The sequence below is a fragment of the Methylobacterium sp. JK268 genome (genome assembly GCF_054052225.1).
Window position 1 is genome coordinate 1 of sequence record NZ_JBSVZN010000044.1, and the last position, 56,258, is coordinate 56,258.

Consider the following 56,258-nt stretch of genomic DNA (forward strand, 5'->3'; position numbering starts at 1 on the left):
CTCACCAGCGGTTGCAGCCAGAGGGGGCGCGGGAGCCGTCCGCCACGCGCGGGGACCGGCGGCCGCCGGTCCCCGCGCAGCCCTCATCACATCATCCAAAAGGGCCGGCTTCCAGATACAAGGGGGCGGTTCTGGAAGAGCCTCATCCTGCGTCGCCCCCTCACCTTCGGCTGCCGCCTCGCCGCGCCGACGACGAGGTCGTCGCGGCCCTCTCCCCGCACGCGGGGAGAGGGCATGCGCACCACCCGAAGTGTGAATCCGCAAGCCTCTGCGGGGGAGGGAGGGGCGCGCAGCCACCTCCTCTGTTCTCCACCGGAAAGGGGTTCCCCGCGCCAATCGTGGGCGCCCTCAGGCGCCCCGCCACCAGACCACCCCCATGATCACCAGGATGGCGACGAACTGGAGGATCACGCGCAGCCGCATCAGCCGCTGCGAGAGATTGGCGCTGCCGCCGCGCAGCATGTTGGCGAGGCCGAAGAGCAGCACCACGGCGACGGCGAGGCAGGCGATCAGGACGAGGGTGTCGGCAGACATGGGGGGTCCGTGGCGTGAAGGGCGCGGCGATCAGCGCGCGCGGTGAGCCGCACGCGGCGCGCGTCCGGGAGATGGGGATGCGGGCGTCGGGCGGCGAGGCCGGCCCCGCCGCGATCCGTCAGTTGCGCTTGAGCAGCCGCTCGAAATAGTCGAGCTCCTCCCGGGCGCGGTTGGGGTCGCCGAGCTTGCGGCGCAGCTCCTCCAGGATGCGGCGGGCGCGCTCGACGCCGGACTCGTCCGCGGTCGGCACGCGCACGTTGCCGTTCTGGTAGTCGCGGCTGCGGGTCGGGCGGCCGAGGGGGTCGCTGTCGCGCGAGCCCTGGCGGCCCTGCTGGCCGGGCTGGCCGTTGCCCTGCTGGCCCTCGCCGGGCTGCTCGTTCTGCCCCTCCTGGCCCATCTGCTGCATCTGCTGGGCCATGCCCTGCGTGCCGCGCTGCAGCCCTTCGAGGGCGCGGCCCTGCGCGTCGACGGCGCTGCCCTCCTGGCCCTGGCCGAGGGATTGCTCGGCCTCGCGCATGGCCTGCTCGGCATCCGCGAGGCCCTGCTCGCCCTGCATGCCGAGTTCCTTCATGCGCTGCTGGAGGTCCTGCAGCCGCTGGCGCAGGGCCTGCTGACGGTCGCCGAGCCCGCCCTGGCCGGGCTGGCCCTTCTGCTGGCCCTCGCCCGGCGGCTGGCCGCCCGGCTGCTGACCGCCCTGGGGCTGCCCCTGCCTGCCGCGCTGCTGGCCCTGCTGCTGGCGCCGGTCCCCGGGCTGCTGGCCCGGCTGGCCGCCCTGCGGGTCGTTCCGGCCGAAGCGGCGCTCCTGGCCCTGGCGGAAGGTCTCGTCGCGCAGGCCCTGCTGCTCGCGGGCCATGTTCTCCAGTTCCTGCATCGACCGGTTCATCTCGCGGGTGGCCGGGTCGGACATCCGCGAGCCGGGCTGCGCCATCTGCAGGTTCTCCAGGATGCCCCGGAGCTGGTCGAGCAGGCGCTGCGCCTCGGCCACGTCGCCGCGCTTCATGGCCTCCTGCATCTGCTGGAGCATGCGGTTGAGGTCGTCGGGCGTGACGGTGCGGTCGGCCTGCTGCTGGCGGCTCGGGTCGCCGGATTGCTGGTCCTTCTGCTGGCGCTGGGCGAATTCCTGGAGGAAGCGGTCCATCGCCGCCTTCAGGTCCTCCGAGAGCTTGCGGATCTCCTCGTCGGTGGCGCCGCGGTCGATCGCCTCCTTCAGCCGGTCCTGGGCGGCCCGCAGGGCCTTCTCGGCGTCGGAGAGGTCGCCCTCCTCGATCTGCAGGGCGATGGCCCAGAGGAGGTCGGCGACGGCGACGAGGTCCTCGTCCGCCTTGGCGGCGGTGAGCCGCCGGACCGCCTCCTTGAGGCCCAGGAACACGCCCCATTGCGGGGTGAAGCGCTCGGGCGCGATCAGAAGCGCCTCGAGGGAGGTGAGGACGCGCGCGCGGCCGGCATCCGGCTCCAGCACGAGGCGGCGGCGCTCCTCGGCGAGCGCGCGGGCGAGGGGCTGGGTGAAGACCCGCCCCGGCAGGAGCGTGGTCAGGGTCTCGCTGCGGCCCTCCTGGCCGGCCTCGTCCCGGGCGACGAGGGTCAGACGCACCCGGGCGCCCGCCCAGGGATTGTCGGTGAGATCGACGAGCGAGCGGGTGTCGCCGCCGCCCTGCGCCTCCGCCGGCAGGCTGAGCGCGAGCTTGGGCGGCGGCACGAGGCTGCGCCCGCGGGTCAGCGGCTCGACCGCGCCCTCGGCGGCGGCGATGCCGTAATCGTCCTTCGCCCGGTAGGTGATCGTGAAGGTGCCGCGGCCGTTCGCCTCGGGGGGACCCGCGAAGGCGATCTCAGGCGGCTTGTCGGGGATCGTCTCGACGGTGAGGCGGTGGCCGCGGCCGAGCCCGGTCCCGACCGCGAGGTCGGCGGTGCCGCCCGCGAGGGTGAAGCGCTCCTCGCGCAGCTCTGGCTTCTGCGGCCCGGCCGCCGGCACCGGCTTGAGCCCGCTGCCCGGCGTCACCGTGGCGTCCGCCGCCCCGGCGATGCGGATCACCAGGGTGGAGTTGACGGGCGCCCGCAGGTGCTGGTCCGCCTCGGCGATCGCCACGATCAGCGGCGGCAGCCGGGTGTAGAGGGGCGGGTCGATCCAGCCGTCGATGCGGAAGGCCGGGGCCGCGGCGGGCGGGCCGCGCCAGTCGAAGGCCGCGGCGACGCGCTCGCCCGCTTCCGGCCCGGCCACGAAGGCCCCCGCCACGGCCGCCAGGAGCGCCCCCGCCCGCAGGGCGTAGGGATCGCGCCGCACCATCCCGGGCCGCGGCCCGGAGACCTTGAGCCGGTCGAGCGTCCGGGCGGCGCGGCGGCGGTGCAGGTCCCACAGCACCCGGGTGGCCGGATCCTGCTGCCCGATCGCGAGCGTGTCCTCCAGCGCGCGGGCCGGCCCGTGGCGCAGGCCCGCGTCGCGGTCGATCCGCGCCAGGGCCTCGGGCCGACCGAGGGGACGCAGGCGCAGGAGCGGGGAGAGGGCGAGGAGGAGGGCGACCAGGACCGCCGCGACGCCGGCCATGCGCCAGGCGGGCGCGGCGTCGAGCCAGAGGCCGAGCCACGAGGCGGCGAGGAACAGGAGGACGACCGCGAGGCCCCGCCACAGGATCGGCCAAGCCCGCTCCCAGGCGGTGACGCGGGAGGCCCGCAGGACCAGCCGGTCGAGGCCGGCGCGCAGGGCCTGCTCGTCGGAGGGGATCTCCGTCCTGTCCGGCCCGGCCTCGCTCATCGGCTGCTCCCGCTCAGATCGGCCCGCCGAACCTCCCTCGCCGGACGAAAGGAGAGGCTAGCACGCGGCCGGGCGGGGGCCAGCGGGTCAAATCCGCTCAGGCATCCGCTTGCGTGCGGGCTCCGCCGGGGCGCCCTCCTGCAGGGCGGCGCGCACGGCCGCCAGGACCACGTGGTGGTCCTCCGCGAGGCGGCGCGCCCGGGCAACAATGGCTTCGGCACGCAGGGTGAGGGGGCGGGGCTGGGACATGGCGGGCACTCGGGAACCGACCCGCGCACCCTGGCACCGTGCCCGTCGCGGCGCCGTTTCGCCGATCCGTCGCATTTTAGCGATCGCAGGGTTTCGCGATCGCAGCGTCCGACCCGCCCCGGGGCGGCCCGCTACGGAGGACCCGGATCCTCGCACGCCCCGTCCCCGCCCGGCGAGCGGAGCGGGAGCGCGCGCCGCGCTCAGGCGGCCCGCACCTCGACGAGGAAGCGCTCCACCTCGGCGCGCAGGGCGTCGGCGCTCTGCCCGACGGCCTTGGCCGCCTCGGTGACGGCGGCGGCGGCGCGGCGGGTCTCGGCGGTCGCCCCCGAGGCCGAGGCGATGTTCCGGCTCACCTCGCCCGTGCCCTGGGACGCCTCGTCGATGTTGCGCGAGATGTCGTCGGTCGCGACTCGCTGCTGCTCCATCGCCGCCGCGATCGCGGTCGAGATGTCGTCGACGGCCCTCACGGATCGGCCGATCGACTGCACCGCCCCGACCGCCACCGTCGTCTCGCGCTGGATGGCGCCGATCTGCGTGGTGATCTCCTCGGTCGCCCGCGCGGTCTGCCCCGCGAGTTCCTTGACCTCGGCGGCCACGACCGCGAAGCCCCGCCCCGCCTCGCCGGCGCGGGCCGCCTCGATGGTGGCGTTCAGCGCCAGCAGGTTCGTCTGTTCGGCGATCTCCGAGATCATCCGCACCACCGCGCCGATGCGCTCGGCCGTGGTCGCGAGTCCCTGGATCTGATGGTCGGTCCGGTCGGCCTCGGCGACGGCCTCGCCGACGATCGCGGTCGACTTCGCGACCTGCGTCCCGATCTCGGCGATCGAAGCGGTGAGTTCCTCGGTGGCGGCGGCGACGGTCTGGACGTTGGCCGAGGCCTGCTGCGCGGCGCTCGCCGCCGATCCCGCCCGCTGCGCGGCCTCCGCGGCGCTCTCCGCCATGGTGAGGCAGGTCGTCCGCATCCCGACCGCCGATGACGAGACCGACGCCAGGAGCGCCCCCGCGCTGTGGTCGAACGACCGCGTCATCTCCTCGATCCAGCGGGCCCGCTCCCCGCGCCGCGCCTGTTCGGCGAGCTGCTCGGCGGAGAGGGCCTGGGCCTGGACCATGCCGTCCCGGAACACCTGGGCCGCCTGGGCCATCTCGCCGATCTCGTCGCGCCGGCCGAGCCCCGGGATCGCCACGCCCATCGTCCCGCCCGCAAGCTGGCGCAGGGCGGCCGTGAACGTGGCGAGCGGCCCGGTGATGCTGCGGGCCGTCATCAGGCCGCCGGTCACAACCGCGAGGAGGAGCGGGATCGTCCAGAGCAGCGTCTCAAGGAGCTTGGCGCGGAACGCCGCCTGGATGTCGTCGACGTAGAGCGCCGAGCTGATCACCCATTGCCAGGGTTCGAAGGCGAGCGAGTAGCCGATCTTCGGGGCCGCCTCGGACTGACCCAGGCGCGGCCAGTTGTACTCGGTGAAGCCGCCGCCCCGCTGCCCCCGCTCGATCATCGTCCCGACGAAGGTGGTCTTGATCTTCTCGTCGTCGTAGGTCCGGGTGCCCTCGATCTTGGGATTGGGGTGGACGACGTTGCGCCCGAGATCGCCCTGCGTGCTGCCGTAGACGAACACGTAGTCCCCGCCGTTGAAGCGGATGGCCCGCAGGGCGTCGGCCGCCCGCCGCTTCGCCTCGTCGACGGACAGCGTCCCCGCCGCGGCCTGGCCCGCCAGCGCCGTCACGATACTGTGCGCCGCCTCGACCTGATTGCGCACCAGCGACCTGCGGTCCTCCATCATCGTGGTCCTGATGAACATCATTTCGAGGCAAAGGGTCGCTGCGAACAGCAGCAGCGTGCCTGCCAGGAGAAGGAATATCTTCTTGCGTATGGTCATGACTGGGCCGCCGTAAGCGTCTCGACGCCACATACTGTAAAGTAAATCGTTAACAGAGAAATAATCACCGCAGCCCGCGAGGGGGCGGTACAATCATTGCCAAAGTTTTCGAGGGCGGAATGGTCGGCGGTTGTTCCGATTGAAACACGCGGCCGCGTTTCAATCGTGCGTCACCACTTCGCGCCGGTGGGGTGGCCGGTCGGAGGCGGACGACACCGTCTGCCCTCATCCGCCCTCGCCGCCCGGCCGGGCTCGCTACGCGCCCAGCCACTCCGGGACGCGGTCGAGGGCGATCAGCGCCTCATAGCTCGGGCGCGGGCGCACCACCGCGTGGTCGGACCCGCGCACCAGCACCTCCGGCACGAGCCGGCGGGTGTTGTAGGTGCCCGCCTGGACCGCCCCGTAGGCGCCCGCGCTCATCACGGCGATGAGGTCGCCCGCCGCCACGGCGGGCATCTCGCGGCCGAGCGCGAGGTAGTCGCCGCTCTCGCAGACCGGGCCGACCACGTCGGCGGTGAGGCGCGGCGCGTCCGGGCCGGGCTGCCGCACCGGGCGCAGGGCGTGGTAGGCCTCGTAGAGCGTCGGACGGATCAGGTCGTTCATCCCCGCATCGACGATCACGAAGGTGCGGCCCTCGCCCTCCTTCACGTAGACGACCCGGGTCACGAGGATGCCGGCATTGCCGGCGATCATCCGGCCGATCTCGAAGACCGGCCGCAGGCCGAGCGGCTTCAGGTGCGGACGGATCACGGCCGCGAAGGCGGCAGGGTCGGGGGGCGGCGCGTTGTCGTCCCGGTAGGGAATGCCGAGGCCGCCGCCGAGATCGATGTGGTGCAGCCGGTGGCCCGCCGCGATCAGGTCGCGGGCGAGTTCGGCGAGGAGCGCCGCGGCGTTGTCGTAGGGCGCCAGGTCGGTGATCTGGCTGCCGATATGCATGTCGACGCCGGAGACCACGAGGCCGGGCAGGGCCGCCGCGTGGGCGTAGACCTCCCGCGCCCGGGCGATCGGGATGCCGAACTTGTTCTCCGACTTGCCCGTCGAGATCTTGGCGTGGGTGCGCGCGTCGACGTCGGGGTTGATGCGGATCGAGATCGGGGCCGTGCGGCCGAGCGCCTGCGCCACCTCGGAGAGGGCCTGGAGTTCGGGCTCGCTCTCGACGTTGAAGCAGAGGATGCCCGCGGAGAGCGCCGCCGCCATCTCCTCGCGGGTCTTGGCGACCCCGGAGAAGACGATGCGCTCGGCCGGCACGCCGGCCGCGAGCGCCCGCCGCAGCTCGCCCTCCGACACGATGTCCATGCCCGCCCCGAGCCGGGCCAGCGTCGCGATCACCGCCTGGTTCGAGTTCGCCTTCATGGCGTAGCAGACGAGCGGGTCGTCCGGCGCGAAGGCCTCGGCGAACACCCGGTAGTGCCGTTCCAGGGTCGCGGAGGAGTAGCAGTAGAACGGCGTGCCGACCGCCTCGGCGAGCGCCGCGAGGTCGACCTCCTCCGCGTGGAGCGTGCCGTTCCGGTAGGCGAAGTGGTGCATCGCGGGCCTCGACGGTTGGGTGGGCTGCCCGCCTAGAGCATTTTGAGGTTGAGGGGAAACGCGTCGGGCCCGGGCGCCGCGGCCGGCCGCACCGCGGGACCCCGCGCGGTCACAGCAGCGGGTCGAGCGGGAAGGGCCCGGGCGGGATGGTGTAGCGCTTGCGGGCGTTGCCGCTGGATTGGGCCGAGGGCTGCGCGACGCCCGGCGTGTCCGGGACCGCCGGCAGGGTCGGATCCTCGTCCTCCGAGGCGGTCGCGGAGGCGCTTGCCGCCGCGGCCGGGCGGCTCGGCGCGGGGGCCGCCGCGTGGGGCGCTTCCAGGGGCCCGCGCCGGCCGCAGGCCGCGCAGAGGGCGACCAGTCCGAGGACGAGGAGGAGACGGGACGGGGACATGCGGGATCCGAAGCGTGGCCGCCGCACCATAGCGGCGGCGCGGCGGCGAGGCGAGCCCGCGCATCCCCGTTTCCGAGGCCGAGGCGTGCCAACACGCCGCTCGCCTTCGTGTTGCCAAACGGTTAAGCTTCGACATCGCGCGCGTCCGCCCGACGTCGCTCCGGAGAGGGAGATCTGTGAGCCTCTCGACGGTCCGCCTGCATCAGTTGCTGGTCGCCGCGGCCTTTCTGATTCCGTGCGTGGTCCTCGTCGGGGCCGCGTGGTGGAACCGGACCGAGGTGCTGCGCGAGGCCGACAGCGCGGTCCAGCGCACCGCCGCGGTGATGCACGAGCACGCTTCGAAGGTGTTCGACACCGCCGAACTCGCAATGGACCGGGTCGACGACTACGTGTTCGACCGGCCCTGGTCCCAGATCGGCGCCCCCGCGACCAGCGCCTTCCTGGCGACCCTGAAGGCGCCGCTCTCCCAGGCGGTGGCGGTGTGGGTGCTGGATGCGGAGGGGGTGGTGCGGGCGAGCAGCCGGCAGGGCGACGTCGGCACCCCGCTCGCGACCCGGGACATCTTCGCTGTCCACCGCACCCGGGACATCGGCATCTATGTCGGCCCCTCCCTGCGCGAGGGCAAACAGGAGACCTTCGCGGTGAGCCGGCGGCGCTCCACCGACGACGGCCGCTTCGACGGCGTCATCGTGATCGCGCTCGGCACGAGCTACTTCGCCCGCTTCTACGCCGCGGTGGCGGCGCCCACCGCCCACGAGGCGCTGCTCCTGCGCGCCGACGGGGCGGTGCTGGTGCGCGAGCCGGAGCGCGTCGGGGCGGAGCCGCGGCTGCCCGCCGGCGACGCGCTGATGCGGGCGATCCACGCCCGGCCGCAGGGCGGCTTCGTCACCGCCGCACCGACCGGCCACGCGGAGGAGCGCCTGGCGTGGCGGCGGGTCGGGGATTACCCGGTGAACGTCGCCTTCGGGGTCGAGACCCGGGTCGCCGAGGAGCGCTGGTACGAGAACCTGCAGCTCTACGGGGCGGTCGCCACCGCCTCGGCGCTGACCCTGGTGCTGATGGCCTGGCTCGCCCTGCGCCGCGCCCGGGCGGAGGAGGAGGCGCTGGCGAGCCTCACCCGCGAGACGGCGCAGCGCGCCGCCGCCGAGGAGCAGCTGCGCCAGTCGCAGAAGATGGAGGCGGTGGGCCAACTCACCGGGGGCATCGCCCACGACTTCAACAACCTGCTCGCCGTGATCACCGGCTCGCTGGAGGTGCTGCAGCGGCGCCTGGCCCGGGGCGAGACCGATGTCGGCCGCTTCATCGAGGGCGCCCTCGACGGGGCGGACCGGGCGGCGAAGCTCACCCACCGCCTGCTCGCCTTCGCCCGCCAGCAGCCCCTGGAGCCGCGCCCCACCGACCCGAACCGGCTGATCACCGGCATGGTCGATCTCCTGCGCCGCACCCTCGGCGAGACCGTGACGGTGGAGACCCGGCTCGCGGTCGGCGTGCCGCCGATCTTCGTCGACCAGAACCAGCTCGAGAACGCGATCCTCAACCTCGCGGTGAATGCCCGCGACGCCATGCCGGGCGGCGGGCGCCTGACCCTGGAAACCGCTCCCGACGGGAGCGAGGAGGGCCGTCCCGCCGTCGCCGTCACGGTGCGCGACACCGGAACCGGCATGCCGCCGGAGGTGGTGGCCCGGGCCTTCGAACCCTTCTTCACCACGAAGCCGCAGGGCCGCGGCACCGGGCTCGGCCTCAGCCAGGTCTACGGCTTCGTCACGCAGTCCGGCGGGCGGGTGCGGATCGACAGCGCGCCCGGCCGCGGCACGGCGGTGGTGCTGGTGCTGCCGGTCTACGAGGGCAGCGCCCCCGTCGAGGGGTCGGGGCGCGGGCGCCTCGCCGGGCCGGCGCAGCGACCGAAGGCCCGCACGGTGCTGGTGGTGGAGGACGACGCCCTGGTGCGGCGGGCCAGTGCCGAGTCCATCGGCGAACTCGGCTACCGGACGCTCACCGCCTCGGACGGGGAGGCGGCCCTCGCCGCCCTGGAGAGCAACCGGGACGTGTCGGTGCTGTTCACCGACGTGGTCATGCCGGGGCTCGACGGGCCGGCCCTGGCGGCGGAGGCGCGGCGGCGGCGGCCCGGCCTCAAGGTCGTCTTCGCCACCGGCCACGGCCGCGACGAGGGGCGCGACGGGCCCGTTCCCGCCGCCGGCGAGACCGTCCTGCGCAAGCCCTTCACGATCGAGGATCTCGCCGCGGCGCTCCAGTCGGCCTCCCGCGAGGAGGCCTCGGCCTGAGATCGGAGCGGTCGAATCCGGCCGAACGGGCCCGGTCCGGCCTGGCGGGCCTCAGTTCTTGCTGCTGCTCTGCTTGTGAGCCTCTTCGTAGGCGTCGATCGCTCGTTTGCAGTTGGCCGAGATCTTCTTCATGTTCTTCTCGAAGCAGCGATCCACTTCGGGGCTCTCGGGAGGAAGATTGCCACAATAGGTGAGATAATCTCCGGTGCAGTATTTCTTGAGGGTCGGATCGTCCCGCTGCGCCATGGCCGGCCCGGCGATCAGCGAGGCGCCGGCGAACAAGAGGGCGAACGACGTCGACTTGACCGTCATGGCGTTGAGCCTCGCAGCTTGTGAGGAGAGGGGCGGACATGACCCGAAACGGGTCCGCTGACAAGCCCGGAGGGCCGGCCGGTCCGCATGCCGCGCCTGCGCCCGCCGGGTCTTGCGCCGGGCGCGGGCGGACCGTCGCCGCGGTGCGACAACGGGCGGTGCGGCAACCGTTCTCTGCGGAAGGGTCGCGCTGCGGGCCTCAGCCGGCCGTGCGGGCCGCCGCCCCGGAGGAGAGCGGCGTCGCGGCGGGAAGCCGCGGCTCGGGCCGCGCACCGGGCGGGCGCGCCTGGGCCATCAGGGCATCCGCCACCTCGGCGATCCGCCGTTCGAGGGCCGCGTTCTCGGCGGCGACCCGTTCGTTCGGCGCGGGCGCGCGGGCCTCGGCCAGGGCCCGGCGGGTCCCCGCGAGGCCTTCGAGGGCCGCCGCGTGGGCGGGGCGCAGCGCGGCGAGCTCCCGCTCGACGGCGATGTGGCGGGTCGTGAGGTCGGCCAGCGCGTCCTCCAGCGCCTGGATCTGGTCGCGGGCATCCGCCGCCACGCTCTCGCCGATCCCGGCGAGGCGCTCGCGCGCCTCCCGGGCCTGCGCCTCCGCGAGGTCGCGGGCGGTCTCCGCCTCCGTGAGCCCGCGCCGCGCCGCGTCGAGGGCCGCCCGCGTCGCCTCCAGTTCGGCGAGCGCGTGCTGGTGGGGGCCTTCGAGGGCCCGCAGCGCCTCCTCGGCGGCCGCGCGGGCGAGGCGCAGCTCGTCGCGCTCGGTCTCGGCGGAGGCGAGGCGCGCCCGCACCGCCGCGAAGTCGCGCTCCAGGGCCTCCAGGCGCGCGTCGCGCTGCTCCAGCTCCGCCGCGAGCGCGCCGATGCGCACCGCGCGCCGCCCCATCTCCTCCATCTCGGCGCGCCGCTCCTCCCGCGCCTCCTCGACCTTGCGCTCGAGCTGGCGCTGCATCACGGCGAACTCGGCCCGCAGGTGGTCCTTCTCCGCCGTGAGTTCGGCGATGGACATCGGGAACAGGGTCTCGAGCCTGCGCCGGGCGAGGCGCTCGGCCCGCGCGTTGAGGGCGGGCAGCACCAGCAGGGCGCACAGGGCCGCGCTCAGCGCACCCAGCGCGAAGATCATCAGCGATTCGATCACGCGGGCATCACTCTCAATCCGGCACGCGCCTTGGGGTCAAGGTCGATCGGACCCTGCCACGGGAGCGCGGGCGGGACCAGTCCTGCGGCCCAAGTCCCGGTGCCCCGCTCCGTCGAACCTCGGCAATGCGGCAGATCAGAACGGGTTCCAGGTCGGCTGATCGGTGAATTTCAGGTAGCCGATGTTGATCCCGAACCGCGCCCCGACCCCGGTGCGGATCGGGACGACCACGATGTTGTCGGCGGTCGCGGCCGACATGCCGACGCCGCCGACCACGTAGGCCGAGCCGTCGAGGCCCACGAAGCGGCGGTATAGGCCGCGCACGGCGGGCAGGTTGTAGATCAGCATCATGGTGCGGGCGCCGTCGCCGCCGACGTCGAAGCCGAGGGAAGGACCCTGCCAGAACACCCGCCGCTGCCCGGCATTGCGGGTGTAGAGCGTGCCCTCGCCGTAGCGCACGCCGCCGATCACCGCCCCGGAGGCCTCCTGGCCCAGGATGTAGCCGTTGGGCTCGCCCCAGCGCCGGGCGGCCTCCTGCACGGTGAGCGCGATCCCCCGGGAGGTGGCGCCGAAGAAGCGGTGCCCCGAATCGATGATCTCGCGGGTGTCGAAGGTCTCCGGGCTCGGCTCGGGCTGCGCGAGCGCGGGGGCGGGGCCGTGCAGGAGGGTGGCGGCGCCGGCGAGGGCCGCGCACAGGAGGGTCCTGCGGCTGAGGCGCCGGCGGCCGGGAACGGAGGAAGCGAGGAGCATGTGTTAGGCACCCGGGCTTAGGCTGCGGCCCGGTGCCGGGCCGAGCGGGACCAAGGACACAAGGCGGGCGGGGCGCCCCGGGGCGCACCCGTCCGGCGCCGGTCGGGCCGCTAGGATGCGCGGGATATGGACAACATCGCGTTAACGCGGCGCGGCCTCCTGTCGCTGGGGCCGGCCCTGGTTCTCGCCGCCCCGGCGCGCGCCTCCGCGCCGCTGCCGGCGCTGTTCGCGGTCGATCCGCTCTCGGGCCTCGCCCTCGACGGCTACGACCCGGTGAGCTACGCGCTGGCGGGTGGGCCGCGTCCCGGCCTGGCGGCGTGCGAGGGCGCGTGGTCCGGGCTCTCCTGGCGGTTCTGCGGCCCGGCCAACCGCGCCGCCTTCCTGCGCGACCCGGAGGCCTACGCGCCGCGCCTCGGCGGCTACGACCCGGCCGGCGTGGCGGAGGGGCGCCTCGTCGAGGCCGACCCGCTGCTGCCGCTGCGCCCGCGCGAGCGCCTCTACCTGTTCCGCAGCCCGGCGCGGCGCGCGGCAGCCGATGCCGCCCTCCTGGCCGCCGCGGAGGCGCGCTGGCCGGCCCTGCGCGAGCGCCTCGCGCCGTGACCCCTCAGGCGGCCGGCAGGACGACGCGGCCCGCATAGGCCGGGTCGCCGAGCGCCGCGAAGGGGCCGTTGAGGTAGCGACCGCTCGTGCGGCCGTACCGGAAGGGCCGTCCGTGGGGATCGACGACGCAGCCGCCGGCCTGAGTGAGGATGTGGTCGCCCGCCGCCGTGTCCCACTCCATGGTCGGGCCCGAGCGCACGTAGAGATCCGCGTCGCCCGCCGCGATGAGGCCGAACTTCAGGGCCGAGGAGGCCGGCCGGCGGAACCCGACCGGCAGCCCGGACAGGCAGGTCTCGTCCCCCTTCGCCGCGTGGAGGCGGCTGACGAGGGCGGTCATTCCCTCCGGCGGGGTCGGCCGCACCGCGATCGGGGAGGCCCGGCCGGGCCGTCCCTCGACGATCGGCGCCTCGACGGCGCTCGCGCCCGCGCTCCAGACGCGACCGAGGGCGGGGGCTGACAGGGCCGCCGCGACCGGGCGGCCGTCGGCGACGAGGGCGATGTTGACGCTGTACTCGCCGGTGCCGCGCAGGAAGTCGCGAGTGCCGTCGAGCGGGTCGACCAGGAAGAACAGCCGCGCCGCCGCCGCCGTGCTGGCCGTCTCCTCGGCGATGACGGGCATGTCCGGCCAGCGCTCCCGCAGCGCCGCGACGATGAGGGCCTCCGCCTCCAGGTCGGCCACCGAGGTCGGCGAGCCGTCCTGCTTGAACCGGTGCGGGCAGTGGCCCGTCTCGTGCCGGCGCAGGACGAGACCGGCGGCGCAGGCGATCTCGGCGAGGATGGCCGCGACCGCGTCGCGCTCGGCGGCATCCGGAACCCGGTCTTGGGTGATCTCCACGGACATGGATCTGTCATGCCCCGCAGGCGCGGATTTGTCGATCACCGACCGTCGTTCCGGTGCGGCCCCGGCCGCCGGGCGGGCACCGGCGGAGGGCCGGGTTAATCCACCCGGTCCCGGCCTCGCCCTGGTTTGACCGTATCGGTTTAGTCCCTGGGGCGCAGTTCTCCGAACGGCAGAAAAATTCGACAGATTAATGCAAGTCACGTCAAGATGAATCTCTCGACATTAGGAGAGTATTATCCTTGATCTGGCAGAATCGCGTGGCTTCGAGACTGGCCGGCCCGACTGGGCGGCCGGCGCCAAGGGATTGGAAACCGATCATGCTACGTCTGCGTCGCGCGACCGCGCTGGCGGCCGAGCCTGCCGCTCCCGCCACTCCCGCCCCCGTCGCTCCTCCGGCACCCGCCATCCGCCCCGCCGCCGAGGCGGGGCTGATCGACCAGATCGAGCAGGACCTGCACGCGCTCGTCGGCTCGGCCAAGCAGACCTCCGCGGAGATCGGGAGGGCCGTGGCGGAGGCGCAGGCCTCCCTCACCGGCATCTCCGCCCGCACCAGCCGCCTCGTCGACGAGACCGAGGCGGCCAACGGCACCGCCGGCCTGGTGGCGCGGGCGGCGCAGGAACTCTCGGACACGTCCGACAGCATCAGCGCGCAGATCCACGCCGCCGGCGCCCTGCTCGACCGGGTGGGCGAGGCGGTGACGCGCACGAAGGCGCGGATCGAGCAGGTCGAGGCCTGCACCGTCGAGATCGGGACGGTGATCGACCTGATCGCGTCGATCACCCGGCAGACGAACCTGCTGGCGCTGAACGCCAAGATCGAGGCCGGGCGGGCCGGGGCGCAGGGCGGCGGCTTCGCCGTGGTGGCCGACGAGGTGCGCCTCCTCGCCGCCCAGACCGCCTCCGCGGCCGAGCGGATCCGCTGCTCGATCGGGCGCCTGCAGACCGAGGCCCGGGACTCGGCCGCCGTCGTCGCGGACGCGATGGGCCTCGTGCAGCAGGTCGGACCGCGCTTCGTCGAGGTCGTCACCGCGGTGGACGAGCAGAACGCCTCGACGGCGGAACTCACGCGATCGGCCGAGGCGGTGGCGGCCTTCGTCGCGCAGGTGGTGGACAACGCCGCCTCGATCGACGCCGAGGCGCGGTCCGCCGCCGCGATTCGCCACGTCGCCGACGCCTCCTCGCACAGCGTCGACCGGCTGGTCGGACGGTTCCGGGTCGTGCTGCGGGGCAACGCCCTGGGCGATCGGCGCCGCGAGCCCCGCCTGCCCGTCGCGCTGCCGGCGACGCTGCGCCTCGGCGCGGAGCGCCGGGAGACCCGGACCATCGACGTGAGCCGCGGCGGCTTCCTGGTCTCGGCGCCCGAGGGAGCGCCGCCGCCGGTCGGCGCGTCGGTCGAGGTGGAGACGGCGGAGTTCGGCCGCGTTCCCGCGCGGGTCGTCGCGACGAGCGTCCTCGGGCTGCATCTCAGCGTCGCGGCGGAGCCGCCGGGTCACGCCGAGCGCGTCCGCGCCGTGACGGAGGCCCTGGAGGCCGAGAACGCCGTCCTGGTCGCCCGGGTCCGCGACGCCGCCGCGGAGATCGCCGCGGTGATGGAGGCGGCGCTCGACCGCGGCGCCCTGAGCGAGGCCGCCCTGTTCGACACGGCCTACCGGCCGGTGCTCGGCAGCAATCCGCCGCAATACCTCACCGACGCGGTGCCGGTGCTGGAGGCGGTGCTCGCGCCGATCCAGGAGCGGCTGCTGGCGGCCGACCCGCGCATGACCTTCTGCGCGGCGGTCGACCGCAACGGCTACCTGCCGGTCCACAACGCGCAGTACTCGCTGCCGCAGCGGCCGGACGATCCGGTCTGGAACGCCGCCCATTGCCGAAACCGGCGCATCTTCGACGACCGGGCGGGCCTGATGGCGGCCCGGTCGACGGCTCCGGTGCTGGTGCAATCCTACCTGCGCGACATGGGCGGCGGACGCAGCATTCCGATGAAGGAGCTCGACGCTCCCATCCGCGTGCGCGGCCGCCACTGGGGCGGCTTCCGGATGGCCTACCGCCACTAGAGGCTGTTATGGACCGTAGACAGGTGTTGTGTCGCGTCAGCGACGTCCAGCCCGCCAGGAGGTCAGGTGAGGCAAGGCTGGTTGCCTTGCCTCACCTGGCCGACGCCGCGGATTCCGTCGCTCACGCGACCCTGCGGGCTGTCCAGGGTTGAGCGCCGGGTGCGTCGCCGGCCTTGCCGGTAGCCCCGCTACCGGCTGCAGCCGGCTCCTGCCCGGCGCCCAACCCTGGACAAGCACAACACCTGCCTACGGGCCATAACAGCCTCTAGGGGGGCACCCGCGCGCTTCCCAAATCCGCGCCGGACGGCTATCCGTGCCGCTCGCCGGCCGGCGACCCCGGCGCCGACGCTCCCCGGACAGGGCCCCCGGAGTCCCAGATGATCACCGTCACCCTCGACGCCCTCGACCTCTCGGCACTGCTCTGCTCGCGCGTCTGCCACGACGTCATCAGCCCGGTCGGCGCCATCGTGAACGGCCTGGAGGTGCTGGAGGACGAGGACGACGCGGGGATGCGCGACTTCGCCATCGACCTGATCCGCAAGAGCGCCAAGCAGGCCTCGGCCCGGCTGCAATTCGCCCGGATCGCCTTCGGGGCGGCGGGCTCGGCCGGGGCGACCATCGACCTCGCCGACGCGGAGGGCGTGGCGCGCGGCCTGTTCTCGGACGAGAAGACGAAGCTGAGCTGGAGCGCGCCGCGCGCGCTGTTCCCCAAGAACAAGGTCAAGCTCCTGCTCAACCTCGTGGTGATCGCGGTCACCACGGTGCCCCGCGGCGGCACGATCGACGTCGCGGTGACGGGCGAGGCCGAGGCGCCGGTCTTCGTGCTGACCTGCCGGGGCTCGCACGCGCGCATCCCGCCCCACCTGGAGGGCCTGCTGGCCGGCGCGCCGGAGAGCGGCACCGTCGACGCGCACGGGGTTCAGCCCTACTACGCGGGCCTCGTGGCGCGGGCCGCCGCGATGACGGTCGGCCTGTCGATCGACGGCGACACGGTGACGATCCGCGCCGAGCCGACCGCGGAGGCCTGAGCCGCCGTCCCGGTCGCGGCGGACGAGAACCCTCGCCCGGCGGCGGCACCGGGACGTCGGGCCCGATGTGAGTCATGTCTCCTCTCACCCACCGGGCCTACCGCGTGCACGGATCTCGGGAGCCGGACGATCATCCGTGCGGAGATGGCGGACGCAACCCCCCGTGCTGAGATGCTGCGCAGCAGCCTCGACGGGAGTTCCGAGCGAAGAGTGCCTTGGATACACTGTCCCGGGGTGCGTCGAGGCTCCGCTTGGTCGCACCTCAGCATGAGGACGTGGATTGATCGCCATGGTCCGGGGCTGATGCTGTGGTTTGCCATCGCCTGGCTGGACGAGATCGGAGAGGCTCCCGTTACGTCATGTCCCCGGTAGCCGTGCGCATGCGGGGAGAGGAGAAACCCGCGGGAGCCGGACCGGACTCGGCCGGCGTCGAAACAGCATCCTCCGGAGACCGAGGCGGAATCCTAGGAGCCCCGGGGTTGTCCAAGGGGAGCCGTGCGGCCGCACAGGAAGAGGCCGGCTCTCCCGGAGGGATCGGCGCCGCGGCGCGCTCTTCCCTTGAGGAAAAGCTGCCACGCCATCATGGCCACCTATCGTTCATCAATGGATGTTTCGGCTCGTCCGCCTGACGGACTAGTCCGACGGTTCGGCCGAGAGGGTGTCGACAGTCGCCTCGGGTCGATGAAAAGCATCTGTTTGGCAGTGACTTGCGGCTGCTGCGGGAGCGCCGCGCCGCGACCCAGCCGCTTCGCGGCTCGTCATGCGGTTCACGGCGAAGCCCCGACAATGATCGACTGTGGAAACGGATCATCAACGCTCCGGTGTCAGGGTCGCTAATCAGAGACGTCCTGCGACGATCGGCGGGTGGCGGAAATGGACGATTTGCTGCGTGAATTTCTGACCGAGACGGGCGAGCACCTCGACACGGTCGACCTGGAACTCGTCCGCTTCGAGCAGGATCCGAACAACCAGACGATCCTTCGCAATATTTTCCGGCTCGTTCACACCATCAAGGGCACCTGCGGCTTCCTCGGCCTGCCGCGCCTCGAGGCGCTGGCCCACGCGGCCGAGACGCTGATGGGCAAGTTCCGGGACGGGATGACCGTCACGACCGAGGCCGTGACGCTGATTCTGCAGACCCTCGACCGCATCAAGGTCATCGTCGCCGAGCTGGAGCGGACCGCGGCCGAGCCCCAGGGCGCCGACGACGACCTGATCGGGGCCCTCGACCGGATGTCCGAGGGCGAGATCCCGGCCGCCGCCCCGCCGCCGCCCGCGCCAGCGCCCGTCCCGATGACGACCGGCTCCCTGGTGCCGCAGACCCTGGAGCGGGAACTCAAGCCCGGCGAGGTCAGCCTCGACGACCTAGAGCGCGCCTTCCGCGACACGCCCGGCCCGGCCCCGGCGGCGGCCGCGCCCGCGGTCACGACGGGGACGCTGGTGGCGCAGACCCTCGAGCGGGCGCTCAAGCCCGGCGAGGCCAGCCTCGACGACCTGGAGCGCGCCTTCCGCGACGCGCCCGGGCCCGAGAAGGCCAAGCCCGCCGCGCCGCCGGCCGAGGCCCGGACGGCCGCCGAGGCGAAGCCGGCGGCGGACGCCAAGGCGCCCCGCGGCGACGCGCCGGCCGAGGGCGAGGGCGGCGGGATCAGCAAGGTCCAGACGATCCGCGTCAACGTCGACACCCTCGAGCACCTGATGACGATGGTCTCGGAGCTGGTGCTGACCCGCAACCAGCTGCTCGAGATCGCCCGGCGCCAGGAGGACAACAGCTACAAGGTGCCGCTGCAGCGGCTCTCGAACGTCACCGCCGAGCTGCAGGAAGGGGTCATGAAGACCCGCATGCAGCCGATCGGCTCCGCGTGGCAGAAGCTGCCGCGGGTGGTGCGCGACCTCTCGTCAGAACTCGGCAAGAAGATCGACCTGGTGATGCAGGGCGCCGAGACGGAACTCGACCGTCAGGTGCTGGAGGTCATCAAGGACCCGCTCACCCACATGGTGCGCAACTCGGCCGACCACGGCATCGAGTCGGCGGCCGAGCGCAAGGCCGCGGGCAAGCCCGAGAAGGGCACGATCCGCCTCAACGCCTTCCACGAGGGCGGCACGATCACGATCGAGATCGCCGACGACGGCAAGGGCCTCGACCTCAACACCATCCGCCGCAAGGCGGTGGAGCGCGGCATCGCCACCGAGGCCGAAGTCGAGCGCATGAACGACGGGCAGGTGGCGAAGTTCATCTTCCACGCCGGCTTCTCGACCGCCAAGGCGATCACCTCCGTCTCCGGCCGCGGCGTCGGCATGGACGTCGTCAAGACCAACATCGAGCTGATCGGCGGCACCGTCGACATCCGCACCCAGTACGGCCAGGGCACCACCTTCACGATCAAGATCCCGCTGACGCTGGCGATCGTCGCGGCGCTGATCGTGTCGGCCCGCGACCACCGCTTCGCGATCCCGCAGGTCTCGGTGCTGGAACTGGTCCGGGTGCAGCCGGGCAGCGACCACCAGGTCGAGCGCATCAACGGCTCGCCGGTGCTGCGCCTGCGCGACCGTCTGCTGCCGATCGTGCCGATCGCCGGCATGCTCGGCCTCGACAAGACGTCCTCCACGGCTTCCTCGGACGAGGGCTTCGTGGTGGTGAGTCAGGTCGGGCGCCAGCGCTTCGGCATCCTGGTCGACGGCGTCTTCCACACGGAAGAGATCGTCGTGAAGCCGATGTCGACGAAGCTGCGGCACATCCCGCTCTTCTCGGGCAACACGATCCTGGGCGACGGCGCGGTCGTCCTGATCATCGACCCGAACGGCGTCGCCCGCATGGTGGGCTCGGGCACCGCGACCGGCCAGCCGGGCGAGGGGGATGCGGAGGTCGAGGAGGCCGCCGCCGCCGATCAGACCGTGACGCTCCTCGTCTTCAAGGGCGGCGGCGACGCGCTCAAGGCCGTCCCGCTCTCCCTCGTCACGCGCCTCGAGGAGGTCGAGGCCGAGAAGGTCGAGTGGGTGGGCGGGCGTCCGCTCATCCAGTACCGGGGCCGGCTCATGCCGCTGGTGCCGGTGGATCCCGACCAGGTGCTGCGCCGCGAGGGCGCCCAGGCGCTGGTGGTGTTCTCGGACGGCGAGCGCTCGATGGGGCTCGCGGTCGACGAGATCGTCGACATCGTCGACGAGGTGCTCGACGTGGAGCTCGCCGCGGACCGCTCCGACCTCATCGGCTCGGCGGTGGTGCGCGGGCGCGCCACGGAGATCGTCAACATCGCCCACTACCTGCCGCTCGCCCACGACGACTGGGCGCGGGCGCCGCGGCGCAAGGAGACCCGCGTCCCGCAGCTCCTCCTCGTCGACGACTCGAGCTTCTTCCGCGAGATGCTCACCCCCGTCCTGAAGGCGGCGGGCTACCGGGTCACGGCGGCGGCGAGCGCCGAGGAGGCCCTGACCATCCTGGGCGGCGAGACCCCGATCGACATCGTGGTCACCGACCTCGACATGCCGGGCCGTTCCGGCTTCGACATGATCGAGGTGCTGCGCCGGACCGGGACCCGGGTCGCCGACCTGCCGGTGATCGCGCTCGCCGCGAGCGTGACCCCCGAGGTGATCGAGCGCGCCCGCTCCCTCGGCATCGCGGATTTCGTCGCGAAGTTCGACCGCAGCGGCCTCGTCGCCGCCCTCAACGAGATCTCCGCCCCAACCCTCGACGCGGCGGCCTGACCGGCCGCCCGACCGGAGCGGACTCCGCTCCGGACCCCGACACCCCCGCAGGGGCGGACGCGGCGCCGGCCGTTCCGTCCGACCCTGCCCCAGCCTCGAGGACCGAGCGACGCCCATGATGGCCGCCAACAGCAACGTCGCCCGCCCGGGCGAGACCCCCGCCGCCCTCGGCGACACGATCGACTACGTCACCGTCACGCTCGGCGACGAGATGTTCGGGCTGCCGATCGACCGCGTGCACGACGTCTTCATCGCCACCAACCTGACCGACGTCCCCCTGTCCCCGCCGGAGATCAAGGGCCTGCTCAACCTGCGCGGCCGGGTCGTCACGGCGATCTGCCTGCGCCGCCGCCTCGGCCTGCCCGACCGGGTCGAGGAGGGCCGCAACATGGCGGTGGGCCTCGAACAGGCCGGCGAGGCCTACGGCCTCCTCGTCGACCAGGTCGGCGAGGTGATGAAGCTCTCCTCCGACACCTACGGGCCGAACCCGGTGCACATGGACGTGCGCTGGCGCAGCGTCTCGCGGGGCGTCCACCGCCTCGACGGGCGGCTGCTGATCATCCTCGACGTCGACGCCGTCCTGGCCTTCGGGGACGAGCGCTCGGCCGCCTCGGCGGCGTGAGGAGCGGCGCGCCATGAGACACTGCCTGATCGTCGACGATTCCGCCGTGATCCGGAAGGTGGCGCGGCGGATCCTGGAAGGGATCGGGTTCCGGGTCGCGGAGGCGGAGGACGGCACCGACGCCATCGGCCTGTGCCGGGACGCGATGCCGGACGCGATCCTCCTCGACTGGCGGATGCCCCAGATGGACGGCTACGAGTTCCTGCGGGAGCTGCGGCGCCTGCCCGACGGGGAGCGCCCGAAGGTGCTGTTCTGCACCACCGAGAACGACGTGACCTCCATCGCCCGCGCACTCCAAGCGGGGGCCGACGAGTACATCATGAAGCCGTTCGACAAGGACATCATCACCGCCAAGCTGCAGGAAGTCGGCCTGGCCTGAGCGCCCGCGTCCCCCGGGGGCGGTCGCCTGCGCGGCGGCGCATGCCGACGGGCGGACCCGCCGGCGGCCCGGCGCACGGTTCGTCACGACAGAGCGCGCCCGGCCCGATCGGGCGGGGCGGAGGCTCCCCGCAATCCGTTTCTCCCTCCGGTTCGAGTTCATCATGGCTGCATCCCTCGCGCCGTCCCACGCCAGCCCCGCGGCGCCGCGCATCAAGGTCATGGTGGCCGACGATTCGGCGGTGGTGCGCGGCCTCGTCTCGCGCTGGCTGGAAGAGGCCGGCTGCGAGGTGGTGGCGACGGCCTCGAACGGCCGCATCGCATTGGAATCCCTCGACCGGGTCAGCCCGGACATCGTCCTCCTCGACGTCGAGATGCCGGAACTCGACGGCACCCAGGCCCTGCCGCGCATGCTCGCCAAGCGGCCGGGCCTGCAGGTCGTGATGATGTCGACGCTCACCCAGCGCAACGCGGAGATCTCCCTGCGCTGTCTCGCGCTCGGCGCGGTCGACTACCTGCCCAAGCCCGAGGGCAACCGCGGCGTCACCACCGCGGCGAGCTTCCGCGAGGACCTGATCCAGAAGGTGCGCATGCTCGGGGCCGCCCTCCGGGGCGGGGTCGGCGCCCTGCGCCGCGCCGCGCCTGAGCGCCCGGCCGGGGCGGTGGAGCGGGTGCCCGTCGCGCCGCCGCGGCCCGCCGCCCCCGTCGCCCTGCGCCCGCGGCTGGCGCGGGCCACGCCCCGGGTGCTGCTCGTCGGCGCCTCGACGGGCGGGCCGCGCGCGGTGGGCGAGGTGCTGGAGGGGATCGGCGCCGCGGCCCTGCGGCGCCTGCCCGTCCTGATCGTGCAGCACATGCCGCCGGTCTTCACCGGCGTCTTCGCCGAGCATCTGCGCACCCGCACGGGCCTGCCCGCCGCCGAGGGCAAGCACGGCGAGCCGGTGCGGCCCGGCACCATCTACGTCGCGCCGGGCGGGCGCCACATGGGCCTGACCGGCCATGGCAGCGAGATCGCGATCCGCCTCGACGACGGGCCGCCGGTGAATTTCTGCCGGCCGGCGGTGGACGTGCTGTTCCGCGACGCGGCCGAGATCTACGGCGCCGCGACGCTCTCGGTCGTGCTCACGGGCATGGGCTCGGACGGCACCCACGGGGCCAAGGCGCTCGTCGAGGCGGGCGGCACGATGCTGGTCCAGGACGAGGCCTCCTCGACCGTGTGGGGCATGCCCGGCAGCATCGCCAAGGCGGGCTACGCCCACGAGATCCTGGCGCTGCCGGCGATCGGCCCGGCCCTGCGCGCGCAGATCCCCGGCGGGCAGGCCTGATGCCCGCGCCGCGCGACACCGCCGGGAGAGGCGCCACGCCATGACCGAGATCGAGTTCGATTTCCTGCGCGGCTACCTCAAGCAGCGCTCCGGCCTCGCCCTGACGCCCGAGAAGCGCTACCTGATCGAGAGCCGCCTCACGCCGGTCTGCCGCCGGTTCGGCCTCTCGAGCCTCACCGAACTGGTGGGCGCGCTCCGGCTCGCCCGCGAGGGCGCGATCGAGAAGGCGGTGGTCGAGGCCATGACCACCAACGAGACCTTCTTCTTCCGCGACCGGGCCCCGTTCGACCTGTTCCGCGACGTGCTGCTGCCGCAGGCGATGGCGGCGCGGGCTGCCACCCGCCGCCTTCGGATCTGGTGCGCGGCCGCCTCGACCGGGCAGGAACCCTACTCGCTGGCGATGCTCCTCACCGAGGCCGCGCCGCTCCTGACCGGGTGGCGGGTGGAACTCGTCGCCACTGACCTCTCGACGGAGGTCCTGGAGAAGGCCCGGCTCGGCCTCTACAACCAGTTCGAGGTCCAGCGCGGCCTGCCGATCCAGCTCATGCTCAAGTACTTCGAGCAGGTCGGCGAGCAGTGGCGGATCAACGCGCCGCTGCGACAGATGGTCGATTTCCGGGCCCTGAACCTGCTCGACCGGTTCGACCACCTGGGCGTGTTCGACATCGTGTATTGCCGCAACGTGCTGATCTACTTCGACGCGGCGACGAAGGCGGACGTCCTGGGCCGGGTCGCGGCGCAGCTCGCGCCCGACGGGGCGGTGCTTCTCGGCGCGGCCGAGACGGTGATCGGCATCACCGACGCGCTCAGTCCGGACCCGAAGCACCGCGGCCTCTACCGGCAGGGCGTCCCGCGCGGCGCGGCGGCGCCCACCGCCCCGGTCGTCACGCCCCTCCCGATGCCGAGCTTCCCGCGGGTTGCGGCGCGCTGAGGGGCGCCGCCTCGTTTCGACGCAGGACAGCGCGAGCATTCCTGTTGCTCCGGGCCCGGGGTCTGCTACACGGGCCGTCCTGACCGCCTGTGCGCCCGGAGGCTTCCGGAACCCGTCCGGGCTGCGCGGCGGGAGGGCCGGCGATGACGGGATGGGGCGGACCAGTTCTCTGCAACCCAGTCCTGTGAGGCTCAGTGGGCCGAGTAGTCGCAGGAGCGTCACGGGTTCGGGGAACAGGAACCGCGACCCTGGCGCAAGGCCCACCTCTATTCCGGTCTCGTGACAGTCTTGTTAAGGGGTCTGACCTAGTGTCGGGGCCGACCTTCGGAAGACGAGCACCGGCGATGTGGCGCCTCCTGACCGCCGGTATCAAGGCGATGGTGATGATCGCGGGCCTGGCGGTCGCGGCGCATTGGGCGGCCCGGCGCGAGGCGCCGGCCGCGCCGGCCTTCGCCTCGGTTCCGTATCGCGATCCCGCCACCACGGGCGCGCTGCCGGCGCGCCGCAAGCCGGCGGCGCTCGACCAGCGCGCCTTGCAGCGACTGATGTCGCGGTCGGCGGGGGAGGGGAGAGCGGCGGCGCCGTGAGGCGCGCGCATGTGGCGCCGCCCCATTTGCGCCTTGCCGGGCAGGGCACAGCGGCGCCGACTCGTCGATCGACAGCCGCGTGAGGTGTCCCCGGCGCAGGGGCGGCCGAGGCGTCCCCCGCTTTGATCCAGCGGCTGGCGTATCATCCGCGACGCGCCGCGCTACGCGCGGCACCATCCTCCATCAGTTCGGGCCGATGCTCGATCGGACCCCGTGGCACTCCGACAGGTCGCCGCCGCCGGGTCGATTGTGCCGATGGCCGCCACCCTGCCATCGATGCCGGGTCTGGGCTTGACAACGCTGAGCGCCAAGGTTATCGACAGCTATGATGGCAGCAATATAAATATTGTAGCCCTATCAAAATCATACACCGTCCGATCTCAGTCGAAATGTATCGGCAGGTAGACAAAAAGATATGATTATAGACGATTTTTTAAATCTCATAACTCCAGGTGCGTCTCTGATTTCGAGCACGGACTCGGTCAGCACCTTCGTAAAGTCGCGGTTTTACGATTTTCCACTGATCGCCGGGCGATCGGAGGTGGTGTTCGGCGCGCATTACGTGGCGATGCAGCAGGCCATCATGAAGAGGCTCGGTCCGACCGACCAGATGTCGCTCTGCATCACGGGCTCGAACCTGTTCGACCTGGTGGCGGCCGGCTGCGATTACCTGCCGTCGCGCCTTCGCGTCGTCGCGTCCGAGATCGTCGATCCGGCCGAACTGTCGCTGGCGTATCAAATCAAGGATCTGCGCGAGCAGCAGAAGCATGAGGTTCTGACCGCTTCGGCCTCCGATTACTTGCGTCGGATCCACGCGCAACTCGATGCCTACCGCTCGTCGGTCGCCTTTCTCAGCGTCTGCTACAAGTCCTCGGGGGCGGAGGTCGGGCGTATCCTCGACGGGGCTCGGCCCTACCTCGCGGACGACGCGACGGTGATGACGGTCCTGCGGCACGACGTGCATCGTGACTGGTGGTCCGACCGTCAAGCGGGTCCGGACGACGGCGGCGTCGTGCGCGACATCCGCGTCGACGGGGCGGATTGCGTGATCACGGCGTGGACGCACAGGAGGAACCAGCCGTGAGACTCCGGGTCGGGAACGTCAGGGAGGTGCTGGAGGAGCGGGCCTCGGTCGAGTCCGAGGGGAGCTACTGGGTCTCCTTCGGGCGTTCGGAGATCTACGATCTAGCGCCCCACCAGGTCGTGTCCGACCTGATGAGCAACGCGGCCCTCGGCTGGTTCAACACGCCCGTACCGAGCGTCGATCAGTACTGCGCGGTCCTCGAGAATGGGCGGCTGCTCGGCGATCGGCGCGTCGTCACCCGCGACGACGTCGTCCTCATCGACCTCTCGCAGTGGCGCGCCGGCGAGGTGCAGCGCTCCGAGGGCGGGGACGTGATCGACGTTCCCGACCATCTCCCGCACGAGCACCTCGACGTGGAGGCGTTCGTCCTGACCTACGGCTTCGCTGCTGCCAACAATCTCTCGCACTGGCTCAGCGACGTGGTCGTGAACTTCAAACTGATCGAGCAACTGCCGTTGCACATCAAGGTCGTGGTTCACGACAACGTCACCGGATATTACGCCTCTTTCCTGCAGCGTCTCGGGATCGCCGACGATCGGATCATCCGCGTCAATCACGAGAGATCGTATTCCTTTCGGAAATTGATCGTACCGTCGCTGCAGATGCAGGTGTTCACCCGCGACACGATGGATATCTTCGACAAGATCAGGAACCCGACGCCGTCCAATCGTCCTGATGCTCGCCGGCTGTACATCTCGCGGTCGGATACGATCTTCGGGACCGGGCGCAATCTCCTCAACGAGCCGGACGTCGAGGACGTGTTCCGGCAGCACGGTTTCCGTATTCTGCACGGCCGCGACTTCACGCTGGAATCGAGCATCGACATGATGGCGAGCGCCGACGTGGTCGCCGGGCCCTATGGCGCCGGGCTATACCACAGCGTCTTCATGCGGCCCGGGACCCACGTCATCGCGATCTCCCACAACCGGTACTGGTTGCCGCACATCGCGCAGATCGCGACCCTGCGCGGCCTGAACCTGTCGATGCTGGTGGGCGAGCACATCGAGTCGAACGATTTCCATTTCGGCGGTGCGCACAGCAACTTCGTCATCTCGCCGAACTGCGTGAGGCGGACGCTGCGCGGCATCCTCGCGCTCTGACCGCGGCGAGCGACGCCGAACCTGAGTCGGGTCCGGTGTCCTGGATCATCGCTCGGGATCGAAGGTCTGGAGCGACGCGTTCGCCGCGACCGCGATCGCGGCGAACGCTCCGGCCGTCGCGCTAGACCGTTCCGGAGACGCTCTCGACGCTCCGCGACCCTTCCCCCAGCTGTTCGATCGTGCGGCTCATCTCGACGAGCGCGTTGTAGCGCTCTTCGAGCAGGGCCGCGTCGGCCTTGATGTGGGCGTCGCGCGCCTTGATCGCCTCCTCCATCTCCTGGAGCGCCGCGTAACGATCCGCCGCCAGGGCTTCGGCCCGGGCCAGGCGGACCCGCAGGTCCCGAACGATCGCCTCCACGCCGGCGCCGTCGGCCGCCGCGTCCGCGGGAAGCGGCGTCTCGGCGGCTTGGTAGGTGGCCAATTCCCGCTCCAGCCGCTCGATCGTCCGGCCCATCTCCGTGATGGCCTTGTAGCGCTCCTCCAGCATCACGGCGTCCGCCGCGATGTGTTCGTCGCGGGCCTTGACCATGGCCTCCATGTCCAGGATGGCTTGGTAGCGGCGTCGCGTCAGCGCGTCGGCATCGACGAGTTGGGCGCGCAACTCCCGGACGGTGATCGTCTCGTCCTGGCGCACGACGGTGGCCGCCGCCACGCAGGGCACGTCGTACTTCGCCACGAGGGCGCCCTGCTTGGCGCGAAGGAGGCCGGCCGCGCGTCCGGCCGACAGGTCGTAGCGGTGGTCGGGATAGTGCTCCGGCCCGATCGCCACGCAGAACTTGTCGGGACAGGCGACGATCATCTCTCCCGCCAGGACGGCGGCGGCGATGGCGAAGTGGAGCCAGAGGTCCGGCGGGGCGCTCTCGTCGATGTAGGGCCGGAGCTTGGAGACCCGGAAGATGGTCCCGACCGCGCCGACGTTCTTCGTCAGGCAGACGGAACTCGCGACGAGGTTCCCGCCGCGGAACCCGCCCGTGAAGCGACCGCTCGGGGCGACGATCTGCGGGGAGACCCCGAGGAGATCGGCATCCTCCACGAAGGCGTGGCGCGCCGCCTCGACGAACCCGACGGTGTACATCAGGCCGCCGGTCGAGAACGCCACGTAGCTGTCGTCGTCGAGGCCGTCGAAGATCCGCTTCCCATCCTCGAGCCTGCCCTCCCGGGTGTCCCGGTGGATGTCGATGGTCGCGTTCGGGAAGATCGGCGAGAGCAGGACGGAGGAGGCCGTCGGATTCAGGGACCGGTCGACGAGGTGGAGCTTGAACAGCTCCTCGGGGGCGGCCTTCCTCCGCGCGCGGGGGAACGCGTCCGCGTCCCGCGTCCAGTACGGCCTGGTGGGTTCCGGCACCGTCAGGTCGACCGGCGACCAGTCGACGGACCGCATGAACGTCTCCGCCAGCCCGTCGACGGAACCGTCATACATCAGGCAATTGACGCCGTCCTTCCAGAACTCGTGCGGCCCGAACGCGACGCAACGCTGGTTGAGGATCAGCTTCTGACCCCGCAGGAGCGATTCGTAGGCGAAGAAGCAGTAGCTCTCGTAGCTCGACGGGACCGCCACGGTCGTCCCGGCGATCTTGGACAGTCGCTCCTGCTCGGTGAGGTCGCGGTAGAAGACGATCTTCTCGCTGAATTGCGCCGGAACGAGCGAGTGCAGGTACTGGATGTACTCCTGATCCCAGCCATAGGACACGAGCTGGAACGTGGCGTCGAACCCGCGCTCCAGCGCGCGCACCGCGCCCTTGATGAAGGTGTCCGGGCGCTTGACCGGAGTCAGGCGGGAGGAGAACGAGAAGGTCGTCGGCCGGGGCGGCGCGTCCGCGTCGACGATCTCCGACCGGTCGAGAATGACCGGAGGCGTCTCCCGGATGATCTTGTCCTTGAACGTGTCCGCGAACCTGTAGAAGCGACGGTTCGCATCGGCCACGGCGGCGACGTGGGCGACGATGTAATCCGCGTCATCGAGGGCTTTCCGCTCGATGTCGTATTGCAGCGTGTGCCAGAGATTGTAGCTCACGTCGAACTGCTCGTCCGCCGCGATCATGGACCCGGTGGTGTGGAGCCTGATGCCGACCTGAACGTCCCGCAGCCAGGGATTCGTCCGCTTCGCCTGGAACGTGAAGAACCCGGCGCCGCCGAAGTCCAGAAACTCCACGCACTTGATCTTGTATCCGCGTGAAAGGATCAGATGCTTCAGCGCGTTGTAGAGCCAGATGGACTCCGCCGCGAACGGGTCGAAGGAATTCCGAAAATCGTACTCGACCTTGGTGTTTGCCTCGGTCAGGATGTCCTGCACGTAGACGACGTCGGCCTTGCCCCTGAGCGCGGCGGCGACCGCGATCTGCGTCTTCTCGTCGGTATTCTCGAAATTGGTGCCGTACAGCAGGACGAGCGCACGCAGGTTCTGATCACCGAACGAGGTCAGGGTGTTGAAGATCCATCGGCCGATCCCGCCCTTCTGCACCGGGTACAGTTCGTTGACGGCGAAGCAGATATCGTAGTGGTTCGCGCTCATGTGTCACCCGAAGATTGTTCCGTAGCTTTCGTTCGACAGCCGCACCACTTCACGATGATAGTCTTCGCACAGGTCCGACAGGTATTTTCTTTGATGATCCCACATTTCCATGAGGGTCTCGGCGCGCGACGCCACCAACCGGATGTTGTCGGGTTCCGGGATCTCCGTCAGGCGGCGCAACTCGTGGTCGGCGCAGAACGGCAGGTTCAGCGGCCCGGTTAGGCACGGGGTGCCGACCGCGATCGCCTCGTTCGCCACCATCGGCTGGCACTCGATCAGCGTGACGGCGCTGACGAGGCTGACGTGCCGCATGATCTCCATGACGTACTTGTTCGGGATATGCCCGAGATACGTCACCCGCGAGTCGTCGGCCAGCGTCCGGAAGTCTCCCGAGGTCAGGGTACTGAAGATCGCCTGGCAGGACGTCGCGAGCATCGCCAGGTGATTGACCTGCATGTTCTTGCGAAGCCCGCGCGTCAGCGGGATGAGCGCGCTGTGCTTCACCTTGTCGGGCTGAAGAAACGGTTGGGGTGCAGAATTGATGATGAGGTGCTCCGAAAAGTCAGGGCACACGCTGTTGAAATTCGGCTTGACCGACAGCAAATCGGTGATGACGCCGCGCCGCTTCTGCCGGACCATCACATCCAGCATTTCGATCTCAAACTGATTGTCGAACTGGGCGGCAGAGACGTGAGAGACGGCGTAACTGCGGACATTCCGGCACGAGGCACTGATGTGCTCGGCAAGTTCCTGAGCGTTATTGGAGTAACCCTGAAACACCACCCGCTGAATGTCATTTTCTTTGATGAACGAGATCACCGGAGCGCTATCGAAGGGGCCTTCCGGTTCGATTCCCATCTTCCAGCCCGGGAGCAGTTCCGTTGCCGAACGGATACCCCACCAGTGCGAGTGAAAGATATGAAGAACACCGGAGACGTCCCAGTCATAGGCGCCTCGCTCGACCTCGTTGAGGGGGCGGAATGTGGGTGGGACAATTCTCGGCTGCATAACAGCATCACACTCCGTGCCACGGTCGCGAATTTTGGTCGACAGAACGAGTACATACGACCTTAGGTCAGCCAAAGAGATCACCAAAACCGGGGCGGTATTCGAGACGTGCTGCTCATTCTTCGTCGTGAATCGGTCGTGCCCCTCTTCAGGGGCGCGTTGATTGGTAAAAAAACGGACAAATCTGTGGCGAAGATGGCATCACGGGCGAAATCTGTCCCGAGAGCAGCCTCGTTCTGCGGCAGGCGCTGACGGGGCGTCGTCGAACAGGGAGGTGGCGCCATCGCGCGCGAGGGTCATCGCCCGCGCCCAGAGCCCCCCCGGCGCGCTCCTCTCGACCCCGCCGGGGCGCGACCCCACGGCATCGACGGCACGCGCTGCGCCGAGACGGCCGGGCATCCATGCCCCGTCCCGCCGCGGCTCGGTCACTCTCCCGTTACCGGACGCGGCGCTGGTGCCCGCTCGCCCGGCGTCGGAGAGAGGATCGGGGCTCCGCGGGCTCGGCGCAGAGAGGGCGAGGCCCGGCAGGATCGTTCGTCGAGAGGGCGTCCGCCGTGCCGATCTCTGAACCCGGCCCTGTCTGATTGTGAAGAATGGCCGCGCCGAGCGGGCGTTGACGGGAGAGGCTCTGGCCCCGCGCTGTCAGGGGCGGTCCCGCGCTTCCGGGCCGGATCGAAGGCGAGACGGGTTTCCCTGCCGGCGTCGCGGCGATCCCACGGCGCCGTCACGAGGCTCGGCCATCATCCCCGGCGGGCTGCCCGGCTTGCCTGCGGCGGCCCTCGCCGGGTCCATCCATGTCAGGGGAGCGGCGCTCTCCCGGAGCGCCTGCGGCCGGCCTCTGTTGACGCCCTCACTCACGGGGGGCGAGCCGCCCCCGCCGCGAATCGGGCGCGAGCGCCGGAGCGCGGGGCGGATCGGCGGCGCGGTTCATCGTGGCCGCGATGACGGTCGGGCAGGGGGGATCCCGCGCGGGTGCCCGGTCCTCCCCGAGAAGCGCGCGGCATCAGGCGGGAGCCCATCCGCTCGCCCATGCGCCGCGGGGCCGGAGCTGAGGATCCGCCCCGGCCCCGCGGCCTCTCCTTCGATGGGTCTGCTCAGCCCTTGACGGCCGCCGCGACCTCGCTCGCGAAGTCCGGGCCCTCTTCCTTCTCGATGCCTTCGCCGAGCGCGTAGCGCACGAAGGCCGCGAGCTTGATCGGGCCGCCGGCCTTGCCCTCGGATTCCTTCAGCACCTGGGCGACGGTCTTCGAGGTGTCGTGCACGAAGGGCTGATCGAGGAGGGTGACCTCCTTGTAGTAGCTCTTCAGGCCGCTCTCGACGATCTTGGCCAGCACGTGGTCGGGCTTGCCGGCGTTCTTCTCGCGCAGGATCGCGCTCTCGCGCTCGACCGTGGCCGGGTCGATGCCGGAGGCGTCGAGCGCCAGCGGGTTCGTCGCCGCCACGTGCATGGCGATCTGGCGGCCGAGGGTCGACAGGACCTCGACGTCGCCGGAGGAGTCCAGTGCCACCAGCACGCCGATCTTGCCCAGCCCCTCGCTGACCTGGCTGTGCACGTAGCTCGCGATCACGCCCTGCGGCACGGTGAGCTTCGCCACCCGGCGCAGCGTCATGTTCTCGCCGATCGTGGCGATGAGTTCCTGCAGGCGGTCCTTGACGGTGGTCTGCGCGCCGGGGAAATGCGCGGCCTCGAGGGCCTCGACGGTCCCCTCGCTGTTGAGCGCGACCTTGGCGGCCTCGCGCACGAAGGCCTGGAAGCTGTCGTTGCGGGCAACGAAGTCGGTCTCGGAATTCACCTCGACGATCGCCGCGTGGTGGCCGGCGGACTCGACCGCGACCAAGCCCTCGGCGGCGACGCGGCCGGCCTTCTTGGCGGCCTTGGCGAGGCCCTTCTTGCGCAGCCAGTCCACGGCGGCCTCGATGTCGCCGGCGGTCTCGTTCAGGGCGGACTTGCAGTCCATCATGCCCGCGCCGGTCTTCTCGCGCAGCTCCTTGACCATCGCTGCCGTGATGTTGGCCATCGGACGTGTCCTTTCCACTCAACCGGATAAAGGGAGCCCGGCGCTGGCACAGCGCCGGGCTGATCAATCGTCACCGAAGTCGGACCGCCCGGGGGCGGCCGGGTCAGGCCGCGGCGGCGGCCTCCACGAAGCCGCGGGCCTGGTTGATCCAGCCGTCCCGCTCGATGCGGCCGTTGAGCTTCAGCTCCGCATCGACCTTGGCCACGTCCTCGGGGGTCATCGCGGCCACCTGCCAGTAATGGTAGATCCCGGCATCGTTCAGCTTCTGGACGAGCTGCGGGCCGACGCCCGTGAGCTTGGTCAGGTCGTCGGGCGCGCCGCGCGGGGCGGCGAGCAGCTCGAAGGGCTCGCCCACGTAGGGCTCGCTGATGTCGACCTGCGCCACCTCGGGCTCGTTGAGGTTCGCCGGCAGCTCCTCGGCCATCGGCTCCTCGGAGGCGCCGATGTCGACGCCGAGCGCGCCCTGGCCGCGAGAGATGCCGTCGATCGCCGCCCGGGCGATCAGGTCGCAGTAGAGCGCGATGGCGCGGCCCGCGTCGTCGTTGGCCGGGACCACGTAGGTGATGCCGTCCGGATCGCAGTTGGTGTCGACGATGGCGGCCACCGGGATCCCGAGGCGCTTGGCCTCCTTGATCGCCAGCTGCTCCTTGTTGGTGTCGATCACGAACAGCAGGTCGGGCACGCCGCCCATGTCCTTGATGCCGCCGAGCGCCTTCTCGAGCTTGTCCTTCTCGCGCGCCAGCATCAGGCGCTCCTTCTTGGTGAGGCCCTGGCCGCCGCCGGCCAGGATCTCGTCGACCTTGCGCAGGCGCTGGATGGAGCCCGAGATGGTCTTCCAGTTGGTGAGCGTGCCGCCGAGCCAGCGGGAGTTCACGAAGTACTGGGCCGAGCGGCGAGCCGAATCCGCCACCACGTCGGCGGCTTGGCGCTTGGTGCCGACGAACAGCACGCGGCCGCCCTTGGCGACGGTGTCGCTCACCGCCTGCAGCGCCTGGTAGAGCGCCGGGACGGTCTGGGCGAGGTCGATGATGTGGATGTTGTTGCGGGTGCCGAAGATGTACGACTGCATCTTCGGGTTCCAGCGGTGCGACTGGTGACCGAAATGCGCGCCGGCCTCGAGGAGCTGACGCATCGAGAAATCGGGAAGGGCCATGATCGTGTGTTCTCTCCGGTTCGATCCGCCGCGGAGGAAGCGACCGGCGCGAGCCGGCCACCGGAAACGCCTCATTCAGGCATGAGGCCGGCTCCGCGTGTGGGATGGCGGGCGCTTTATCGGATCGGGGCCGGAAAGGCAAGGCGGCCCCTTGATCCGGGAGGCGCCCCGCCGGACGGTGCGGGGCCTCCGAATCGGAGGCGGAGGAGACTGCCCGCATGACCACGGACCGCGTCACGCTCTACCACGCGCCCAACACGCGCTCCTCGGCCGCGCTGCTGCTCCTGGAGGAACTCGGCGTTCCCTACGACCTCCAGGTCCTGAACATGAAGGCGGGCGAGAACCGGCAGCCCGGCTATCTGGCGGTCAACCCGATGGGCAAGGTGCCGGCGATCGGCCACGGCGGCGCGCTGGTGACTGAGCAGGTCGCGGTGTTCATCTACCTCGCCGACGCGTTCCCGCAGGCCGGCCTTGCGCCGGCGATCGGGGACCCGCTGCGCGGGCCCTACCTGCGCTGGCTGGCCTATTACGGCAGCAGCTTCGAGCCTGCGGTGGTCGACAGGTCGCGCGGGCTCGGCTCCGACGAGTCCACGCGCGCGATGCTGCCCTACGGCCATTACGATACGGTCATCGGCCTCGTGACGGACCAGCTCCGGCGCGGGCCTTACGTCCTGGGCGAGCGCTTCACCGCCGCCGACCTGCTGTGGGGCACGGCGCTCGCCTGGACGACGATGTTCGGGCTGGTGCCCGAGACGCCGGAGATCCGGGCCTATCTCGACCGCCACAACGCTCGCCCCGCGGTGGCGCGGGTCCGGGAGAAGGACGCCGCGCTCGCCGCGCAGCACGCCGCCTGAGGCGCGGGCCCCGGCCGTCCGGCCGGGGCCCGCCTCCCTGGGACGGGATCAGGCCCGCTGCGCGCCCGCCGGCATGACGCCGTTCGTGCCGGCCTCGGAGGCCGCAGCACCGTCGAGCACCTTCCCGCGCGGCCCGACCCAGCGGCCGACCCACTTGCGCGACCACAGGCTGAGGCAGCCGAGCACCACCGCCGCGAAGGCCGCGTAGACCACGAAGCCCGCCGCGAACCCGCCCGTGTACTGCTTCGACAGCCCCATCGCGTTCGGCAGGATCGCGCCGCCCAGCGCCCCGATCTCGCCGATCATCGAGCCGGCCACCGCGGTGTTGGAGGGCCAGCGCAGGGGCACGAGCTGGAACAGCGCCCCGTTGCCGGCCCCGAGCGCCGCGAAGCAGATCATGAACAGGATCGTGGTGAGCATCAGGGACGGCGAGGCGGTGAGCAGCAGGAAGGAGCCGACCGCGGCGAGCAGCACCACGGTCAGCACCAGGATGCCGCCGATCCGGTCGGCGAAGTAACCGCCCACGACCCGGATGCCCGAGCCCATCAGCGCCGCCAGCATGGTCAGGCGCCCGGCCTCGACCTTCGTCACCGCGAACTGCTCGTAGAAGAAGGTCGGCAGGAAGTTCGACAGGCCGATGAAGCCGCCGAAGGTGATCACGTAGATCAGGTTGAAGGCCCAGCCGTCCTTCTCGAACAGGCAGGCGACGTGCTCGCGCAGGCTCTGGTGCTCGCGGTCCGGCGGCTCCTTGGCGAAGACGATCATGACGAGGAGCGGCACGGCCATGACGAGGCCGGCGAAGCCGTAGACCGCCTGCCAGCCATAGGCCTGGGCGAGGGGCGGGGCGAACAGCACGGCGAGCACCGTGCCCGAATTGCCCGCACCCGCGATGCCCATGGCGAGGCCCTTGTGCTCGGCCGGGAACCAGCCCGAGCCGAGGGACAGCGCCACGCCGAAGGAGGCGCCCGCGATCCCGAGCAGCACGCCCATGGCGAGCACGTCCCCGTAGCTCGCCACCGCGAAGTAGCCGTAGGCCATCGCCAGGATGATCAGCGACATCTCGGTGATCGCGGCGTTCTTGCGGCCGATGTACTGGGCGAGCACGCCGAGGGGGAAGCGCATGATCGCGCCCGCCAGGATCGGCAGGGAGATCATGAAGCCGGTCTGGGCCGGCGTCAGCTTGAAGGATTCCGTGATGAACGGCCCCATCGCGCCGTTCAGCACCCAGATCGCGAAGCAGAAATCGAAGTACAGGAAGGCGGCAAACAGGGTCGGGGGATGCCCCGACTTCATCACGGTCTTGAAATCGGCCATGGGTCGAGCCTCACGCAGGTCCCCCGCGGGGGGTGGTTCGGTGCGTATCGGGAACGGGACGCGGCGAACCGGCTGCGGCCGGATCCTCGAACCCCGTCGGTGCGGACAACCCTGTCCCAAGGCTCGGGCGTCTTTGCCCCTCGGCCGTGACCGGCCAGCCCGGCGCTGCGCACGCAGGAAGCGTGCCAAGCACGCGCCCCCGGCCCGCGCGCCTTCGGGGCGCGGCGGCGCGCGTCGCGCGGGCAGGTGTGCTGAAAGTCGAGGCAGCCGGCGCGCGGACCGCGTCCGCCGGCCTTCGTCCCCGAGACCCGTCGATGGCGGGCCGGCCCGAGACGGGAGCCCTGCGGCGGCCTCCCGGGCTGGTGGTCGGAGAGGGGATCCGCCGCGACCGCGCGGGGATTCGGGGTCAGCCGGCGAGCTGCGCCATCCGGGCGAAGGCCGCGGCGAAGCCCGCGAGGGGCACCGTGATGGTCTCGGCCTCGCCGTTCGGCTTCTGGCCGGTGACGCGCAGCGCGACCGCCGTCCGCATGGCCTCGGTGGCGACCGTGGGCAGGCTGATCGGCGCGATGCAGCCGGCCACCACGCAGGTCGTGTAGGGCGCGCCCTTGCCCAGGGTCGCGTCGTCGAGCTTGAAGGTGATGCCGGGCTCGATCTGCAGGCCGAGGGGCATCAGCACGACGCCCTCGCTGCGGCCGTTCTCCGGCTGGCGCAGCTCGATGCTGAATTGCCGCCGGCCGGTCTGCGCCTCGCCCTGGACCTGCGAGACCTGGCAGCGGCGCGCCTCGCCCTCCCGGCTGCAGCTCACCGTCCAGTCGCCGTAGACCTCGCTGACGGCGCTCGCCCCCGGAGGCCAGCCGGCGGGGGGCGCCGGCGCGGTCGCCGCCGCCGGGGCGTGGGCGGCCGGGGCAGGAGCCGGAGCGGGCTTGGGCGTGGGCCGCCGGACCGGCGGCTTGGCGGGTGTCCGGGGCGCGCTCGGCGCGGGCTCGGGCGCGGCCGGCGCGGGCTCGGGTACGGCCGGCGCCTCGGGTGCGGGCTCCTGCGCGCCGACGGGGGCGGCGCCGAGCGCGAGGGCGAGCGTCAGGGCGAGGCGGAGGGAACGGCTGGACGGCATGAGGCACCTTGGGCAGCCCCGCTGCGCGGGGAAGCAGGGGCACCCTCTAGTGCGCGACGGCCCGGAAGAAAAGGGGCGGGCCGGGTGCGTATCTCATTGAAATCATTCGATATCGATCGACGATCCGGCCCGGTTTTCTTTTCTCATCTGTTTCAAGCTGAGCTCATCCGGTGTGTCTCGGTAATCAGTACGGAGGGAAGAACAAGCAAATCGGACCCACTATCCAGTCGAAGTTTGACCGAGCGGAAGAGCAATGTGGTGTCCCTGCAACTGGCGCGAAAGCTGACGGTCCGGCTCCGGCGCCTGCCGGGGACGCAGCCTCTGGTCGAGGCGATCCGGCGGCGCTGCGTCGGGCTGGGCGTGCGCGAGGTGGCGGATTTCGACGGCGACCTGCGGATCGCCCTCGACCTGCGCGAGCAGGCGGCGAGCGAGATCTTCTGGTTCGGCTACCATCGCGGCGGCGTCGTGCGCTGCCTCAACCGGCTGCTCGGTCCGGGCCAGGTCTTCTTCGATGTCGGGGCCCGCATCGGCGAGATCACCCTGGTGGCGGCCAAGCGGGTCGGGCCGTCGGGCGCCGTCTACGCCTTCGAGGCCGTCGCCACGATGCAGCGCAAGCTCGCCGCCAACGTCGCGGCGAACCACCTGGAGCAGGTCCGGCACCTGCCCTTCGGAGTCGGCGCGGAACGCGGCACCCGCGTGGTGGAGGCCCGGGCCGGCCGCTACGCGGACGACCCGGCCGCCGCCGCCGGGGCGCTTCGCCCCGCGATCCCGACGCAGGTCGCCGAGGTCACCACCATCGACGCCGTCGTGAGCCAGTACCGGCTCGACCGGCTCGACGGCATCCGCCTGGACGTCGAGGGGGCGGAGCTCGCGGCCCTGCGCGGCGCCTTCCGGACGCTGGGGCGCTTCTCGCCCTGGCTGATCGTCGAGGCCTCGCGCGCGGCCTTCGCGGCGCGGGGCTTCGGCCCGGACGACCTCGCCCGCGCCCTGCACGGCTACCGCCTCCATCGCATCGATCCGGACGGGGGCGTGGCTCCCCTGGACGTCGCGGATTTCGGCGAGCGCGAGGCGCTGCTCTGCCTGCCGGTGATGCAGGGGTGAGCGGCGAGCGCTACGGCGTCACGTTCTCGTGCCAGGTACGCCCGTCGCGCTCGATGAGCGCGATCGCCGCCGTCGGCCCCCAGGTGCCGGCCGGGTAGGGGCGCGGCGGCTCGGGCCGGTCCGCCCAGGCCTGCAGCAGCCCGTCCGCCCAGGCCCAGGCCGCCTCGACCTCGTCGCGGCGCATGAACAGGGTCGCGTTGCCGCGCACCACGTCCATCAGCAGGCGCTCGTAGGCGTCCGGGTAGCGCTGGTTGAAGGTCTCCTCGAAGCTGATGTCGAGGCCGGTCGGCCGCAGCCGCATCCCGCCCGGTCCCGGCTCCTTGGTCATCACCTCGAGCTTGATGCCCTCCTCGGGCTGGAGCCGGATCACCAGCCGGTTCGGCTCCCGGGCGAAGGATTCCGGCGGGAAGATGCTGAAGGGCGAGGAGCGGAACTGCACCACGATCTCGGACATCTTCTGGGGCATGCGCTTGCCCGTGCGCAGGTAGAAGGGCACGCCCGCCCAGCGCGGCATCAGCAGTTCGAGCTTCAGGGCCACGAAGGTCTCGGTCAGGCTGCGGGACTCGGCCCCGAGATCCGCGAGGTAGCCCGGCACCGGCCGGCCCTCGACGGCCCCCGCCACGTATTGCCCGCGCACGGTGGTGTGCGGGATCTCGTGGCCGGCGATCGGCTTGAGGGCGCGCAGGACCTTGAGCTTCTCGTCGCGCACCGCGTTCGGATCGAGGGAGAGCGGGCTCTCCATGGCGGTGAGGCAGAGGAGCTGCAGCAGGTGGTTCTGCAGCATGTCGCGCAGCGCCCCCGACGTGTCGTAGTAGCCGCCGCGCCCCTCGACGCCCACCGTCTCGGCCACCGTGATCTGGACGTGGTCGATCACGTCGGCGTTCCACAGCCGCTCGAAGATCGTGTTGGCGAAGCGCAGGGCCAGCAGGTTCTGGACCGTCTCCTTGCCGAGGTAGTGGTCGATCCGGAAGATCTGGCTCTCGGGGAAGACCTCGCCGACCTGGTCGTTGATGGCCCGGGCCGATTCCAGGTCGTGGCCGATCGGCTTCTCCAGCACCACGCGCGACTTCTTGCTGATGAGGCCGTGGGCCGCGAGGTTGCGGCAGATCGGGCCGTAGAGGCTCGGCGAGGTGGCGAGATAATAGCTGCGCACCTGGTCGGGCCGCTCGTCGAGGAGCCGCGCGAGGTCGTCCCAGCCCTCGCTGCCGAGCCCGTCCACCGCCACGTAGGTGACGTGGGCGAGGAAGGCCTCGATCTCCGCCGGGTCGAGATCGGCGGCGGGCACGTGCCGCTTCAGGGCGGCCAGCGCCATCTCCCGGTACTCCGCGTCGCTGTGGCGGCTGCGCGCCGCGGCCACGATGCGGCTCGTGTCCGGGATCTGGCGGTCCCGGAAGCGGTAGTAGAGCGCCGGCAGGAGCTTGCGCATCGTGAGGTCGCCGGTGGCGCCGAACACGACGCCGTCGAAGGACGCGACGGGAATGATCTTGGGCATGCCGCCTAGAAGCCTCCGGTTTCCGCTCGGGAACGATGCAAGGGTTCCGCCAGGGCGCGGCGCGCGGAAGCCACCCCGCCGAGGGGCGTCACGCCCCCCGGGAATCCTCGTCCCTCATGTACGCCGAGAAGGCGTCCTTGTAAGCGGGGTGCCAGCGCGACAGGGCGGGGCGGTTCTCGACGAGGTCGCCGATGGCCCAGCGCATGCGCTTCTCGTCCTGCGCCCGGGTGGTCTCGTTATCGGGGCAGAGGATGTAGAAGTCGCCCGCTTCCATCGCCGCCGCCATCGTCTCGACCGTCTGCTCGGGCGTCCAGGCGCCCGCGGGCTTCTCCGCCACGCCGCGCGCCCGCGTCAGGCCCGTATAGACGAAGCCCGGGATCAGGAGGTGGGCGGTGACCGGCACGCCGCGCTCCCGCAATTCGTGGGCGAGGGCCTCCGCCACCACCTTCACGCCCGCCTTGCTGACGTTGTAGGGCGTGTTGCCCGGCGGCGTCGTGATGCCCTGCTTGGAGCCCGTCACGACCACGGCGGCGGGGATGCCGGCCTCGATCAGCCCGGGCACGAAGACCTGCAGCGCGTGGATCACGCCCCAGAGGTTGGTGTCGAGGATGCGGTGCCAGGTGGCCTCGTCCGAGAAGAAGCGTCCGCCCGCCTCGATCCCGGCATTCGCCATCAGGAAGGAGACGGGGCCGAGATCGGCGGCGGCGGCGCGCAGGGCCTCGACCGCCTCGCGCCGCGCCACGTCGGTGGGCACCGCCCGGACCGTCGCGCCGCCCTGCGCCACGGCGGCGGCGGCGGCGTCGAGGGCCTCGCCCGGCAGGTCGGCCAGCACGACCGCCATGCCGCGGGCGGCGCAGTGATGGGCGGCGGCGAGACCGATGCCGCTCGCCGCCCCGGTGATGACGGCGACCCGGCCCGGCGCCAGCGCGGGGTGATCTGTCATGGTGTCCTGCCTGACGTGAGAGGGTTGCGCGCCCGAGATAGGGCGCACCGCCGCCCTCGCATACGGGTGCGGCGGTGCGCCGGAGGGGCCCGGGTGGCACGGATCTTGGAAACAATTCCGCGGCCGGGGTTGCGCCGGGGGAGAGCGCCATGCTGCGGGTGACCACGATGCAGGTCGGGACGGACGCGCCCGCGCCGGTCGAGACCATGCTGGCGGCCCTGCGCCGCGCCGTCGACCGCGACCTCGTGCCCGATCTCCGCCGGATCGACGAGGAGGGGCATCACCCCGAGGCCGCCCTGCGCGCCTTCGGCGAGGCCGGCGCCTACGCGGCCCACCTGCCGGCCGGCGGACCGCTCGGCCCGGCGGATCTGCGCGGCGGCGTCCAAGCGGTCGCGGAGGCCGGCGAGCATTGCCTCACCACCGCCTTCTGCATGGCCTGCCAGGCGGCGCTCGCCTTCACGGTCGCCTGCTCGGACAATGCCCGCCTGCGCGCCGCGATCGGGCCGCCGCTGGCCTCCGGCGCGCTGCTCGGCGGGCTCGCCCTCGACAATCCGATGAAGACCTATATGGGGCTGGAGCGCCTGAGCCTGACCGGTGAGCGCGCGGCCGGCGGATATCGCGTCAGCGGCAGCCTGCCCCTGGTGCCCAATCTCGGTCCCGACCGCGTCTTCGCGGCGGTTTTCGCCCGGCCCGAGGGGCGCTCGGCGATGGCGCTGATGCGGTGCGGCGCCGAGGGGCTGCGCCTCTCCGGAACGGGGCGCGGCTTGGCGCTGAGCGCCAGCCGCACCTGCGCGGTCGACTTCGACCACGTCGCGGTGCCGGACGAGGATCTCCTCGCCGACCCGCTCGACGGCTTCTACCGGCGGATCCGCGCCGGATGGCTGCTGCTGCAGGCCGGCATGGCGATCGGGCTGGTGCGCGACTGCCTGCGCCAGATGCGCGACGTCGCCCGCACGCTCGCGGGGGTCAACCGCTTCCTCGACGTCCAGCCGCGGGAGGTCTCGGACCGCCTCGACGCCCTGGAGGACGAGGTCGACGTCCTGGGGACCACCCCGTTCGAGACGGATCCGGGCTACTGGCGGCGGGTCCTGGAGGCGCGCCTCGCCGCCGGCGAACTGGCCCTCTGCGCCGCGCAGGGCGCGCTTCTCCACGTCGGACCGGCGGGCCTGCGCGACGGGGCGGAGGCCCAGCGCCGGCTGCGCGAGGCCGCATTCCTCGCCGTCGCGACGCCGGCCACCAAGCACCTCCGGCGGATGCTCGCGGAGCTGCAGCATTGAGTTCGACGGCCCGGCACCGGTGGTGAGACATGGCCCCGGCCCGCCGCAGCCGCGGCAACCTCGATCAAGGGAGAGACCGATGAAGCGCGAAGACCTGACGGAGAAGCTCCTCGACATCAAGCGCGAGAAGGGCTGGACCTGGAAGCACATCCAGGAGGAGATCGGGGGCCTCTCGCCGATCCTGATCACGGCCGCCTGCCTCGGCCAGATGAAGCTGCCGAAGGCCCAGGCGAAGAAGGCCGCCGCCCTGTTCGGCCTGTCGCAGGCCGAGGAGCGGTTGCTCAACGAGGCGCCGTATCGCGGCTCGATCCCGGCGCTGCCGCCCACCGACCCGCTGATCTACCGCTTCTACGAACTCGTGATGGTCTACGGCACCACCTGGAAGGAGCTGATCCAGGAGGAGTTCGGCGACGGCATCATGTCGGCCATCGACTTCAACATGGAGATGGCGCGGGAGGCCAACAACAAGGGCGACCGCGTGAAGCTGACCATGTCGGGCAAGTTCCTGCCCTACAAGTATTACGGCAACGAGGAGGGCGTGCCCGACTACGGCTTCAAGGAGCCGTGAGCGGCTCGGGCTCGACCTCGCCGACCTGGCCTAGCCCGTCCTGCACCACGCACGCGAAGGCGAGGAGGTCGACCGCGGCCGCCCCGCCGCGCAGGAGCGCCCGGGCGGCGGCGTTGGCGGTGGATCCGGTGGTCATCACGTCGTCGACGAGGAGCACGCGCCGGCCCGCCAGCCTCGCCCGCGCCGCCCGCGGCACCCGGAAGGCGCCCTGGAGGTTCTCGGCCCGCGCCGCCCGCGTCAGCCCGACCTGCGGCCGCGTGCGTTTGACCCGCGCCAGCAGGCCCGGCGCGATCGGCACCCCGCTGCCCCTCGCGGCGTGTCGGGCGAGCAGCATCGCCTGGTTGAAGCGCCGCCGCCACAGGCGCCAGCGCCAGAGCGGCACCGGCACGATCACGTCCGCCTCGGCGATGAGGTCGCGTCCCGCCCGGGCCATCATGGCCCCCATGGCCCGGGCGAGGTCGAGCCGGTCCTCGTACTTCAGCCGATGGACGAGCCGCCGCGCCGTGAGGTCGTAGCGGACGGCTGCCCGGGCCCGCGCGAAGGCCGGCGGATCGGCCAGCGCGGCCGGCGAGACCAGCCCCGGCATCCCCAGATCGATCGCGAAGGGCGTGCCGAGGCGCTCGCAGAAGGGCCGCTCGATGAAGCGCATGCCGCGCCAGCAGGCCGGGCAGAGACCGTGCGGCGTGCCGGTGGCCGCCCCGCAGGCGATGCAGGTCGGCGGGTAGATCAGTTCCAGCGCGGCCCGCAGGGCCGGGCCGGCGCGCCGCGCGAGCGTGCCGGCCGCGGCCGCCGCCCGCGGAAGCATCCCCGGAGGCCCCGCCTCTTCCATGCCGCGTTCCTCCGCACCGAACAACCGGGCCGATCATGCCGCAGGGGAAGACGCGCGCGAACCTCCCGGCGTCGTCGCGGGAGCGGCGGGCGCGGGCTGGCGGGCGCCCGCCCTCGACGCCATCTATCGCTCCACCATGACCGCGCCGCCCCCGCTCTTCGACGCCGCCCTGATCCGCAAGCGCCTCGCGCGGGCCGGCGCGGCCGGCTTCGCCGATTTCCTGGTCGCGCGGGCCTGCGCGGATCTCGGCGAGCGCCTCGGCACCGTCCTGCGCAGCTTCGAGGCCGCCCTCGATTGCGGCACGCCGACCCCGCAGGCCGCGTCCTGGCTGCGCGCCAGCGGCCGGGCGGCCCGCGTCGTGCGCCTCGCGCCCGTGCCCGAGGCCGCCGCGCCCGGCCACGGCCTCGCGGTGGGTGATCCCGAGGCGCTGCCCTTCGGCGAGGGGGCCTTCGACCTCGCCCTGTCGCTCCTGGCCCTGCAGCACGCCAACGACCTCCCGGGCGCGCTGATCCAGATCCGCCGGGCCCTGCGCCCGGACGGGCTCTTCGTCGGCTGCCTGCTCGGCGGGCGCTCGCTGACCGAGCTGCGGCAGGTGCTGGCCGAGGCGGAGAGCGAGGTCGAGGGCGGGGTGAGCCCCCGGGTCGCCCCCTTCGCGGAGGTGCGCGACCTCGGCGCCCTGCTGCAGCGGGCGGGCTTCGCCCTGCCGGTGACCGATGTCGAGACGGTGCCGGTGCGCTACGCGACGCCCTTCGGGCTGATGCGCGATCTGCGCGCGATGGGGCTCACCAACGCCCTGCGCGAGCGGCGCGGGACGCTGCGCCGCGCCACCCTGATGCGGGCGGCCGCCCTCTACGCCGAGCGCTTCGCCGACGCGGACGGGCGGGTGCGCGCGACCTTCGAGCTGATCTGGCTGTCGGGCTGGGTGCCCCACGAGAGCCAGCAGAAGCCCCTCCGGCCCGGCAGCGCCACGATGCGGCTCGCCGACGCCCTGGGCACCACCGAGCACAGGAGCTGACGCCATGAAGGAGCCGGGTCCCGACCACCCGATCACCATCGCGCCGAACCCGCACCGCGTCCGCGTGGTGCTGGGCGGCGTGATCGTCGCCGAGACCACCCGCGCCCTGACCCTTCGGGAGGCCGGCCTCGCGCCCGTGCAGTACATCCCGCGCGAGGACGCGGAGTGGGACCTGTTCGAGCGGACGTCCCATTCGACCCACTGCCCCTACAAGGGCGACGCCAGCTACTATTCGCTGACGGCGGGCGGCGTGGAGCGGGCGAACGCGGTCTGGAGCTACGAGCAGCCCTTCCCGGCGGTGGCGCCGATCAAGGACCACCTCGCCTTCTACCCGAGCAAGGTCGATGCGATCGAGGAGTTTGCGGATTAGAGCAGTGTCCGACGACGGGGCTGCCGGTTCGTCGAAGACGATCCGGCAGAAGCAAAGACCTGGAGCAACGCCCGCGCGACACGCGATCGGGCGTCGCTCCAGTCCCGAAGCGGGGCTCTCGACGTGACGCGACCGCCGAGGCGGACAGGCCCGCCCTCGCCGCCGCAAGCTGGAGACGAACCATGAGTGATGGCTATCCCTCGATGACGGCGCTCCTGGGCCTTCTCGCCCTCGCCGGCTACCAGAACCGGGACAAGCTCGCCGAACTGCTCGGCGGTTCCGGTCAGGCAACTCCCGCGCCCACGCCATCCGGTGCGGCACCGGGCGGTGCGGGCGGGGGCCTGGGCGGCCTCCTCGGCGGCCTGCTCGGCAACCAGCGGGGCGCGGCCCCGGGTGGCTTCCTGAACAGCGGCCTCGGCGAGATGCTGGAGCGCTTCCAGCAAACCGGCCACGGCGCGGCGGCGCAATCCTGGGTCGACCACGGTCCCAACCAGGAGATCGCCCCGCACCAGCTGGAGCAGGCCATCGGGCCGGACGTGCTGGCGAGCCTGACCCAGCGCACGGGCCTGTCCCGGGAGGAATTGCTGTCCCGGCTGTCCCGGGAGCTTCCCCACGCTGTGGACCGCTATACGCCGGACGGGCGCGTCCCGGCGTAGCGTTTCTGGGCTGCACCCGGGGCGACTACCCGGGCGCTGCCTTCTTCCGGACGACTGAAGCGTCAGCGGAAGGAGGTCCGGGAACGAGCACAGGGACTCGGCGCGAAGCGGCTCCGCACGCCAGCACCGTCGTCAAGAAGCGCACGCTTCGCGACGTCTCGCGCCGGTTTCCATGTCGCATTCCGCCGTCGCTGCAGGCGCCCGGAAACGGGGTACCCCACAGGCCATCTCACGGTCCTGCGAGACGGTTTCGATCGAGCGGTCGGCGTCGGGTCCGGCAGGGAGCGGGTGCCGCTGACCGGAACCCGATCCCACCTCAAGGGCCGAGCAGGTCGACGAGCGCCGGCAGCAGCGGCAGGTCGGCGGGCGGCATCGGATAGGTCGAGAGGTCGCGCGGGCGCACCCATCTCAGCGCCTGGCCCTCGCGCGGCTGCACCATGCCCTCCCAACGGCGGCAGATGTAGAGCGGCATCAGCAGGTGGAAGCTCTCGTAGGCGTGGCTCGCGAAGGTGAGGGGGGCGAGGCAGGCCTCCTTGACGGCGATGCCGAGTTCCTCGGCGAGTTCGCGGATCAGGGTTTCCTCGGGCCGCTCGCCGGGCTCGATCTTGCCGCCCGGAAACTCCCACAGGCCCGCCAGCGTCTTGCCCTCCGGACGCTGGGCGAGGAGCACGCGCCCGTCCGTGTCCACGAGGGCGACGGCGACGACGAGGAGGAGCTTCAGGGGCGCGGTCATGCGGCGCGGTTAACCCGGCGGGCCGGCGTTGCAAAGGCCCGCGTCACGGCGCGATCGACCACGTGACCTCCACGGCCGCATTCACCGCCACGGTGCCGGCCGCGACCGGCACGGCCTGCTTGGCCGCCCCCGCGGCGCGCATCCGGGCCACGGGGGCCGCACCCGCGTCGCGGGGCGGCGCGAGGACGCGCTCGATCCGCCCGAGCCGGAACGCGCCCGCCCGCGCCAGGGTCTCGGCCTGCCGGATGGCGTCGCGCATCGCGCCCGCGCGCACCTCGTCCTCCGCGGCGCTCGCGTCGCGCAGGCCGAAGGTCACGCCCCCGATCCGGTCGGCGCCCCCCTCGGTGAGGCGGCGCAGCAGGTCCCCGAGCCGTCCGGGATCGGAGAGCCGGATCTCGACGGCGTTCGTCGCCTCGTAGCCGTCCGGCACCTCGCGGAAGGCGCCGGTGGCCTCGCGGACCGGGCGCATCACCGGCTGCAGGGTGACGGCGGAGGTCGAGACCTCCGCGCCGAGGTCCTTGGCGAGGGCGACGACGCGGCCCGCGGCCTGCGAGTTCTGGTCGAGGGCCGCGCCGGCGCTCGGCGCGCGCCGCTCGACCGCGACCGAGACGGCGGCGGTGTCCGGCACGACGTCGGCGCTCGCCCGGCCGATCACCGTCAGGCGTCCCGGCTCCTCGGCGAGGGCCGGGACGGCGGCGAGCGCCACGGCCGCCGCGAGAGCTGCCGCCGCCGCTGCCCGCCCGCGCCTCACGAGCGGTAATCCCCGTTGATCTCCACGTAGGCCTTGGTCAGGTCGCAGGTCCAGACCCGGGCCGTGCCGGCGCCGAGGCCGAGATCGACGCGGATCGTCACCTCGGATTCGCGCATCACCGCGCTCGCCGCGTCCTCGCTGTAGGCCGGGTCGCGGGCGCCCTCCACGGCGACGCGGACATCCCCGAACCAGATCGCGAGGCGATCGCGCTCGGCGGGCTCGCCGGCCTTGCCGACCGCCATCACGACGCGGCCCCAATTGGCGTCCTCACCCGCCACCGCGGTCTTCACCAGGGGCGAGTTGGCGATCGAGAAGGCGATGCGCCGCGCCGAAGAATCGTCCGTCGCGCCCTCGACGCGCACCGTCACGAACTTGCGCGCGCCCTCGCCGTCGCGGGCGACGAGCTGGGCGAGTTCGATCAGGAGGTCGTCGAGCGCCGCCGCGAACGCCGCGAGGGCGGGATCCTGCGCGTCGGTGACGGGGGCGTTGCCGGCCCGGCCGGTGGCGAAGAGGAGCAGCGTGTCGGAGGTGGAGGTGTCGCCGTCGACCGTGACGCAGTTGAAGCTGCGCTCGGCCCCGTCGCGCAGCAGCCGCTGCAGCACCGGCGCGGCGATCGCCGCGTCCGTGAACACGAAGGAGAGCATCGTCGCCATGTCCGGGGCGATCATGCCGGCGCCCTTGGCCATGCCGTTGATCGTCACCTCGCGGTCGCCGAGGCGGACCCGCCGCGTCGCGAGCTTCGGGAAGGTATCGGTCGTCATGATCGCCCGGGCCGCCTCCGCCCAGGCGGCCGAACCGTCGCCGGTGCGGCCCGCGCAATCCGCCAGCACGCCCTCGAACTTGGTGGCGTCGAGCGGCTCGCCGATCACGCCGGTCGAGGCGACGAACACCTCCTGCGGGGTGCACGAGGCGGCGGCCGCCGCGATCTCGGCGGTGAGGCCCACCGCCTGGGCGCCCTTCAGGCCCGTGAAGGCGTTGGCGTTGCCGGAATTCACCACCAGGGCCCGCGCCGCCCCGCCTGCGAGCTGGGCGCGGCACCAATCCACCGCCGCGGAGGGGCATTTCGAGCGCGTGAACACGCCCGCCACCTGGGTGCCGGGCTCCAGCAGTACGAACAGCACGTCGGTGCGGCCCTTGTAGCGGATGCCCGCCTGGGCCGTGGCGAGGCGGACGCCCGCGACGGGCGGCAGGTCGGGGCTGTGGTCCGGGGCGAGCGGCGAGACGGGATGGGACATGCGGGTCTCCGGTCTTCCGCCGGCCCGCCGGGCCGGCGCGGCGGTGTTGCCCCGGGCGGTGCCGCGCCGTCAACCGGCGGGGCGCGGGACGGACGCGCCCGCGCGCCGAACGGAGCATGAACTTGGAAAGGTCTTTTCCGATTCGCCCGGTTCCGGGGGTGGGACACAGAAGGATCGCATCTAGAGTTGAAAAATCGCACCTAGAGGAGCAATCTTCGGTCTGCGTGACGCAAGGTCCGCTTCTCGTCCCGGAGGTCTCGCTTGGCTCACCCGCATGTTCTGCGCGACATGGCCCTGTTCGTGGAGGTGGCCCGGCGCAAGAGCTTCAGCCAGGCAGCGGCGGCGCTCGACGTCCCGATCTCCTCGCTCTCGCGGCGGATCACGCAGTTCGAGGCGGCGATCGGCCTGCGCCTGCTCGACCGCACCACCCGCAAGCTGGTGCTGACCCCGCACGGCGAGGCCTATTACGAGCGCGCGACCCAGGTTGTGGAGGAGGCGCAGCGCAGCTTCGACGAGATGATCGCGCAGGCCCGGGGCCCGAGCGGCCCGCTGCGCCTGAGCGCCCCGGTGGAGGACTGGGTCCTGCGGGTCCTGCCGGCCGTGGTGGCGGAGTTCGCGCGGGCCCACCCGCACGTCACCGTGCATGTCGAGCTGCGCGCGAGCGGGGCGGAGCCGGCGGAGAACATCGACGTCGCGATCCTGGCGGAGGAGCCCCGCGAGGCCGCGACGGCGGCGAGGCGAATCGGCTCCCTGGCGACGGGGCTGTTCGCGTCGCACGGCTATCTCGCGCGGGCCGGGACGCCGCGTCACCCGGACGACCTCGCCGCGCACGACCTCCTGGCGGCCAAGCCGGGCGGCGCGATCGTCCTCGACCGCGACGGCGAGACGGCGACGGTGACGGCCCGGGGGACGATCTCCTCCTCCAGCCCGCCGCTGGCCCGGTGCCTCGCCGCGTCGGGCGAGGGGATCGCGCTCCTCCCGGTGATGGACGCGGAGGGCAGCGAACTCTGCCGCGTCCTGCCGGAGTGGAGCGGGCCCGCCGTGCCGGTCGTGGTCGCGGCGCGATCGCGGCTGATGCCCGCCAAGGTGCGGGCCTTCATCGAGGTCGGGGGCGGCCGCCTGGCCGGGCTGCTCGGTGCCGAGGCGGCCGACGCGGACCCGCCCCTGCTCCACGCCTGCCGGGCGTGACGGCCCTCGACGGGCCGGACGGGGACCCGGGCGCGGACCGCGCGCCGCTCACCGCCCGTCGTCCCGGGAGCCGCTTGCCTCCCGGCGGTCCCGCGCGCGACAGGAGGGCCGGCGGGAGGCCGGCGGATGACGGATGGCGGACAGGGTGAGGGAGTCTTCGCGCCCCTGCGGCTCGCTCCGGGCGAGGCGGCCGCGCGGGTGGTGCGGGCCGACGCGGTTCTCGCGGGCCTGCCGCCGGAGCGGCGCGCCCTGCCGGACGACGAGGCGGCGCGGATCGCGCGGTTCCGTCAACCCGGCGACCGCCACGAGCGGGAGGCCGGCCACGGCCTGATGCGCCACCTCCTGGCGGCGGAGATCGGCGCCGCGCCGGGCGAGATCGTCCTGCTTCGCGACGCCCACGGGCGCCCTCGGCTCCCCGGGGCGCCGGATCTCGACCTCAACCTGAGCCACGGCGCCGGCTGGGTCGCCGTGGCGATCGCGCGGGGCGGCCGGGTCGGGGTCGATGTCGAGGGCGCGAGCCGGCCGGTGGAGTGGGACCGGCTGGTGACGCAGTTCCTTCATCCGGCGGAGATCACCGCCTACCGCGCCCTGCCGCCGGCGCTCCGCCCCGCGCGGGCGCTGGAACTCTGGTCCGTGAAGGAGGCCTGCCTCAAGGCGAGCGGGGAGGGGCTGGCGGCCGAGCCGAGGCGCCTGCGCCTCGACGCGGACGGGGCCGGCTGGATCCTGTCCCATCGCGGCCTGCGGCTGCGGGCGTGGTCGCGCGTGCTCGCCGACGGGGCCCGCTTCGCCTGGGCCGGCGAGGAGGGGCTGCGCTGGCGGGTGGTGGCGGGCGCGGCCTGACGCCCGCGGGCTTCGTCAGATCAGCGCGCCCATCCCGGTGGCCGCATGCTGCGGGAACCGCTCCGCCAGCGCGCGGCGGAGCTTCTCCAGGGCGCGGTTCTCGATCTGGCGCACCCGCTCCTTCGAGATGCCGAGCCGGTGCCCGAGCGCCTCCAACGTGGCCTGATCCTCGGCGAGGCGCCGCTCGTGCAGGATGCGCAGCTCGCGCTCCGAGAGCACCGTCAGGGCCTGGCGCAGCCAGGTGAGGCGCCGCTCGCCGTCGACCGCGTCCGACACCGCCTCGTCGGGCAGGGGCGAGGTGTCGACCAGGAAGTCGACGCGCTCGGCCGAGGCGTCGCCCTCGTCGGTGATCGGCGCGTTGAGGGACATGTCCGGGCCCGACAGGCGCGCATCCATCAGCGCCACGTCCTCGCGGGAGACGCCGATGGCGATGGCGATGCGGCTGTGGATCTCGTCGCCCACCCGCTCGTCGGTGGATTGCATCAGGCGGGCGCGCAAGCGGCGCAGGTTGAAGAACAGGGCCTTCTGGGCCGAGGAGGTCCCGCCCCGGACGATCGACCAGTTGCGCAGGATGTAGTCCTGGATCGAGGCGCGGATCCACCACGTGGCGTAGGTGGAGAAGCGCACGTCCCGCTCCGGCTCGAAGCGGGCGGCGGCTTCCATCAGCCCGACATGGCCCTCCTGCACGAGGTCGGCCATCGGCAGCCCGTAGTGGCGGAAGCGGCCGGCCAGCGCGATCACGAGGCGCATATGGGCTGAGATCAGGCGGTGCAGGGCGCGCTCGTCGCGCTCGTCCTTCCAGCGCACCGCCAGGCCGCGCTCCTCTTCCCGTTCCAGGAAGGGCGCGTCCATCGCCATGCGGACGAACTGCCGACGAATTCCTGCGATCTCCGCCATCCCCGCCTCCGTCAGCCCCTGCGCATGGTGCCCTGACGGGATCGCGCGATGGCGCGCGCATCCGATCGACGTCCCGACGGGCCTCCGACAACGGCGCATCGGCGACAATGGTTCCGCGCCGCGGGCGCACGTTCGCGCCAGGCGCGGACCGCTGTGGCTCTTCTGCAACGAAAAAGCCCGGCCGCGAGGCCGGGCTTCGATCGGGGCGGAAGAGGGCCGGATCAGGCCGCTTCGGCCTCGTCCTGCAGGTCTTCGGCGTCGTTTTCGCCCTCGGCCTCGGCGGCCTTGGTCCGGCGGGGCGACTTGGCGAGGCTCTGCTCGATCAGCTTGAGCGATTCCGTGTCCGTGATCCGGTTGACCGCGGCAATCTCGCGCACCACCCGATCCAGCGCCGCCTCGTAGAGCTGCCGCTCCGAGTAGGACTGCTCGGGCTGGGCCTCCGAGCGGAAGAGGTCGCGCACGACCTCCGTCACCGCGATCAGGTCGCCGGAATTGATCTTCGCCTCGTATTCCTGCGCGCGGCGCGACCACATCGTCCGCTTCACGCGGGCGCGGCCGGTCAGGACGTCGAGGGCCTTCTTCACGAGCTCGGGCTCGGCGAGCTTGCGCATGCCGACCGTGTTCGCCTTGGCGGTCGGGACCCGGAGGACCATCTTGTCTTTCTCGAACGACACCACGAACAGCTCGAGCTTGTAGCCGGCGATCTCCTGCTCCTCGATGGCCGTGATGCGGCCTACGCCGTGGGCCGGATACACGATCGCTTCGCCGGTCTTGAAGCCCTGACGGGCTGCTGTCGTCTTCTTGGCGGTCGTCATGCGGGGGTGGCCTCCAGATCGCCGTCCACGGTCTTCACGCCGCGGGCGGGTCATGTCGTCCGGGTCAGGGAACCCGGCGGAAAAACGATGCCAGTCGGACGTCCCGGAAGACGTCCGCCAGTCCCTGTCAACCGATAGCTAAGGAACGCTCGATCAGTTCGCGGATCAGGAAAAACCCACCACGACCGACACACATGCGGCAGGGCCCTTTCGAGAAATAGTCCCGCTCGCCGGGCACGTGCCGCACGTCGAACGTAAGCGACGGTGACAGGGACCCTAGCACGCAGAGGCCCGAAAATCAAAGAAATTCAGGCGCGCGACGCGCATGGCAGCGCATCACGCACCGTATCGGTTCAAGCTGTGGATACCCGCGGCCATGGTCGCCGCGGCCGAGTTCAGTCGCCCGAGCCCGGGTTCGCCGAGAAGTGCGCGTCGAGCTTGCCGGACACGCCGTCCCACTCCTTGGCGTCGGCCGGCGCGGTCTTCTTCTGGGTGATGTTGGGCCAGCTTTTGGCGTAATCGGCGTTGAGCTTGAGCCACTGCTCCAGGCCCGGCTCGGTGTCCGGCTTGATCGCCTCGGCGGGGCATTCGGGCTCGCAGACCCCGCAATCGATGCACTCGTCGGGGTGGATGACGAGCATGTTCTCACCCTCGTAGAAACAGTCCACGGGGCAGACCTCCACGCAGTCCATGTACTTGCACTTGATGCAGTTCTCTGTGACGACGTAGGTCATGAGCCGGTCGGTCCTCGAGCAGCGGGGCGGGGCGCCGCGGCGCCCGGATGGCTTCGCCGCGCTCTAGCCCCTGCCCGGGACGCTGGCAAGCACCGGCGCGGGGATCCGGCCGGGCGTCCCAACGCGTCGACGGTCACCCGGCCCTCAGCCCGGCGCCGCCCCGTCGGTGGCGTCCGCGTAGAGGAGCCGCGCCTCGGGGGCGGGGCCGCGGCGCTCGCCGAGCGCCAGCACCCGCACCGCCACGGTCGTGTGGGCGGCCGCCACCGTCACGACGTCGCCCACCGCGATCGCCTTCGCGGCGGCCTCGGCGCGCTGCCCGTTCACCCGCACGTAGCCGTCCGCGATCAGGCGGGCGGCGAGGCTGCGGGTCTTGGCGAAGCGGGCGAACCACAGCCACTTGTCCAGGCGCTGCCGGTCCTCCCGCATGGCCCCTCAGCGCTTGTCGCCGTCCCGGGCCTCCATCTGCGCCTTGAGCGCGAGGAGCTTGGCGAAGGGGGAATCCGGGTCCGGTGCCCGCTCGCGGCGCGGGGGCCGGTTGTCCCCCTGGCCGCCGCGATAGCCGCCGTCGCGCCGCTCCTGCGGCGGGCGGCCGCCGCGATCCCCCTCCGGCCCGCGGCCGTTCTGCGGGCCTCCCCGCGGCGGGCGGCCCTCGGCGCGGCTGCCCTCGGCCGGACGCTCGCCCCAGCGATGCATCGGACGGTTCTGCGGCCGCGCCGGGCGGTCCGCCGCCGGACGGTCGCCGGGTGGGCGCTCCTCCGTCCGGCCCGGCTCGTCGCGGCGCGGGGGGCGGCCATCGGCGTGGCGCTGGGCGCCGTTGTGCTGCGGCCGGCCGCGGCCCTGGTGCCGGCCCGCTTGGCCGCGCTGGTGCCGGTGCAGCCGCCAGACCTCGATCAGGATCGGCTCGGCCGGCTCTGCCGGCGCGGCCTCGGCCTGCGCCGCCTCGCCCTCGGTCGGGACGGTCTCGGGAGCCGCCTCGATCCCGTCCGGCCCCGTCTGCGCGGACGCATCCTCGTGGCTCGGGGCGGCCTCCGCGGCCGGGTCGCTCGCCGGCGGGGCGGCCGTCTCGCCGGTCTCCGGAGGGGCCGTCACGGCCTCCAGCGTCTCGGACGCCTCGTGGGTTTCGGACGCCAAATGGGTTTCGGACGCCAAGTGGGTTTCGGTGGTCTCCGGCTCCGGAGCGGCCGGCGCGGCGGCCTCCGCCTCGGGCGCGGCGGCGTGGAGGGCCGGCCCCTCGGTCAGCGGCGCCTCCTGCACCGGAGCGTCCTGCACCGGCGCGTCCGCGGCCAGGGTATCGGCGGCCTCCGGCTCGGGCGCATCGGCGGCGGCCTCGTGAGAGGCCCCATGAGCGGTCTCCTGGGCACCCTCTTGAGCCTCCTCATGGGACGCCTCCTCATGGGACGCCTCCTCTTGGGGCGCGTCCTCCCGGGGTGTCTCCTCGCCGGCCGGCGCGGCCTCGGGGGAGGCGGCCACCTGGATCGGCGTGGTCGGGGCGGCCGGCCGCAGCGGCACGGTGATGGCCGGTCCGGCGCGGCGGTCCACCACGTAGCCGAGGGACTTCAGGATCGAGGCGAAATCCTCGCCCGAGCAGCCGACCAGCGAGGTCATGCTGACGGTGGGCACGAAGCCGTCCCGGTCGGCGGCGCCGGGGGGTGGCTCGCCCGGCGTGGTGCCGGGCACGTAGGCGATGGCCGGCCGGATCAGGTCGGCGAGGCGCTCCAGGATGTCGACGCGCACGGCCCGCCCGCCGCAGACGCGGAATCCCGCGGCGCGGTAGAGGCCCTTGGCGATCTCGGTGTCGACCGGCATCGAGGTGCGGCCGGAGCCGGCCAGATGCGCGATCTCGTCGAGGCCGCGCTGGTCGAGGCCGCCGTTCTGCAGCGCCCAGAGCTGGGCCGCCAGCGTGCGCGGCGCGGGCTTGAGCAGGGCCGGCATGTAGATGTGGTAGGCGCCGAAGCGCACGCCGCGCTTGCGCAGGGCCGCGCGGCCCTCCTGGTCGAGGCTGCGCATTTCGGTGACGACGCGGGCGCGCTCCAGCACGCCGAGCGCCTCCGAGACCTGGAAGCCGATCCCGCGGGCGAGCCCCTGCAGGTCCTCGGCCGCCTCCAGCTCCAGGGCCGGCCCGAGCAGGCGCACGATGTGGGCCTTGAGCCAGGCGGTCAGCCGGCCCTCGACCTTGTCGCGGGCCGGGCCGGTGAGCTGCTCGTCGGCGAGGAGGCGAAGCGACGGCGCGTAGAGCTTGTCGCCGGGCACGAGCTTGGCGACCGGGTCGCCGGTCCACCGGATGGTGCCGTCGTTCGACAGCACCAGGGCGGCGTCGGCCGCCGCCGCGAAGCGGTCGGCCCGCGCCTCGATCTCGCTCGCGAGCGCCTTCTCGGCGACGCTCCGGAGGGTCTTGGCTTCCTGGCCCTCCGCGCCAGGGTCCGGCACGAACTGGAACCCGAGCAGGTGGCCGACGTGCTGGCCCTCGACCGTCACGTCGCCGCCCGCGGTGATCTCAGCTTCCAACATGGTGTTCTCTCGTAGGCGCCGCATCAGGACGCTGGTGCGCCGGTCCACGAAGCGGCTCGCCAGCCGCTCGTGGAGCGCGTCGGACAGCCTGTCCTCTACCCGACGCGTCTCGCCCTGCCAATGCTCCGGGTCCTGCAGCCAGTCGGGGCGGTTGGCGACGAAGGTCCAGGTCCGCACCTGGGCGATGCGCTGCGAGAGGGTGTCGATGTCGCCGTCGGTGCGGTCGACCATCGCGACGTGCTTGGAGAACCAGTCCGACGGGATTCGCCCGGCGAGGCCCCGCATCAGGAAGCGGTAGAGCTGGGCGACCAGGTCCGCATGGGTCTGGATCGGCGTCTTGCGGTAATCCGGCACGCCGCAGACCGCCCAGAGCCGCTCGACGGCGCCGGAGCGGCTGCCGGCCATGTCGCGGATGTCGTCCTCGCGGGCGAGGAGGTCGAGGGCCGCCTCGTCGTCGCCCCGTGGCGCGCGCACGAGGCCGCGCTCGCTCGGGTGCTCGGCGAGGCTCGCCTGCAGGGCGTTCACCGAGGAGAAGTCGAGGTCGGGGTTGCGCCACTGCAGGACGCGCGTCGGCTCGAAGGTGTGGCTCTCCAGGGCCTCCACCATCTCGGGCTCGAAGGGGGGGCAGCGGCCTGTGGAGCCGAAGGTGCCGTCGCGCAGGTGGCGCCCGGCCCGGCCGGCGATCTGCGCCATCTCGGCCGGCGTGAGGCCGCGGAAGCGGGTGCCGTCGAACTTGCGGTTCGACGCGAAGGCGACGTGGTCGACGTCGAGGTTGAGCCCCATCCCGACCGCGTCGGTGGCCACGAGGTAATCGACGTCGCCCGACTGGTAGAGTTCGACCTGGGCGTTGCGAGTGCGCGGCGACAGCGCCCCGAGCACCACCGCGGCCCCGCCGCGCTGGCGGCGGAGCAATTCGGCGATGGCGTAGACCTCCTCGGCCGAGAACGCCACGATGGCGGTGCGGTGGGGCAGGCGCGAGAGGCGCTTCTCGCCCGCGAAGCTGAGCTTCGACAGCCGCGGCCGCGTGGTGACGTGGACGCCCGGGATCAGGGACTGCACGAGCGGCCCCATCGTGCCCGAGCCGATGAGCAGCGTCTCCTCGCGCCCGCGCTGGTGCAGCAGGCGGTCGGTGAAGGTGTGGCCGCGATCCATGTCGGCGCCGAGCTGGATCTCGTCGACGGCGACGAAGTCGACGGCGCGGTCGCGGGGCATCGCCTCGGCGGTGCAGATCCAGTAGCTCGGCCGGTCGGGCTTGATCTTCTCCTCGCCGGTGACGAGGGCGACGCGCTCCGGCCCGACCCGCTCGACGACCCGGTGGAAGACCTCGCGGGCGAGGAGCCGGAGCGGCAGGCCGATCATCCCGGTCGGGTGCGCGAGCATCCGCTCGATGGCGAGGTGGGTCTTGCCGGTATTGGTGGGACCGAGCACCGCCGTGACGCCGCGCGCGCGGGCCTGCGGGGGGAGGGAGCGGCGGGTCATCAAGGGGACGGTCGTTCCTCGGGGCTGGCGCCCGGCGGCGCGGGCGGGCCTTCAGCGCGGCGCGCGGCTCCCGTCGCCGCGGCGCGGGCCGCTGCGGGACCCGCGATCTTCATATGGGGTCCCGCCCGTCCCGGTGCCATCTGGTGGGGCGTAGACGTCGATCCGCACCCGGTTGCGCCGCGTGCCGGAGAGGTCGGCGCAGAGCGTGTCGGGAATGGCGGTGAGCGGGCCGGAGTGGCTCGGGCGGCCCTCGGTGACCTGCGCGGAGGAGAAGGCGTCGCCGCCGCATTCCGCTTCACTTCCGCACGCTGGAAGGGGGAGGACGGCGAGGAGCACGACGAGGGGAAGGCGCATCAGACCCTGCTCCCGGACCGGACGGACGCAGACTAGCAGCGCATCCTTTCCGAATCCTGCGTTGGGGGCATGCCCGGCCCCGCCTGAGAGGACGCTGCACCGGCCATGCGAGCCTCGGCTCGAGCCCCAAGCAGCTTGGCCTCGTGAAGGGCTTCTGAGGAAAATAGATCAACGGACAAGGTTATCGGCATCACCTCCTCCTGGCCGCATCAACCCTCAGACACCCGGCACGGCCTCCGATCTGACGAGCCCCGCTCGAGAGTTATACCAGACGAGACACCGTCATCCTGCAGACGCCGGCACCGACACGACCCGCATCATCTAAGTAGTATCCGCATAACGTCGGTTGTATCATTTGAGCCTGTTCCTCTTTGCGAGACGTGCTCTGTCGACAGCAGGTATATAATCATGGTAGTGAGGGAATCAGTCAGAGTAACGGACGGCTGCAATTCACTCGCTCAGGAATTCA

The 56,258-nt window shown here is 72.2% G+C and carries 49 protein-coding genes; 21 read left to right on the plus strand and 28 right to left on the minus strand.

Features of this window, described 5'->3' with window-relative positions:
* Positions 1–348: 348 nt before the first annotated feature.
* The 6 genes from ACW9J6_RS31505 to ACW9J6_RS31530 form a co-directional block, all read right to left on the minus strand.
* Positions 349–534, minus strand: coding sequence for a twin transmembrane helix small protein (locus ACW9J6_RS31505; protein ID WP_457120269.1), 186 nt, complete (start codon positions 532–534; stop codon positions 349–351).
* A 118-nt stretch (positions 535–652) separates the two neighbouring features.
* A complete protein-coding gene (locus ACW9J6_RS31510; protein WP_457120270.1) occupies positions 653–3,280 on the minus strand; it encodes a TIGR02302 family protein in 2,628 nt (875 codons plus the stop codon).
* 87 nt (positions 3,281–3,367) lie between these two features.
* The gene (locus ACW9J6_RS31515) at positions 3,368–3,529 is read right to left on the minus strand and encodes a hypothetical protein (RefSeq protein WP_457120271.1); all 162 of its coding nucleotides are present in this window, start codon (positions 3,527–3,529) and stop codon (positions 3,368–3,370) included.
* Positions 3,530–3,729: 200 nt separating this feature from the next.
* A complete protein-coding gene (locus ACW9J6_RS31520; RefSeq protein ID WP_457120272.1) occupies positions 3,730–5,403 on the minus strand; it encodes a methyl-accepting chemotaxis protein in 1,674 nt (557 codons plus the stop codon).
* A 255-nt stretch (positions 5,404–5,658) separates the two neighbouring features.
* A complete protein-coding gene (gene lysA / locus ACW9J6_RS31525; RefSeq protein WP_457120273.1) occupies positions 5,659–6,930 on the minus strand; it encodes a diaminopimelate decarboxylase in 1,272 nt (423 codons plus the stop codon).
* A gap of 109 nt (positions 6,931–7,039) precedes the next feature.
* Positions 7,040–7,321, minus strand: coding sequence for a lipoprotein (locus ACW9J6_RS31530; protein WP_457120274.1), 282 nt, complete (start codon positions 7,319–7,321; stop codon positions 7,040–7,042).
* 176 nt (positions 7,322–7,497) lie between these two features.
* Here ACW9J6_RS31530 and ACW9J6_RS31535 point away from each other — a divergent pair, with 176 nt between their 5' ends.
* Entirely contained in the window at positions 7,498–9,603 is a 2,106-nt protein-coding gene (locus ACW9J6_RS31535; protein ID WP_457120275.1) for an ATP-binding protein, read from the plus strand.
* A gap of 51 nt (positions 9,604–9,654) precedes the next feature.
* On the opposite strand, the gene ACW9J6_RS31540 is transcribed toward ACW9J6_RS31535, so the two are convergent.
* The 3 genes from ACW9J6_RS31540 to ACW9J6_RS31550 all read right to left on the minus strand — a co-directional run bounded on the left by ACW9J6_RS31540 (position 9,655) and on the right by ACW9J6_RS31550 (position 11,791).
* Positions 9,655–9,915, minus strand: coding sequence for a 3',5'-cyclic-nucleotide phosphodiesterase (locus tag ACW9J6_RS31540; RefSeq protein ID WP_457120276.1), 261 nt, complete (start codon positions 9,913–9,915; stop codon positions 9,655–9,657).
* A 199-nt stretch (positions 9,916–10,114) separates the two neighbouring features.
* A complete protein-coding gene (locus ACW9J6_RS31545) occupies positions 10,115–11,041 on the minus strand; it encodes a hypothetical protein (protein WP_457120277.1) in 927 nt (308 codons plus the stop codon).
* Between the two features lie 135 nt (positions 11,042–11,176).
* Positions 11,177–11,791: a DUF1134 domain-containing protein gene (locus ACW9J6_RS31550; protein ID WP_457120278.1), complete on the minus strand. Its 615-nt coding sequence runs from the start codon at positions 11,789–11,791 to the stop codon at positions 11,177–11,179.
* Between the two features lie 126 nt (positions 11,792–11,917).
* On the opposite strand from ACW9J6_RS31550, the gene ACW9J6_RS31555 reads away from it, so the two are divergent.
* Positions 11,918–12,391 carry a hypothetical protein gene (locus ACW9J6_RS31555; protein WP_457120279.1) on the plus strand — a complete coding sequence of 158 codons (474 nt, stop codon included), beginning with the start codon at positions 11,918–11,920 and terminating at the stop codon, positions 12,389–12,391.
* A 4-nt stretch (positions 12,392–12,395) separates the two neighbouring features.
* Here the strand turns inward: ACW9J6_RS31555 and ACW9J6_RS31560 are convergent, their stop codons facing one another.
* Positions 12,396–13,232: a 3'(2'),5'-bisphosphate nucleotidase CysQ family protein gene (locus ACW9J6_RS31560; protein ID WP_457120280.1), complete on the minus strand. Its 837-nt coding sequence runs from the start codon at positions 13,230–13,232 to the stop codon at positions 12,396–12,398.
* A gap of 317 nt (positions 13,233–13,549) precedes the next feature.
* Here ACW9J6_RS31560 and ACW9J6_RS31565 point away from each other — a divergent pair, with 317 nt between their 5' ends.
* From ACW9J6_RS31565 to ACW9J6_RS31610, 10 genes are all read left to right on the plus strand, one after another.
* Positions 13,550–15,283, plus strand: a complete 1,734-nt coding sequence (locus tag ACW9J6_RS31565; RefSeq protein ID WP_457120281.1) for a methyl-accepting chemotaxis protein — start codon at positions 13,550–13,552, stop codon at positions 15,281–15,283.
* Between the two features lie 377 nt (positions 15,284–15,660).
* On the plus strand, positions 15,661–16,311 hold the full coding sequence (gene chpT / locus ACW9J6_RS31570) for a histidine phosphotransferase ChpT (protein ID WP_457120282.1): 651 nt from the start codon (positions 15,661–15,663) through the stop codon (positions 16,309–16,311).
* 873 nt (positions 16,312–17,184) lie between these two features.
* A complete protein-coding gene (locus tag ACW9J6_RS31575) occupies positions 17,185–20,010 on the plus strand; it encodes a hybrid sensor histidine kinase/response regulator (protein WP_457120283.1) in 2,826 nt (941 codons plus the stop codon).
* Positions 20,011–20,125: 115 nt separating this feature from the next.
* Positions 20,126–20,632, plus strand: a complete 507-nt coding sequence (locus ACW9J6_RS31580) for a chemotaxis protein CheW (RefSeq protein ID WP_457120284.1) — start codon at positions 20,126–20,128, stop codon at positions 20,630–20,632.
* A 13-nt stretch (positions 20,633–20,645) separates the two neighbouring features.
* Complete coding sequence (locus tag ACW9J6_RS31585) at positions 20,646–21,011, plus strand: response regulator (protein ID WP_457120285.1); 366 nt, start codon at positions 20,646–20,648, stop codon at positions 21,009–21,011.
* 163 nt (positions 21,012–21,174) lie between these two features.
* On the plus strand, positions 21,175–22,332 hold the full coding sequence (locus ACW9J6_RS31590) for a protein-glutamate methylesterase/protein-glutamine glutaminase (protein WP_457120286.1): 1,158 nt from the start codon (positions 21,175–21,177) through the stop codon (positions 22,330–22,332).
* A 40-nt stretch (positions 22,333–22,372) separates the two neighbouring features.
* Complete coding sequence (locus tag ACW9J6_RS31595) at positions 22,373–23,263, plus strand: CheR family methyltransferase (RefSeq protein WP_457120287.1); 891 nt, start codon at positions 22,373–22,375, stop codon at positions 23,261–23,263.
* A 344-nt stretch (positions 23,264–23,607) separates the two neighbouring features.
* Positions 23,608–23,850 (plus strand): hypothetical protein, encoded by a 243-nt coding sequence (locus tag ACW9J6_RS31600; protein ID WP_457120288.1) that lies wholly within the window; start codon positions 23,608–23,610, stop codon positions 23,848–23,850.
* Between the two features lie 415 nt (positions 23,851–24,265).
* Positions 24,266–24,934 (plus strand): hypothetical protein, encoded by a 669-nt coding sequence (locus ACW9J6_RS31605; protein WP_457120289.1) that lies wholly within the window; start codon positions 24,266–24,268, stop codon positions 24,932–24,934.
* Between the two features lie 26 nt (positions 24,935–24,960).
* The gene (locus ACW9J6_RS31610; RefSeq protein ID WP_457120290.1) at positions 24,961–26,034 is read left to right on the plus strand and encodes a glycosyltransferase family 61 protein; all 1,074 of its coding nucleotides are present in this window, start codon (positions 24,961–24,963) and stop codon (positions 26,032–26,034) included.
* A 121-nt stretch (positions 26,035–26,155) separates the two neighbouring features.
* On the opposite strand, the gene ACW9J6_RS31615 is transcribed toward ACW9J6_RS31610, so the two are convergent.
* The 4 genes from ACW9J6_RS31615 to ACW9J6_RS31630 all read right to left on the minus strand — a co-directional run bounded on the left by ACW9J6_RS31615 (position 26,156) and on the right by ACW9J6_RS31630 (position 32,725).
* A complete protein-coding gene (locus ACW9J6_RS31615; protein WP_457120291.1) occupies positions 26,156–28,546 on the minus strand; it encodes a hypothetical protein in 2,391 nt (796 codons plus the stop codon).
* 3 nt (positions 28,547–28,549) lie between these two features.
* Positions 28,550–29,554, minus strand: coding sequence for a hypothetical protein (locus ACW9J6_RS31620; RefSeq protein WP_457120292.1), 1,005 nt, complete (start codon positions 29,552–29,554; stop codon positions 28,550–28,552).
* Between the two features lie 1,094 nt (positions 29,555–30,648).
* Positions 30,649–31,572, minus strand: a complete 924-nt coding sequence (gene tsf / locus ACW9J6_RS31625) for a translation elongation factor Ts (RefSeq protein WP_457120293.1) — start codon at positions 31,570–31,572, stop codon at positions 30,649–30,651.
* 103 nt (positions 31,573–31,675) lie between these two features.
* Positions 31,676–32,725, minus strand: a complete 1,050-nt coding sequence (locus tag ACW9J6_RS31630; RefSeq protein ID WP_457120294.1) for a 30S ribosomal protein S2 — start codon at positions 32,723–32,725, stop codon at positions 31,676–31,678.
* Positions 32,726–32,943: 218 nt separating this feature from the next.
* Between ACW9J6_RS31630 and ACW9J6_RS31635 the strand changes: the two genes are divergently transcribed.
* The gene (locus tag ACW9J6_RS31635) at positions 32,944–33,579 is read left to right on the plus strand and encodes a glutathione S-transferase family protein (protein WP_457120295.1); all 636 of its coding nucleotides are present in this window, start codon (positions 32,944–32,946) and stop codon (positions 33,577–33,579) included.
* Positions 33,580–33,627: 48 nt separating this feature from the next.
* On the opposite strand, the gene ACW9J6_RS31640 is transcribed toward ACW9J6_RS31635, so the two are convergent.
* Both ACW9J6_RS31640 and ACW9J6_RS31645 read right to left on the minus strand, forming a co-directional pair.
* Positions 33,628–34,893 (minus strand): nitrate/nitrite transporter, encoded by a 1,266-nt coding sequence (locus tag ACW9J6_RS31640; RefSeq protein WP_457120296.1) that lies wholly within the window; start codon positions 34,891–34,893, stop codon positions 33,628–33,630.
* 406 nt (positions 34,894–35,299) lie between these two features.
* On the minus strand, positions 35,300–36,004 hold the full coding sequence (locus ACW9J6_RS31645; protein ID WP_457120297.1) for an invasion associated locus B family protein: 705 nt from the start codon (positions 36,002–36,004) through the stop codon (positions 35,300–35,302).
* 255 nt (positions 36,005–36,259) lie between these two features.
* On the opposite strand from ACW9J6_RS31645, the gene ACW9J6_RS31650 reads away from it, so the two are divergent.
* Entirely contained in the window at positions 36,260–37,105 is an 846-nt protein-coding gene (locus ACW9J6_RS31650) for an FkbM family methyltransferase (RefSeq protein ID WP_457120298.1), read from the plus strand.
* 10 nt (positions 37,106–37,115) lie between these two features.
* Here ACW9J6_RS31650 and zwf read toward each other — a convergent pair whose 3' ends face one another.
* On the minus strand, positions 37,116–38,597 hold the full coding sequence (gene zwf, locus ACW9J6_RS31655; RefSeq protein WP_457120299.1) for a glucose-6-phosphate dehydrogenase: 1,482 nt from the start codon (positions 38,595–38,597) through the stop codon (positions 37,116–37,118).
* A gap of 88 nt (positions 38,598–38,685) precedes the next feature.
* Complete coding sequence (locus ACW9J6_RS31660; protein ID WP_457120300.1) at positions 38,686–39,540, minus strand: SDR family NAD(P)-dependent oxidoreductase; 855 nt, start codon at positions 39,538–39,540, stop codon at positions 38,686–38,688.
* 149 nt (positions 39,541–39,689) lie between these two features.
* Here ACW9J6_RS31660 and ACW9J6_RS31665 point away from each other — a divergent pair, with 149 nt between their 5' ends.
* Together ACW9J6_RS31665 and cynS are read left to right on the plus strand one after the other, a co-directional pair.
* Positions 39,690–40,817: an acyl-CoA dehydrogenase family protein gene (locus ACW9J6_RS31665; protein ID WP_457120301.1), complete on the plus strand. Its 1,128-nt coding sequence runs from the start codon at positions 39,690–39,692 to the stop codon at positions 40,815–40,817.
* 79 nt (positions 40,818–40,896) lie between these two features.
* The gene (gene cynS / locus ACW9J6_RS31670) at positions 40,897–41,385 is read left to right on the plus strand and encodes a cyanase (protein ID WP_457120302.1); all 489 of its coding nucleotides are present in this window, start codon (positions 40,897–40,899) and stop codon (positions 41,383–41,385) included.
* Here cynS and ACW9J6_RS31675 read toward each other — a convergent pair.
* Positions 41,372–42,190, minus strand: coding sequence for a ComF family protein (locus ACW9J6_RS31675; RefSeq protein ID WP_457120316.1), 819 nt, complete (start codon positions 42,188–42,190; stop codon positions 41,372–41,374). The two genes, cynS and ACW9J6_RS31675, sit on opposite strands and share 14 nt — an antisense overlap.
* A gap of 160 nt (positions 42,191–42,350) precedes the next feature.
* On the opposite strand from ACW9J6_RS31675, the gene ACW9J6_RS31680 reads away from it, so the two are divergent.
* The 3 genes from ACW9J6_RS31680 to ACW9J6_RS31690 all read left to right on the plus strand — a co-directional run bounded on the left by ACW9J6_RS31680 (position 42,351) and on the right by ACW9J6_RS31690 (position 44,255).
* Positions 42,351–43,229 carry a methyltransferase domain-containing protein gene (locus tag ACW9J6_RS31680; protein ID WP_457120317.1) on the plus strand — a complete coding sequence of 293 codons (879 nt, stop codon included), beginning with the start codon at positions 42,351–42,353 and terminating at the stop codon, positions 43,227–43,229.
* Between the two features lie 4 nt (positions 43,230–43,233).
* Complete coding sequence (locus tag ACW9J6_RS31685; protein ID WP_457120303.1) at positions 43,234–43,599, plus strand: DUF427 domain-containing protein; 366 nt, start codon at positions 43,234–43,236, stop codon at positions 43,597–43,599.
* A 182-nt stretch (positions 43,600–43,781) separates the two neighbouring features.
* Positions 43,782–44,255, plus strand: a complete 474-nt coding sequence (locus ACW9J6_RS31690; protein ID WP_457120304.1) for a YidB family protein — start codon at positions 43,782–43,784, stop codon at positions 44,253–44,255.
* Between the two features lie 316 nt (positions 44,256–44,571).
* Here ACW9J6_RS31690 and ACW9J6_RS31695 read toward each other — a convergent pair whose 3' ends face one another.
* Genes ACW9J6_RS31695 through argJ form a run of 3 tightly spaced genes read right to left on the minus strand, consistent with a single transcriptional unit; the run spans position 44,572 to position 46,974 of the window.
* Positions 44,572–44,988 carry a (deoxy)nucleoside triphosphate pyrophosphohydrolase gene (locus ACW9J6_RS31695; RefSeq protein ID WP_457120305.1) on the minus strand — a complete coding sequence of 139 codons (417 nt, stop codon included), beginning with the start codon at positions 44,986–44,988 and terminating at the stop codon, positions 44,572–44,574.
* Between the two features lie 43 nt (positions 44,989–45,031).
* Positions 45,032–45,739 carry an SIMPL domain-containing protein gene (locus ACW9J6_RS31700; RefSeq protein ID WP_457120306.1) on the minus strand — a complete coding sequence of 236 codons (708 nt, stop codon included), beginning with the start codon at positions 45,737–45,739 and terminating at the stop codon, positions 45,032–45,034.
* The gene (argJ, locus tag ACW9J6_RS31705; protein WP_457120307.1) at positions 45,736–46,974 is read right to left on the minus strand and encodes a bifunctional glutamate N-acetyltransferase/amino-acid acetyltransferase ArgJ; all 1,239 of its coding nucleotides are present in this window, start codon (positions 46,972–46,974) and stop codon (positions 45,736–45,738) included. Before argJ ends, ACW9J6_RS31700 begins: the two co-directional genes overlap by 4 nt.
* Positions 46,975–47,235: 261 nt before the next feature.
* Between argJ and ACW9J6_RS31710 the strand changes: the two genes are divergently transcribed.
* Positions 47,236–48,162 carry a LysR family transcriptional regulator gene (locus ACW9J6_RS31710; protein ID WP_457120308.1) on the plus strand — a complete coding sequence of 309 codons (927 nt, stop codon included), beginning with the start codon at positions 47,236–47,238 and terminating at the stop codon, positions 48,160–48,162.
* 126 nt (positions 48,163–48,288) lie between these two features.
* A complete protein-coding gene (locus ACW9J6_RS31715) occupies positions 48,289–49,002 on the plus strand; it encodes a 4'-phosphopantetheinyl transferase family protein (protein WP_457120309.1) in 714 nt (237 codons plus the stop codon).
* A gap of 15 nt (positions 49,003–49,017) precedes the next feature.
* On the opposite strand, the gene ACW9J6_RS31720 is transcribed toward ACW9J6_RS31715, so the two are convergent.
* The 6 genes from ACW9J6_RS31720 to ACW9J6_RS31745 form a co-directional block, all read right to left on the minus strand.
* Positions 49,018–49,899, minus strand: coding sequence for an RNA polymerase factor sigma-32 (locus tag ACW9J6_RS31720; RefSeq protein WP_457120310.1), 882 nt, complete (start codon positions 49,897–49,899; stop codon positions 49,018–49,020).
* A gap of 221 nt (positions 49,900–50,120) precedes the next feature.
* Complete coding sequence (locus tag ACW9J6_RS31725; RefSeq protein ID WP_457120318.1) at positions 50,121–50,714, minus strand: CarD family transcriptional regulator; 594 nt, start codon at positions 50,712–50,714, stop codon at positions 50,121–50,123.
* A 395-nt stretch (positions 50,715–51,109) separates the two neighbouring features.
* Positions 51,110–51,448 carry a ferredoxin FdxA gene (gene fdxA, locus ACW9J6_RS31730; protein WP_457120311.1) on the minus strand — a complete coding sequence of 113 codons (339 nt, stop codon included), beginning with the start codon at positions 51,446–51,448 and terminating at the stop codon, positions 51,110–51,112.
* Positions 51,449–51,592: 144 nt separating this feature from the next.
* A complete protein-coding gene (locus tag ACW9J6_RS31735) occupies positions 51,593–51,874 on the minus strand; it encodes an RNA-binding S4 domain-containing protein (protein ID WP_457120312.1) in 282 nt (93 codons plus the stop codon).
* A gap of 6 nt (positions 51,875–51,880) precedes the next feature.
* Positions 51,881–55,435 (minus strand): helicase-related protein, encoded by a 3,555-nt coding sequence (locus ACW9J6_RS31740; protein WP_457120313.1) that lies wholly within the window; start codon positions 55,433–55,435, stop codon positions 51,881–51,883.
* A 51-nt stretch (positions 55,436–55,486) separates the two neighbouring features.
* Positions 55,487–55,789 carry a hypothetical protein gene (locus tag ACW9J6_RS31745; protein ID WP_457120314.1) on the minus strand — a complete coding sequence of 101 codons (303 nt, stop codon included), beginning with the start codon at positions 55,787–55,789 and terminating at the stop codon, positions 55,487–55,489.
* Positions 55,790–56,258: the final 469 nt, after the last annotated feature.

Bases quoted from the DNA above. Each gene is read 5' to 3' on its own strand.
- ACW9J6_RS31505 (WP_457120269.1), bottom strand. From the start codon at position 534: ATGTCTGCCGACACCCTCGTCCTGATCGCCTGCCTCGCCGTCGCCGTG.
- ACW9J6_RS31510 (WP_457120270.1), bottom strand. From the start codon at position 3,280: ATGAGCGAGGCCGGGCCGGACAGGACGGAGATCCCCTCCGACGAGCAG.
- ACW9J6_RS31515 (WP_457120271.1), bottom strand. From the start codon at position 3,529: ATGTCCCAGCCCCGCCCCCTCACCCTGCGTGCCGAAGCCATTGTTGCC.
- ACW9J6_RS31520 (WP_457120272.1), bottom strand. From the start codon at position 5,403: ATGACCATACGCAAGAAGATATTCCTTCTCCTGGCAGGCACGCTGCTG.
- lysA (WP_457120273.1), bottom strand. From the start codon at position 6,930: ATGCACCACTTCGCCTACCGGAACGGCACGCTCCACGCGGAGGAGGTC.
- ACW9J6_RS31530 (WP_457120274.1), bottom strand. From the start codon at position 7,321: ATGTCCCCGTCCCGTCTCCTCCTCGTCCTCGGACTGGTCGCCCTCTGC.
- ACW9J6_RS31540 (WP_457120276.1), bottom strand. From the start codon at position 9,915: ATGACGGTCAAGTCGACGTCGTTCGCCCTCTTGTTCGCCGGCGCCTCG.
- ACW9J6_RS31550 (WP_457120278.1), bottom strand. From the start codon at position 11,791: ATGCTCCTCGCTTCCTCCGTTCCCGGCCGCCGGCGCCTCAGCCGCAGG.
- ACW9J6_RS31555 (WP_457120279.1), top strand. From the start codon at position 11,918: ATGGACAACATCGCGTTAACGCGGCGCGGCCTCCTGTCGCTGGGGCCG.
- ACW9J6_RS31560 (WP_457120280.1), bottom strand. From the start codon at position 13,232: ATGTCCGTGGAGATCACCCAAGACCGGGTTCCGGATGCCGCCGAGCGC.
- ACW9J6_RS31565 (WP_457120281.1), top strand. From the start codon at position 13,550: ATGCTACGTCTGCGTCGCGCGACCGCGCTGGCGGCCGAGCCTGCCGCT.
- chpT (WP_457120282.1), top strand. From the start codon at position 15,661: ATGATCACCGTCACCCTCGACGCCCTCGACCTCTCGGCACTGCTCTGC.
- ACW9J6_RS31575 (WP_457120283.1), top strand. From the start codon at position 17,185: ATGGACGATTTGCTGCGTGAATTTCTGACCGAGACGGGCGAGCACCTC.
- ACW9J6_RS31580 (WP_457120284.1), top strand. From the start codon at position 20,126: ATGATGGCCGCCAACAGCAACGTCGCCCGCCCGGGCGAGACCCCCGCC.
- ACW9J6_RS31585 (WP_457120285.1), top strand. From the start codon at position 20,646: ATGAGACACTGCCTGATCGTCGACGATTCCGCCGTGATCCGGAAGGTG.
- ACW9J6_RS31590 (WP_457120286.1), top strand. From the start codon at position 21,175: ATGGCTGCATCCCTCGCGCCGTCCCACGCCAGCCCCGCGGCGCCGCGC.
- ACW9J6_RS31595 (WP_457120287.1), top strand. From the start codon at position 22,373: ATGACCGAGATCGAGTTCGATTTCCTGCGCGGCTACCTCAAGCAGCGC.
- ACW9J6_RS31600 (WP_457120288.1), top strand. From the start codon at position 23,608: ATGTGGCGCCTCCTGACCGCCGGTATCAAGGCGATGGTGATGATCGCG.
- ACW9J6_RS31605 (WP_457120289.1), top strand. From the start codon at position 24,266: ATGATTATAGACGATTTTTTAAATCTCATAACTCCAGGTGCGTCTCTG.
- ACW9J6_RS31615 (WP_457120291.1), bottom strand. From the start codon at position 28,546: ATGAGCGCGAACCACTACGATATCTGCTTCGCCGTCAACGAACTGTAC.
- ACW9J6_RS31620 (WP_457120292.1), bottom strand. From the start codon at position 29,554: ATGCAGCCGAGAATTGTCCCACCCACATTCCGCCCCCTCAACGAGGTC.
- tsf (WP_457120293.1), bottom strand. From the start codon at position 31,572: ATGGCCAACATCACGGCAGCGATGGTCAAGGAGCTGCGCGAGAAGACC.
- ACW9J6_RS31630 (WP_457120294.1), bottom strand. From the start codon at position 32,725: ATGGCCCTTCCCGATTTCTCGATGCGTCAGCTCCTCGAGGCCGGCGCG.
- ACW9J6_RS31635 (WP_457120295.1), top strand. From the start codon at position 32,944: ATGACCACGGACCGCGTCACGCTCTACCACGCGCCCAACACGCGCTCC.
- ACW9J6_RS31640 (WP_457120296.1), bottom strand. From the start codon at position 34,893: ATGGCCGATTTCAAGACCGTGATGAAGTCGGGGCATCCCCCGACCCTG.
- ACW9J6_RS31645 (WP_457120297.1), bottom strand. From the start codon at position 36,004: ATGCCGTCCAGCCGTTCCCTCCGCCTCGCCCTGACGCTCGCCCTCGCG.
- zwf (WP_457120299.1), bottom strand. From the start codon at position 38,597: ATGCCCAAGATCATTCCCGTCGCGTCCTTCGACGGCGTCGTGTTCGGC.
- ACW9J6_RS31660 (WP_457120300.1), bottom strand. From the start codon at position 39,540: ATGACAGATCACCCCGCGCTGGCGCCGGGCCGGGTCGCCGTCATCACC.
- ACW9J6_RS31665 (WP_457120301.1), top strand. From the start codon at position 39,690: ATGCTGCGGGTGACCACGATGCAGGTCGGGACGGACGCGCCCGCGCCG.
- cynS (WP_457120302.1), top strand. From the start codon at position 40,897: ATGAAGCGCGAAGACCTGACGGAGAAGCTCCTCGACATCAAGCGCGAG.
- ACW9J6_RS31675 (WP_457120316.1), bottom strand. From the start codon at position 42,190: ATGCTTCCGCGGGCGGCGGCCGCGGCCGGCACGCTCGCGCGGCGCGCC.
- ACW9J6_RS31680 (WP_457120317.1), top strand. From the start codon at position 42,351: ATGACCGCGCCGCCCCCGCTCTTCGACGCCGCCCTGATCCGCAAGCGC.
- ACW9J6_RS31685 (WP_457120303.1), top strand. From the start codon at position 43,234: ATGAAGGAGCCGGGTCCCGACCACCCGATCACCATCGCGCCGAACCCG.
- ACW9J6_RS31690 (WP_457120304.1), top strand. From the start codon at position 43,782: ATGAGTGATGGCTATCCCTCGATGACGGCGCTCCTGGGCCTTCTCGCC.
- ACW9J6_RS31695 (WP_457120305.1), bottom strand. From the start codon at position 44,988: ATGACCGCGCCCCTGAAGCTCCTCCTCGTCGTCGCCGTCGCCCTCGTG.
- argJ (WP_457120307.1), bottom strand. From the start codon at position 46,974: ATGTCCCATCCCGTCTCGCCGCTCGCCCCGGACCACAGCCCCGACCTG.
- ACW9J6_RS31715 (WP_457120309.1), top strand. From the start codon at position 48,289: ATGACGGATGGCGGACAGGGTGAGGGAGTCTTCGCGCCCCTGCGGCTC.
- ACW9J6_RS31720 (WP_457120310.1), bottom strand. From the start codon at position 49,899: ATGGCGGAGATCGCAGGAATTCGTCGGCAGTTCGTCCGCATGGCGATG.
- ACW9J6_RS31725 (WP_457120318.1), bottom strand. From the start codon at position 50,714: ATGACGACCGCCAAGAAGACGACAGCAGCCCGTCAGGGCTTCAAGACC.
- fdxA (WP_457120311.1), bottom strand. From the start codon at position 51,448: ATGACCTACGTCGTCACAGAGAACTGCATCAAGTGCAAGTACATGGAC.
- ACW9J6_RS31735 (WP_457120312.1), bottom strand. From the start codon at position 51,874: ATGCGGGAGGACCGGCAGCGCCTGGACAAGTGGCTGTGGTTCGCCCGC.
- ACW9J6_RS31740 (WP_457120313.1), bottom strand. From the start codon at position 55,435: ATGACCCGCCGCTCCCTCCCCCCGCAGGCCCGCGCGCGCGGCGTCACG.
- ACW9J6_RS31745 (WP_457120314.1), bottom strand. From the start codon at position 55,789: ATGCGCCTTCCCCTCGTCGTGCTCCTCGCCGTCCTCCCCCTTCCAGCG.